Genomic DNA, 57,671 nt, shown 5'->3' with positions numbered 1-57,671 from the left:
ATATGATATGTCGCATTTTGTTATCTTATCATAAAGTACTCTTACAGCTTGATCACCTAAGTGCTGCAAAACAAATTTTAAATAAATGTCAGGAGTATAATAAACTTGTTACTATAAAGAATGATAAGCTGGTTAATGATATACACATCACAGTGGCAAAGGCTGAGCTATTGACGATTAGTGAAAATTTTAATGAAAGTACCAAGCAAGAGGTTGTCAGACTTAAAAAACTTGCTTATTCACAATGTCTAAAAATAGGTAATGAAAGCAGATTGAAGAAGGTAACCACAATCTGTACACTTGAGTCCCTGGCCGGTTCCCTCGCACGCTTTAAAAAAGTAGATGAAGCCAGAAAGTATATCGCTATCACAGATCAGTTTCTTGCTTCATTTCCGGACGATAGATTTATCATCCAGAATTTAATAAATAAAGGAATCGTTGAAAAAGAATCCGGGAATTATCCTGCAGCTATTAGTTATTTTTCAAGGGCTATTATGGACTCCCAAAAAGATCATAACCGATATGAGCAGTATGAGGTGTATGCCATGATGGCTGAATCATATGAAGGATTGAAAGATTATGAACAATCTACTTATTTTTCAAAAAAGTATAAACGGATCATAGATAGCGTTGATCTGGTAAAGAAAAAATCAGGGGATGTAAATTTTATTAATAAAATAAATGGTAAGGTTTCTGACAATGTAGAAGAGGTGTCATCAAAACCAACAAATATTGCTATTGGTGCAGGTGTTATTCTCTTAGCAGCTCTTTTTGGTTTCCTTTATTATAAAAAGAAACAAGGAAATAAAGAGGATAATTCTATTCAGAATAAAATACCAGATGAAGTGCCGGCAGATATCATTAACCTCGAAAAAGCTGAAACGGAAACTGTAAAGGATAACATTTCAAATGCAAAATCAGAAAATACAAAAGAACTGATACTTTTAGCTAAAGAAGATATCAATGCATTTTACATAGAGTTCCAGAAAATATATCCTAATTTTTATCCTACCCTGAAAAGTAAATACCCTGATCTGAATATTTCGGATATCAACTTCTGTACGCTTCTGAAGATGAATTTTGGAATTAAGGAAATATCTCAATATGCCAATTCTACAATCAGAGCAGCTGAAGCGAGAAGATACAGGATCAATAAAAAGATGGAGCTGAAAAATCAAAATGAGCTATATATGGTACTATCATCTATTAATTAAAGGAACAGGTCGTTGTATCAAAATCCGAAGCCACAGGTGACTTCGGATGAAAACAATCTGAATTGTTTATAGTGAAAACGACTATTTAAACGATAAGGAGAGCTTTATCATATAGATGGCTGGCTTCACGTGCTTTTCATTGTTTTGTCTGGGGGACGTTTATTAATTTTCGGACATTACTTTTCCTGCAGTTTTGTTGTAAACTGTTAAATAATGTTGAACGATTAAAAAAATAAATGAAAAGCAGCTAATCTTTAAAATAAAGCCTGCGAAAGAAGCCAGAGGAGCAGCCTGATAAGAATGAAGGACATTTGGCTTATTTATACTTAATGAAAGTAGCCTGTATCTTTTTTACTTTCATGTTAGTGGTTACCGACCCACCGGTATAAGTATTGTTTTTACTTCCTTTCTTCATGTTTCCAAAATCGCTTTTCGAACTTCCCGTAACCTCTTCTGTAAGCTTCATAATAACACCGTCTGCACCTCGTGACTTGCCTAATTCAATCGCTTTTTGCTGCATAGCATCCATGGAACTGAAACCTTGATTGATTTCTGTTGTCCCCATTGTTTCATGCTCTCTTTTTACATCAGCAGCATCAAAATAAACATCTACGTTTTGTGTGGCAGCATATGTTTTCCCAAAATAGGAAGGTGCACATGATGTTGCCAGTGAAAGGGCTAAAACTCCAACGGATTGGATTAATAATGATTTTCTCATTTTTTTGATTTATAAATTGATTGTTTGTGTATATATTGGTTTATTGTCTGTAATCCTATTCCGGGCCTTCTTCTTTTTTATTGGTAATTACTTTACCCAGCATTTGATTCATAAAAGATTCGCGGTAAGTCTGCCCGATTGGTATCTGGTTTTTAGTAAATTCGAGTTGGACTAAATTTCCATGGATCATCATAATAAAAGGGACTGCAATAATGAATGATTTATGTATTCTGAGAAAATGATCACCTGGTAATTTATTTTCAAGTCCACCGATATTTAATAATGCCAGGATTTCTTCTCCATCTCTGGTATGAAAGCATACATATTTTCCTTTTCCTTCTATGTATACAATATCCTGGGTTTTAATTTTTATTAGTTTTCCTTTATATTCTGTCTTAACCATGATAAAATCGTCTTCTGCATCTTTTGTAGATAAAGAAATGATTTCCTGCGCCCGTTGTACTGCCTGTAAAAACCGTGGAAAGAAAATTGGTTTTAGCAGATAATCTACAACATTATGGTCGAATCCGTCTAAAGCATACTCTCTGAAAGCGGTAGTGAGGATGACTTTATACCTGTCATTTAGTAATGGTAGAAATTCAACTCCTGACATACCCGGCATCTGAATATCTAGAAAAATGAGATCCACTTCCGTAGTATTCAAAATTTGTAAAGCTTCTGCCGGATTCATAGCAGAACCTACAAGTTTCAGAAATGGTGTTTGCTCAATATGCAATGCAAGTAATTCTATTGCGTGCGCTTCATCATCTACGACAATACAGTTAATCATAATTTAAAGATTAATGGTTATTTCATTTAAATAATAGTTTTCATCTTCCTTAACAACAAAGGAATGCTTATCACCGTACATGAGTTGTAAACGTTGCTTCACATTGCTTAATCCTATTCCTTTTGAGGGTTCTTTGGGGCCTTTCTTTTTTTTATTGCTGACAAGGAAATAGATCTTATTTTTTGTGGCTTCCAGCTCAATGGTTACCTGGTTTTTTTCATCATTCAATTCCCCATGCTTAAAAGCGTTTTCCACCAAAGTAACCAATGCCAGAGTCGGGACATAAGATATGTAAGCTTCATCGGTTTCAATATGTTGATGATACTTTACTTTTAGCATATGATTGAACCGGATCTGATTCATTTCTATTACTTTTTTCATATGATCAATTTCCAATGCAAGAGGCACTGTTCCAAGTTCATCCCAATCATCCAGAGCATAGCTCATAATCTCTGAAAGAAGATGTACCGCATGGGCTGCCTCCGGGCTTGTTTTAAGGGTTTTTGTATAAATAAAACTTAGCGAATTGAAAATAAAATGAGGATTGATCTGATATTTTATGGCAGCAAGTTCGGCTTTTAATTTTTCCTTCTCCAGCTCTTCTTTACGCTTACGCATTTCATTGGAAGTTATTATCGTGGCAAAAAAGACGGCTATCAAAATGATAACAAGATCAAGTAATGCAGCAGTGAGAAAGAATACGTTGGGTGAAACGTAACTTGGATCTGTGGGTTTAGGGTTTTGAATCTGGAAATTCCATATGTATTCATAAATGGTCAGTATGGTAAAGAAAAGAAGCCCTTGTAAAATTGCTTTCTTCCAGTTTCTGGTTTTTATTAGAGGGATCAGTAACTGATAAATAAGAATATAGTATACAATGGTTCCCTTTACAACAGTATGAATAAAATTAATATAAAGCTGACTTCCTGTTCCGAATTGTTTCAGGGTGGTCTCCAATCCCTGTAGTCGGATCAGAAATAGAAATGCCGCCACACTCCACGTCGTATAGATCATTAGAATGATCATTATCTGCTTCCATTGTTTTTTGGCGAACGTTATCATGAATATACTTTATTTTGAGCTTTTTATAATTAGATTTTAATTAAATAGGGAAATAAGAAATATAAGTTTCCGTATTCTCTATGAAATTACAATAATTTTATTTTGACAGTGCAATATTAACTCATATACTCTTTAGCATAAAACATTATCCATCAACAATTGTATTCCCGGCATCAACAATTTGATTCGGGTTATTTTATAATCAGCAGGTATGAAAATAAAAAAGCAGAGATCAATTCTCTGCTTTTTCTTTTTGTAAAGTGTGGTTCATGGTAAGAATAATACCCAGAAGGATTATTGCAATAATTAGATACCGCCAGGAAAGATCTTTCTGTAAACTAACAGTTCCGCTTACGGAGATAATGAAACTTGTAACCGAAGTAATAATATACACCAGTCCTCCCATCAGTCCACCGGCAGTCCCTGCATTCTTACGGAAATAAAGCATACTTGTTGTGAAGAATGAAGTAAATAGAATCCCCGAACAGATATGAATAAAAAATGCAAAAGGGATCATGATATATAAACTTTCAGAAAAATAACTTATAATAATGAGTCCCGTAATGAGAGTTAATTGTAATATGATAGGTTGCAGTATTCTTGCTTTAAAGCCTAATGATACTCTTTTTTTACCGATAAACCCACCGATCATCCAGGAGAACCCAAGGATTAGTGTACAGTATCCGATAACAACAGGGGTAAAATGGAAAGTATTTTCGATAATAAAGGGACCCGTGATATTGAATAGCATAACAATCGAGTAGCTTAATCCTAAAATAATAATGCCCAGCATAAAAATACGGTTCCGGAGCATCATTTTATACAAGCTGATGTTTTCAGAAAAATTGAGTTTCTTTTTTTGTGGAAGACTTTCTCCACTAAAAAACCATTCAAATAGCAGTATGGCTCCGGCATAAAAAGCCAGAAAGTAAAAATTAGCATGCCAGTTGAATAATTTTTCCAGATATCCACCAAGAAAAGGAGCGAGAATCGGACCTAAGGACCAAACAATTGTAAAATAACTGAGATAATGTTTTACTTTTTCCGCATCATAAATATCAACAAAAATAGCCCGTGTAGCGACCACCAGCACTGATACGGCTATCCCTTGAAGGATACGGAGAAGGCAAATCAGTAAAATACTATTGGTCATGGTGATTAGAATACTTGTAATTACCAATAAAAACAATGCGATTAACTTGGGGCGATACCGGCCGATGCTATCCAAAATTCCTCCCACGAATAATTGGGAAATTCCGTAGCTCAGCAAATAGGAGGTAAGGGTAATTTGTATATCTTTTTCAGAAACATGCATTCCTTTAGCCATTGAGGGGAAGGAGGGCAGATATATATCTGTAACAAACCCCGATAATGGAATGGATATAAAAGCCATAATGGTGATCAATCTGATCCTTTGTTCAGATGCTTCTCTCAACATAATTCATCTCTTTTTTAATGATACAAAAATAAGCCGGGAATTTTTGATATCAATTTTAAAAGACAAAGAAAAAATTACAAAATTCAAAGAATTAAATCGCGTGCTTGAATTTGAGCGGCGAGGTATTTGAATATTTTTTGAAGAAATTATTAAAATGAGAGGGTTGATCGAATCCCAAAGTGTAACCGATTTCCGCAATATCCCAGTTGGTGTATTTTAAAAGGTTTTTAGATTCCTCAAACATCCTTTCCTTAATAATATGTGTGGTAGTAAGCTGGGTTACGGACTTTACAGAAGAATTCAAATGATTGACGTGTACATTAAGGCGTTCGGCAAAATCTGATGCGGTTTTCAGGGCAAGCGGATAGGCAGGAGAATCTAAAGGGAACTGTTTGTTGAGCAATTCGTCAAAAAGACGGTACAGGCGTACATTTGCCGGAAGTTCATCAGGATCAACGTCTTCTACGCGGTTTTCAAGGGCAAGATGAAGGACAGATGCCAGATGACTTTTAATGCTTCCGCAGCGAAACGGATAATTTGAATTATTGAGTTTGTACATTTGTTCAAAATACACCGTTGTCAACTGAGTCTGTTCTTCTGTCAAAAATACAATAGGCATGCTCCATTCCTTAAATAATGATGTTTTCTTAAATAGCTTGAATTCCGAACTTCCGTTAAAGAATTCCTGATTGAAAAGGCAGAAGTAGCCTTCCTGCAGATCCCCATCGCATTCCCATGAATAAGGAATATTTGGAGAGGGAAAAAACAAAGCAGGACGGTCTACATACAATTCCTGTTGTCCATATTTAAAAGTTCCTTTACCGATGATGAAGCTTATTTTGTAATAATCACGACGATTGTACGGGCTTTTGAAGCTGCAATATCTTCGCATAGAGATATTAAAGTGTGATTTCCCCAATTCAAAATCGTGAGAATCAAACATTTTTAATTGGTTTTCTCTGATATTTCTGTAATAGTCTTCAATGGTTTCCAGCCGATCGCTCATAACTTTAAAATTATAAAAATCAAAGATACGAAAACCTAACGACAGATATTGCAAGCAATGTGTATTGTGTAAAATTAGAAAGGAGGTTGAAGAAAATGCCGTCAGACTATTCTAAAATTTCCAGCAAATCTGCTTTACTGAAGCCTTGTAATTTTGATTCTTCTGTTTTTATCAGTCCTTGAGCCAGTTTACTTTTCTTTTTCTGCAGGTTCAGTATTTTTTCTTCAATCGTATGGGTGCAAACCATACGGACGGCTACTACATGTTTTGTTTGCCCTATTCTGTAACTCCTGTCAATGGCCTGGTTTTCGGCAGCCGGATTCCACCATGGGTCTACCAGATATACATAATCAGCTTCTGTAAGGTTGAGTCCTACACCACCAGCTTTTAAGCTGATGAGGAATACCCTCACATTGTCATCGGTCTGAAATCTATGAACTTTTGTACCTCTGTCCCTGGTCTGTCCTGTAAGATACTCGAAGGGAATATCTTTATTTTCAAGTTCTTTTTTGATGAGGTCCAGCATTCCTACAAATTGTGAAAATACAAGGATTTTGTGTTCTTTTGATTTATTTTCAATCTGTTCCGTTAATAATTGGATCTTTACAGCGTGATCGCCTGAGTAGCCTTCTTTAAGTAATACAGGAGAATTGCATATCTGACGGAGTTTAGTAAGACCTGTCAAAACATGCATGCTGTTTTTTAGTGTTTCATCATCTGTGGAAGCGGATATGAAATCGCGTAATTCACGCTCATAAAGGTCATAGATTTTACGTTGCTCTGCATCCATTTCACAGTAGATTACCATTTCTGTTTTTTCGGGAAGCTCTTTGGCAACCTGCTTTTTTGTTCTTCTTAAAATAAAAGGATTTATTTTTTGTTGAAGTTCAATAGTACGTTTGTTGTATTCAAACTTATCGATGGGAATGGCATACGTATCTTTAAAATATTGTTTGCTCCCCAATAATCCGGGTGAGGCGAATGAAAGCTGGCCATACAGATCAAAGGTGTTGTTCTCAACAGGCGTTCCTGTAATAACAATTCTGTTTCTGGCTTGTAAGAGACGTGCAGCTTTATATTTTTCTGAATTGGGGTTTTTAATTGTTTGTGATTCATCAAGGAAAATATAATCAAAATGAAATGTTTTAAGAAAACGGATGTCCGAAAGGAGCATTCCATAACTTGTCAATATGATATCATAATCCTGAAAAAGGTTTGTTGATTTTTCCCTGTCCGGACCATAATGCATCAATACCCTAAGAGAAGGAGCAAATTTTTCAATCTCTTCCTGCCAGTTGAACAACAGGGAAGTAGGAACGATGATCAGGTGGGTTCCGGAATGATATTTCTCTTTTCGATATAGAATAAATGCGAGGATCTGTATAGTTTTTCCTAATCCCATATCATCGGCAAGACAGCCGCCGAAATTATAATGGTCGAGTAACCCCAGCCAATTGAGGCCTTCTTTCTGATAATCTCGTAGGGTAGTTCTCAATCCTGCAGGAACGGGAATTTCAGGTGCTTTTTTCAGCACAGAGAATTGCTTGGAGTAAGAATGAATTTCAGTCTGTACCTCTTTTGATAAAACCTCTTTTTCAAACCAATCCGAAACCTCCGAAAAGCTAACTTTTGGAATTTTAAGCAACTCTCCGTCAATATCACCAATCTGAAAATACCTGTCGATCTTCTTTATCCATTCATCAGGTAAAATTCCCTGGGTGCCATCATCCAGTTGTATAAACTTTGTTTTATTACGAAGGGCCCGGTGTACCTGTTTCAAAGAAGCTTCTTTACCTCCGAAACGAACACTTAGTTTAGCATTGAACCAGTCGATACCACTTGTCACCTGGATGTTGATTTTCGCAGAGTGAGGGTTCAGTTTGTTATTTTTGAGTTCATTAAATCCAAGGATGGTTATCCCTTCATTTCTCCATGCTTCAAAAGTTCTTAAAAACCAATCGGCATCCAGAAATTTATCTTTGTACAAGTAGAAATATTCATGTCCCTCCAGTTGGTCCTGTAAATCCTCATGCTGTATCATGACAATGGATGTAAGTGCTGTTTCAGCTTCGTAATTGCGTTCAATTTTAAACAGATTTCCATTCTGATCCGTATCATATAATTGCTTCCGGGAGTATACTGCCACCTCTACGGATCCGTATTTCATTACGGGTGTGATGGAGATATAGTTGCCTTCCTGGTGAAGATAAATGATCTTTTCCATTTGGAAATCCTTTTCCTGAAGCTGTACCGGACTGGCAGTACGAATGTAGCTGTAATTGATTTGGACATGAGTCTCTAATGGAGATAAAACAGTATGTAAAAAGTGTTCATACTTTGATGCATGAATCAGCAGAATCTCATTATTGGACTTAAAAAATCTGATCACCCTAAGAAGATCAGGATTGTCAATGAGATTCAATGTATTCTGATGATAGATGAAACAATCATGGCGGATTATTACATTTTTGAAAGAAAGAGAAATATCATTAAATAGTAATTCTCCCGTAATCTCATAAAAAGGCTCTTTTTTAAACACTGTAAGCAGAATTTCGGCTTTCAGCAGATTGAGCTTTACGGGAATCAGGGATTTAGAAGAAATGGCTTCTGAAATAGTATGATCGTGGTAATAAGTATCAAGTCCCTGTGGATTCCGGATAATTAACTTCAGGGCTTCCATTTCCGTTGCGTCCGCTTCTTCATTAAATTTATTCTGAAAAGAAGCGATTGCCGTATAGAATTTGATCTCAGCAGGTTGATCCGCTTTCCAGACGAGTTGCATAGGATGAATAGGGGTCAACGGGTTTTTGATCTTACCGCTTTGGGTAGTATCAGCTTCCATTAATGAAAAATTGAGATGATTATAATACCGGTGCTTGCCAATAACCAATATTCTTTTTCTCTCAGTTTCTTGTATAGCAAGTTCCTTTAAAACCGATTGCCTCGTAGGAAGCAGATTTTGTTTAAAGCCTGGTTCATCTATCTGGAGAAGTTCCTTTATCCTGGATTGAATGTTGAGTTTTCCGTTCTGTAATTCCAACTGGAAATAAGTGTCAAGGTCAGGTTCATTTTCCAACCCGAAACTTTTAGCATGTGAAACCAATGTCCTTTGTCTTAGATTGGCATCGTAGAATATTCTGTAATTTTTCTGTTCAAGAATACAATAAATAATCTCTGCCTGATGCTCACAAAGTTTTTCTCCGTATTGATCACAAGAGCATGCCGTTACAATTGAAGAACCTACCTGGCTTACGGAAATATTTGGAAATCCTATTGTCGAAACAGATTTCGTAAAAACCCCCGAATTAATCTCCAGGGCAACAGGTTCAATATCATGGAAGTTTTTTTCTTCCATAAATTTTGCCGTTGAAGTATGCTTTAAAAGTTCATAAACTGAAAGCGTGCTGATATGGGTATTCCGTAATATATATTCTTTTGGCAGTTCCATGGTTGGGACAGGCAGATAATTTATAAAAAACGAAGGTACATAAAAACAGATAAAAAGAATTGTGTACTCTTATTATAAAATTGAAATTCCGCTTCTTTTCCTATTGAAAAATGCTTTGCAATTTTTATACAGTATTAATGATGCAAGGTCCTTGAATTTTTTATGTGATAAACCTTAATTTAAAAAGGATATTGGAAAAAATTTAGCTTTAAATTAAAAATTTCACCCGCCTTCTAAAATTTGAATTTATATTGGGTATTATAAAGGATTATTTTTTTTCAAATTTTTGTAAACTTTTTTCATCACAGTTAGGCTGGAATCACCATAAAACCTATATTTGCACCCTAAATTTTAAAATAAATGAAAGAACTAATTGAAAAAATCAACGCGGAATTTGAAGCATTCGCAACTGAAGCAAACCAACAAGCTGAAAAAGGAAACAAAGCAGCTGGAACAAGAGCTCGTAAATCAGCTTTAGAACTTAGCAAATTGTTCAAAGATTTCAGAAAAGTTTCTGTTGAGGAATCAAAAAAATAAATTTCCTAAAAGCCAGCTTTTTAAGCTGGCTTTTTTTGTGCCGGGATTTTTCTATGGATGCTTTCAGATATTCAATCTCTTTGTTTTAGCGAATTTTGAAAATATAAGCTAAATAACACTAAATTTTACCAAGGTATTGTCTTATTTCCCTTTGTGGGTATATTTGTGTAGTTAGTTGTTTTACATTAATCACCCATCATATGAAGCATTCTTATTTATATTTGATTCTTTTTTTTGGTCTTTTTTCCGCGCAAAAAGTAAAAGTCATAGATTCAGAAAACGGGAAAGCCATATTTCATGCGAGGATTGTTCTTAATAATCAGGTTGTTTACACCAATGAAGACGGCTATGCTCCACTTGGGCAGAACGCAGGAAACTTTGAAGTATCAGCTTTCGGATATCAGAAAAGAAAAGTAACCGGTTTTAATTCTTTTATCAAATTGAAACCTTCATTCAAAAATATTGAAGAGGTAAAAATGGTAAGTATAGATATAAAAAAACTTTTTAATGATATAAGAAAGAATTATGAAAAAAGATATTATAATGAGCCTTCCTTGTATAATGTGGTATTCAAAGAAAAAAGATCAGATAATGATGAACTTTGCTTTTTAGTTATTACGGAAGCTAAATTATGGAGCAAAAGTAACCATTACAATTATAATGACGGAATTCGTAAAAATTATGACAAGATTCTCCAGATGCAACTGAATAATGTTAAATACCTGAAAAATTTAAAGTCAGACAGTATTTTTTCGCCGGGGAGTAATGAATTTTCTCATGAGTATATGGGAAATTACTTTCTTAGCTTCGAACTGAACCGTACACTTAATCATATTAATAGTATTAACTCAAAATATTCAGGGAAAATAATCTCTGAAGAAGGGGATGAGCAGCTGATGACTTTTAAGGTTAAATCCGGTACGGGTATTGAGCTCATAGGAGAGCTTAAGTATAACAAGACTGATAAAGTGATTACTTATTTTGAAGTCAATTATCTGCAGACAAATTATCCGCCAATCAGAAGAAAAATGGCAGGAGGAATAGAGTATGATTACCAATTAGGGGATGCTTCACTTACTTTTGATTTTTATAAAAGAGACGGAATGTATCTGCCCGCCTTGGTAAGACTTAAAGGTGAAAAATACTCTGCTTTTTACCAGGGAAAGAAGCATGAAAGAAAATTCAGCAGAGAAATTATTTACAATACTTTTGAAAAGTCAAATAAGGAGGGACTTTCGTACAGAGTAGACTTCAGTAAAAACATCTGGGAAAATGTTCCGGTAAAAGAGGAGAAAGAAGATGCTATCATACTTTCTGCTGAGGAGCAGGCTTTTATTAATGAAAAGTAACAAATTTTGAAAAAAATTTAAACTGTTGTTTTAAGCTGTTTTTTTAATTGTTATCCATTTAATTTCTTAATTATTTTCCTATAAAGGCTTTTCTTCCTTTATTTAGTTCTCCTTTTCTTTTCAATTTTCGCTGAAATCTATATCTTTATTCCAATCAATAATGCTATGAAGATAAATACGTTTTTTGCAATGCCGGCAGTTGTTCTGGCAACGCAGTTTTCTTGGGCACAGGCTCCCGCAAAATCTCAGGAAAAGCTTAATCCTATTGTGGAAAGTTTTGTGAATGAAGCCAATAATAATTCTCAACTCGAAAATATGGCCTATGAGCTGCTTGATGGTATCGGACCCCGTTTGGTAGGAACTCCGGAAATGCTTGCCGCCAATGAATGGACAGCTAAAACACTTCGCTCATGGGGAGTAGATGCAAACCTTCAGCAATTTGGAACCTGGAAAGGGTGGCAGAGAGGAATTACCCATGTAGATATGGTATATCCCCGTGTGAAATCATTATCTGCCACACAACTTGCATGGAGCCCTGCAACTAAGAAGGCAATTGAAGCTGAGGTTATAGTACTTCCAAAGGTATCTTCCAAGGCCGAATTTGATCAGTGGTTGCCTTCTGTAAAAGGTAAAATGGTATTGATTGCGCAGTATCAGAAAATCGGACGTTCTGATGATCAGATCAAAGAATTCGCTACTCCGGAATTATATGAAAAGCTAAAGGCGGAAAAAGAACAAGCTTCCAAAGATTTCCGTGATTATGTAAAGAATATAGGATATGACAATAATACACTTCCGGAAGCTCTGGAAAAAGCGGGAGCAGCAGGGATTGCCATTTCCAACTGGACAGGAATTATGGGAGCAAACAGAATATTCGGAGCGAAAACATCTAAAATTCCCATGATTGATATTGATGTGGAAGATTATGGTATGTTGTACAGAATGGCAGAAAAGGGGGCTAAACCCAAAATAAAGCTTGAGGCCCAGTCAAAAATACTTCCTGAAGCTAAAAGCTTCAACACGATAGGAATGATCAAAGGAAAGGAAAAACCCAATGAATATGTTATTCTTTCTGCACACCTGGATTCATGGGACGGAGCGCAGGGTGCTACGGATAATGGAACCGGCACACTTACCATGCTTGAGACCATTAGGATTCTTAAAAAATACTACCCTAATAATAAAAGGACGATTGTAATCGGACTTTGGGGAAGCGAGGAGCAGGGATTGAACGGATCGAGAGGATTTGTTGCTGATAATCCGGAAATTATGAAAGGAACTCAGGCTGTTTTCAACCAGGATAATGGAACTGGCCGAGTAGTAAATATCGGAGGACAGGGATTTCTGAAATCATATGATTATATCGGGAAATGGCTGAATGCAGTTCCTAAAAATGTACGTGATAATATTAAAACCGATTTTCCGGGAATGCCGGGAGGAGGTGGATCTGATCATGCATCGTTTGTGGCAGCGGGTGTACCGGGATTCTCATTAAGTTCATTGAACTGGGGATATTTTGGATATACCTGGCATACAACGAAAGATACATATGATAAGATCGTTTTTGATGAACTTAAAAATAATGTGATTTTAACAGCTACCTTAGCTTATATGGCATCTGAAGATCCTGAGTTTACCAGCAGAGAGAGAAGGGTAATGCCGCAAGATGAAAAAGGGGAGGTTGTAAAATGGCCTGAAGCAAAGCAGCCGAGAAGAGATTCAAAGGATTATAAATAAACAATAAATGAAACCGCCACAACACTGGGGCGGTTTTTTATTTAAAAAAAGCTTTTACAATAAAAGGTTCTGATCACCCTGATATTTCAGGAGATCCCTGATTTCCGGAATTTTGCTTTCTTTTACAATATAGGTCTTACAGATCGTGTTGTTCATATGCATGCTGAAATTCACCCGCGTTCCGGTTCGCCTTCCCATGGCAATTGTTCTGGTCGTGTGTTCGGAGAAGACAGGGGAAAAGTTAGCAAGGCATAAAAGATTTCTTTGGAATGATTTTAAAAATCCGGGATAGTTTCCGTAATCATCCAGGACTTTAATTTTAAATATTTTCTTGCCTAAAGTTGTTCCCCAAGACCATTCCGTTATGGTTCCTGCAATGATAACACAGGGTATGGAAAGCAGAATGCTGATAACAATTACTTTATGAAGGAGAAAGTAGAAAATTAAACCAAAAGGAAGCATATCTATCCACTTGGCAAAAAGTCTTTCGGTCTCGTTTCCTTTATAACCTGGATTATAAGGTAAATGATACTCGTATGCATGATAAATTCTTTGGCCGGACTCGTCAAAATAACGAGTCGGCCGGTGAATGACTTTTCTTTCTTTAATTTCCGAGATTTTCAAATTAAATTCTTTATAAGATCATGCTCAGCTGAATTCTCTTTCTTACCTCGTCTACTTCTGTTACTTTTACCTGAACATGCTGATGCAGCTTCACTACCTCATTCACATCTGAAACAAAACCGTCCTTGAGCTGAGAAATATGGACTAATCCACTTTCCTTAATCCCCAGGTCAACAAAACATCCAAAGGCTGTAATATTATTAACGATTCCAGGAAGGATCATTCCTATTTTCAGGTCTTTTACACTTTTCACATTGGGGTCAAATTCAAAAATTTTGGCTGCCTTTCTGGGATCCAATCCCGGTTTTTCAAGCTCTTTTAAAATGTCCCGGATCCCAAAGATACCAATTTCTTCGCTAATATATTTTTCCGGCTGGATTAATGCAATTTTCTCTTTGTTAGCTATAAGTTCATTCAGCTTTATTCCCAGGTCTTTGGCCATTTTTTCAACGATACCGTATGCTTCCGGATGCACCGCTGAATTATCCAATGCATTTTTTCCGTTGCTTATTCTTATAAATGCCGCTGCCTGCTGAAAAGCTTTTTCTCCTAATCTGGGTACTTTTTTCAATTGTTTCCTGTCTTCAAAAGCTCCGTTTTCCGCGCGGTAATTGACAATATTTTCTGCCATTTTCTCACCAATTCCGGAAACATAGCTTAAAAGTGATTTGCTGGCTGTGTTCAGATTGATCCCTACGGAGTTTACACATTTCATAACCGTAGAATCCAGTTCGTTTTTCAATTGAGTCTGGTCTACATCATGCTGATATTGTCCAACACCAATGGACTTAGCATCAATTTTAACGAGTTCAGCTAATGGGTCTGCAAGCCTTCTGCCAATGGAAACAGCACCACGTACTGTCACATCATAGCTGGGGAACTCTTCTCTGGCAATCTTACTTGCAGAATAAACAGATGCTCCGGCTTCTGAAACAACAAAAACCTGCAACGGTTTGTCAAATGCAATTTTTTTAATAAAGAACTCTGTTTCACGGCTTGCTGTTCCGTTTCCTATTGAAATAGCTTCAATATTATAGGCGTTAACCATCGAGCGTATCTTTTTCATTGCCATTCCCGATTCATTCTGAGGTGCATGCGGATAAATGGTTTCGTTGTGCAGAAGGTCTCCTTTTTCATCAAGGCATACCACTTTACACCCGCTTTTGTATCCAGGGTCTATTGCTAATATTCTTTTTTCTCCTAAAGGAGGAGTTAATAATAGCTGGGTTAAATTTTCAGAAAAAATCTCGATCGCTTTTTTATCTGCCTTTTCTTTTGCTTCCTGTAGTGTTTCATTGGAAATGGCGGGTTCCAGTAACCTTTTATAGCTGTCTTTTATCGCCAGAGCAATTTGTTCACTACTTTCATTTTTAGATTTAATGATGGCATTTTCAATAAAATCGATTGCCTCTTCTTTATCAATTCCTATATTTACTTTTACAAAACCTTCAGATTCTGCTCGTAGCATAGCCAAAAGTCGATGGGAGGGTGTTCTGCCAAGGCTTTCTTCCCATTCAAAATACTGAGAAAATTTTTGTGCACCTTCCTCTTCTTTTTTGGCTTTAACAACTTTAGAAGATATAACTGCTTTGCGTTGAAATAAACGACGGAGATTTTTGCGGACATACATATTTTCATTGATCCATTCAGCCATGATATCCCGTGCTCCCTGCAAAGCTTCCTCCTGAGAAGAAACTAAATCGTTCATATGCCGGGAAACTACAGAATCCAGATCATGGGATTTCTGGCTCATAATGATTTTAGCCAGAGGTTCAAGTCCCTTTTCCTTCGCAGCATCGGCTTTCGTTTTTTTCCGTTTTTTATATGGAAGATAAAGATCTTCAAGTTCCTGTATGTCGAAACTATCCTGGATTCTTTGCTGAAGTTCAGACGTTAAAGAGTTTTGCTCCTCGATGGATTTGAGGATCGATTCCTTTCTTTTAATGATTTCGTCAAACTGCTTGCTGAGTTTTGAAATTTGTTCAATCTGCAATTCATCCAGATTTCCGGTCGTATCTTTTCGATATCGTGAGATGAAAGGAATGGTACAGTCTTCTGACAATAATTGTAAGGTATTCGTAATGCTTTTTTCAGGTATATTAAGCGTTTGTTGTATATAGCTGGTTGTATTCATTCTAAATTTTAGACTGCTAAAATAGGCAATTTATATGGTGAGTGAAATATCTTACACCTTACATATTTGTATGGTTTTAGGACTTTATGATGGATATCTGAAAATAAAAACTTAATTTCTTGATGTATGATAAGAGAATAAGTAATAAGGTTTTTCTACTTTTGAATTTCAGAATTAAGGAATCGATCCTGATCAGTTCAAAAACTTTTTAAAAAAATAAAATATGAAAAAAATTAGTGTTATCGCGTTAGTAGGAGTAGGATTGCTTATGGCATCATGTACTAAAGAGAAATCAGCGGAGGCTTCGGCTGCTGGCCAGGAACAGGCTGTTGCTGAGAGCAAAGGAGAAGTGCTTGCCGTAGATACAGTAGCTTCTGTGGTTAACTGGAAAGCTTACCATAAAGGAGGTTTTGCTCCACGTTGGGGAACTCTTAATGTAAAGTCAGGTGACCTTAGTGTTGAAGGAAATCAGGTTTCTGCAGGAAATTTTGTTATTGACATGACTTCTATTAAAGTGGATCCTGCTTCAGTAACTGAAAAGGACAAGAAGCCGGAAGATCTGGTAACGCATTTAAAAACTCCTGACTTCTTTAATGTAGAGAAGAATCCGGTTTCAGATTTTAAAATTACCAGTGTAACGGACCTTAAAGAAGCTCCTAAAGATGCTGTGGCAGGTGCAAATAAAACAATAAGCGGTAATCTTACGCTATTGGGAAAAACAATGAATGTAACTTTCCCAGCGAAAGTAGAAGCAACAGCTAATTCCGCTTCTATAGATGCTAAATTTACTGTAAACAGAGCTGATTGGGGAATTAAATTCGGAACTTCCGAAGCAGACCCTGCTGAATGGATGATTAGTAAAGACATTGAGATCGGCGTTAATGTGAAAGCAAAAAAATAATTTGTTAGATATACTAAATAGGGAGCTGCTATTAAGCAGCTCTTTTTTTATGTTTAACTTTTTTTAGTAATTGATAACACGGGCTCGGCATCATTTTTTCTTCTTCTTAATTAATAACACCAAAAATTTTAATATTATGTCGAAAAAAATTGCAATTCTGGCAACCCATGGTTTTGAAGAAAGTGAGTTACAATCACCAAAAGAATTTTTGGAACAACAAGGTTGGACTGCGCATATTGTAAGCCCCGATTCCGGAACCATAAAAGCATGGGCCGAAAAAGACTGGGGTAAAGAATACACTGTGGACAAAAATCTTAATGAAGCAAATGCTTCTGATTATGATGCACTGGTATTACCTGGAGGGGTGATCAACCCCGATCAGTTAAGAACAAATGACAAAGCACTCCATTTTGTACAAGATTTTTTTCAGCAGAAAAAACCTGTTGCGGCGATTTGCCATGGTCCACAAATCCTGATCAACGCAAAAGTTGTAGACGGAAAAAATATGACCTCTGTGAATTCGATAAGCGAAGATCTAAAAAATGCAGGAGCTTTGTGGGAAGATAAAGAAGTTGTAGTGGATAATGGTCTTGTTACAAGCAGAACACCGAAAGATTTGCCAGCATTTAATGCTAAGATGGTTGAGGAAATAAGAGAAGGAAAGCACGGTTAATTTATAATTTCTGATCAAATATAAGATGAGGCATAGTGGTTAAATTTTAATTACTATGCCTTATTTTTTACAAGGGTCGTACATTTGCAGGATATGATGTATTATTTATTGGCTATTAATATCGTGTGCTTTTTTATATTCGGAATCGATAAACGAAAGGCTAAAATGCATCAAAGAAGGATTTCTGAAAACACACTTTTGGCATTGGCCCTGTTTGGCGGCAGTGTAGGAGGAATATTCGGAATTTTTATCTTTAGACATAAAATTTCGAAAAAATCTTTTTTATTAAGATTTTGTGCGGTTCTTGTTATTCAGATGGTATTGGTTTATTTTTTTAGAAAATACAGATGAAGGTATGATGTAATTAACGCCTAACAGCTGGATGGTCAGGTATATGTGTACTTTGGAATAAGGAGCCAGGGAGCCCATTGCCATGTGATTTATTTTAACTTTCTCATTATGAATTTGTTAAATAATGTATAATCATACTGATTAATTAATTAAAAAACACTATTTTTGCACCCGTAAAAATCATTCATGCAAAACATTAGAAATATTGCGATTATCGCACACGTTGACCACGGGAAGACGACTTTGGTTGACAAGATTATTCATGCTACAAACATTTTCAGAGAAAATCAGGAAAGTGGAGAATTAATAATGGATAATAACGATCTTGAAAGAGAAAGAGGGATTACCATTTTATCTAAAAATATTTCTGTTACTTATAAAGACGTTAAAATTAACGTAATCGATACTCCTGGTCACGCCGATTTTGGTGGTGAAGTAGAGAGAGTTCTTAAAATGGCAGATGGTGTAATTTTGTTAGTTGATGCTTTCGAAGGGCCTATGCCACAAACAAGATTCGTATTGCAAAAAGCATTGGAATTAGGGTTAAGACCATTAGTAGTTATCAATAAAGTAGACAAACCAAACTGTCGTCCGGATGAAGTACATGATCAGGTATTTGATTTATTCTTCAACCTGGAAGCTACTGAAGAGCAATTGGATTTCCCAACCTTCTATGGATCTTCAAAACAAGGTTGGTTCAATACTTCACTAGAGCAAACGGAGGATATTTTTCCATTATTAGATGGTATCTTACAATATGTTCCTGCTCCAAAAGTATCTGAAGGTAATCTTCAAATGCAAATTACTTCTCTTGACTATTCTTCTTTCCTAGGAAGAATTGCGATCGGAAAAGTAACAAGAGGTGAGATTAAAGAATCTCAGTGGATTGGTCTTGCTCAGGCTGATGGTAAAATTGTAAAAGGAAAAGTAAAAGAATTATACGTTTTTGAAGGTTTAGGAAAGAAAAAAGTAACTGAAGTACAAGCTGGAGATATCTGTGCTGTAGTAGGTTTCGACTCTTTCCAGATTGGTGATTCTTTTGTGGATATGGAAAATCCTGAACCATTACCAAGAACTGCAATTGATGAGCCTACGTTGAACATGACGTTCTCTATTAACAATTCACCTTTCTTCGGAAAAGACGGTAAATATGTTACTTCAAATCACCTGAAAGAAAGATTAACGAAAGAATTGGAGAAAAACTTAGCATTAAGAGTTCAACAGACTGATGATGCCAATACATTCCTTGTTTTCGGTAGAGGTATTCTTCACTTATCAGTTTTGATCGAAACAATGAGAAGAGAAGGTTATGAAATGACAATCGGTCAGCCACAAGTTATCTTAAGAGAAATTGATGGTGAAAAATGTGAGCCTTATGAATCATTGGTTGTTGATGTTCCTGAAGAGTATGCTTCAAGAGTTATCGATTTGGCAACTCAAAGAAAAGGGGATCTTCACATTATGGAAACTAAAGGAGAAATGCAACATATGGAATTTGAGATTCCTTCAAGAGGTTTGATCGGATTGCGTTCTCAAATGTTAACTGCTACAGCTGGTGAAGCTATTATGGCACACCGTTTTACAGAATATAAGCCATTTAAAGGTGCTATTCCTGGAAGAAACAATGGTGTATTGATCAGCAAAACTCAAGGTCCGGCTACTGAATATTCTATTGCTAAACTTCAGGATAGAGGTAAGTTCTTTGTTGATCCGGGTGAGGAAATCTATGCAGGTATGATCATTGGTGAACAAAACAAACCAGGAGATTTAGTTGTAAACATCGTAGAAGCAAAACAGTTGAATAACATGAGAGCTTCTGGAAAAGATAAAGATACTGGTGTTGCTCCGAAAATCTTATTCTCATTAGAAGAATGTATGGAATATATCCAGGGTGATGAAGCAATCGAGGTAACTCCAAACTTCATCAGAATGAGAAAGAAAGTACTTTCTGAAGAAGAAAGAAAAAGACTGGAAAGATCTGCGAAAGCATAATGAAATTCAATATAAGTGAAAGCCTCGATTTTCGAGGCTTTTTTTATATATAAAAGTTGAATTAATTCAATTTATTATAATATTTTTAAAAAACTAAAAAAATAATTTAATGTAGTTTTGCACCCTATGAAAGTTAGTAATTTAAAATTGATCATATTGCTGGGGGTACTGGCATCTTGTGGAAGTTCCCGTACCGTTCAGAATAATACGGTAAAACCAACAAGAAATCCAAATACAGCAAATCCCGTTAAAAATATTTCAAAGCCTCCTGTGGCTAATACTAAACCAGTTCCTGTACCACCAGCCGATGAGGTTTTTAAAGTTAATCTTCCGGCTATTAACAGGGAATTCCGGGGTGCATGGATTGCCAGTGTTGCGAATATCAACTGGCCTTCAAGAAACGATTTATCTATTGATCAGCAAAAGGCCGAAGCCATCAGTATGCTGGATATGCTGAAAGATAACAACTTTAATGCTGTAATATTTCAGGTACGTCCCTCTGCGGATGCATTATACACCAGTTCTATTGAACCTTGGTCTTATTTTCTGACAGGAGAGACCGGGAGATCCCCTTATCCCAATTATGATCCGCTACAGTTCTGGATTGAAGAGTCCCACAAAAGAGGTCTGGAGCTTCATGTCTGGCTTAATCCTTACCGTGCACATCATACAAACGGAGGAGCTGTGAACAGCCTTTCTATGGCCAATAAGCTTTCTGACATTGTGGTAAGACTAAAAAACGGGATGTATTGGTTTGATCCTGCGAATCCTAAAACACAGGGACATGTTTCTAATGTGGTAAAGGATATCGTGCAGAGATATGATATAGATGCGGTGCATTTTGATGATTATTTTTATCCTTATGCAACTTATAATAAGGGCGGTGATTTCCCTGATAACGCTACTTGGAATGCATATGTAAGCAGTGGAGGAACTTTATCCCGGGCAGATTGGAGAAGAGATAATGTCAATAAATTTGTTGAAAGGATTTACAAAGAAGTTCATGCAGAAAAAAATTATGTAAAATTCGGGATCAGCCCGTTCGGAATCTGGAAACCGGGTTATCCTGCAGGAATTACAGGATCTTCTCAATATGACGAATTGTATGCTGATGCTAAATTATGGTTAAATAAAGGATGGGTAGACTATTTTTCTCCCCAACTGTACTGGCCTATTGATTCTAAAGGGCAGGGTTTTGAAGCTTTGCTGAATTGGTGGGAATCTGAAAATACAATGAAACGCCACCTATGGCCGGGATTAAATACAGTGGAAATCAGGACTTCTGATCGTCCTTCCGAGATTAAAAACCAAATAGAACTTTCCAGACAGATTCTGAAAGGTGATGCCGGTGAAATCCATTGGAGCATTGCAGGGCTTACGAGAAATCCTTCGATGTTAAGCACCCTGAGAAACGGGCCCTATAAAGAAAAAGCTTTGGTGCCAAAAAGTCCATGGATTAAAGCTGCTCCTATCTCAACCCCAACATTGTTTGTGGCCGATAACGGAAGTTTTGCTCAGGCAAGCTGGAGTAATAAAAATCTGAAAGATGTATTTCAGTGGGCATTATTTAAGCAATATAATGGCGTTTGGGAAATTGAAATTCTGACTTTAGACACACTTTCAAAAGATATTCCTAAATATAAGGATGGAAAAACTTTAAATGCAATTGCCATTAAAGCAATTGACCGGCTGGGAAATGAAAGTGATTACATGGCAAAAAAAATAAAATAATAAAAGGCTTCCAAAACTATAAAGCAAAGAATAAATGATATGTTATTGGTGCCGATACAATAAAAGCAGCTCTTGTAGAGCTGCTTTTATTTTAGAATAACTATAAATTATTAGCTTAAAATATTGTTTGCTAGTATTTTATGTTGTGATTTTAGTGTTTTTTTAAAAGAATAAGAACTTTATCGGAACCATTTTTGCAGGATTATATTCATAATCACTAAAAATAAAATATTATGAATACGAACAGACTTTCACCTGCGGTGGAAAAAGCCTTGAGCGATCAGATGAATAAAGAAATTCATGCAGCACACACTTTTCTTTCTTATGGAATATGGGCTGATGACAAAGGATACCAGGGTATTGCTAACTTTCTATACAGGCATGCGCAGGAAGAGAGAAACCATTCTATCAAATTTATGGAATATGTACTAAACAGAGGCGGAAAACCTAAAGTTGATGCCATTCCTGCGCCTCCAAGTGATCCTGAATCTCTGACTGCTTGCTTTGACGGCATTTTTAATCACGAGGTAGACAATACCACATCGATATATAAAATTGTTGATCTTGCCCTTCAGGAAAAGGATTGGGCAACTTGGAATTTTATGCAATGGTTCGTTCAGGAACAGATTGAAGAGGAAACTTTAGCTCAGAACCTGATCGATAAATTAAAAATTGCTGGTGGAGATCGTGCAACGGACGAATCTCTGTTTACATTAGATAAGACATTAGAAAAAACACCTGATGATGCTCCCTTAGCTCAGAACGCTACAGGTGCAAATCCTTAAGGTGAAAATAAAATGGAAAAAAAATCTGCCGGATTCCCGGCAGATTTTTTTATTATGAAACTCGTGTTAAAATCACTATCTTTGCAGACCTTTAAAAATAAAATAGTTTCATTATGAAATGTGGAATCGTAGGATTGCCGAACGTTGGTAAATCAACTCTGTTTAACTGTTTGAGCAATGCAAAAGCTCAATCTGCCAATTATCCTTTCTGTACTATCGAACCTAACCTGGGTACGGTATCAGTACCGGATCAAAGATTATTCGAGTTGGAAAAATTAGTAAATCCTGAAAGAGTTTTACCGGCTGTTGTGGAGATTGTAGATATTGCAGGTTTAGTAAAAGGAGCCAGCAAAGGAGAAGGTTTAGGAAACCAGTTTCTTGCAAATATCCGCGAATGTGAAGCAATTATCCATGTTTTAAGATGTTTTGATAATGGAAACATCATTCACGTAGAAGGTTCCGTAGACCCTTTGAGAGATAAAGAAATTATTGATATTGAACTTCAGCTGAAAGACCTTGAAACAGTAGGAAAAGCAGTTGATAAAGCTAAGAAATTTATCAAATCAGGAAAAAAAGAAGACATTCTTAATTATGAAACGCTGCAAAGCCTTCAGAAGTTTCTTGAAGATGGAAGAAATGCAAGAGAGTTTCCTGTAAATGATCTTACAAAACCAATTATTGACGATATTCAGCTATTAACAAAAAAACCTGTACTTTACGTTTGTAATGTAGATGAGAATTCTATTAAGAATGGAAACGAATGGGTGTCCAAAATTGATGAAATGGCTCAAAAAGAAGGATCTGAAATTGTGGTTTTGGCTGCTCAGATTGAAGCTGATATCAATGAGCTTGAAACTTTCGAAGAAAGAGAAATTTTCCTTGAAGAGCTGGGATTAGAAGAACCCGGAGTTAACAGATTAATCAGAAAAGCATATGATCTTCTCAAGCTTCAGACGTATTTTACTGCGGGTGTAAAAGAAGTAAGAGCATGGACTATCGGACAGGGATGGACTGCTCCTCAGGCAGCCGGAGTTATCCATACTGATTTTGAAAAAGGATTTATCCGTGCAGAAGTAATCAAATATAACGACTACGTACAATATGGTTCGGAATCAAAAGTAAAAGAGGCTGGAAAACTATCTGTGGAAGGAAAAGAATATATTGTTCAGGATGGTGATATTATGCACTTCAGATTCAATGTATAAAGTATAAAAGAAATATTAAAGTTATAGTAATTAAAAAACGCTTCCATTAATTTGGGAGCGTTTTTTTTTAACAAAAATGTGCATCCGTTAATAACGACATTCCTTTTGTGCGCAGCTTGGCGAAATGGTTGTACAACCGTTAGGATAATCCGGAAGCGGAGGGTCGCAGGGATAAGTAGGACATGCGATAGGCTGTTTACAGTCAAGCATTCCTCCGACGATTGTTTTTAATTCTTTTTTTGTCAGTTTTTTTGCTTTCATAAAGTCTTGGTTTTTCATATGTATTGATTGGTAATTGTTTAATAAATCAGGGTAAGAAATGATCATCCCTAAAGTGCCTGTACATTTAAAAATGCATTTTTACAGTAACTAAAGTGTTTATTAATAGTTGATCCGTTAAAATAGTATAAAACCATTCTTATGCAGAATGGTCTTATAAGAAAAGTTTTGCGGTTGGGATTATGGAAGTTCCGGACGGCACTCAGGCTCTGCACATCCCAGTGAAAAGATCCTGCAACCGTTGGTTTTCGGATCACGGCATTGCATCAGGCCTCCTGTAATTGTTCTTAGCTTTTTTTTATTTAATCTTATTCCGCTTTGTAAATTTTGTTTTTTCATGATGATCGTGTTAATGATTTAGTAATAAATATGCTTCTAATCTATTTCCTTTTATTGAATCTGAAAACATCAATTTTCAGCCTTATTGAATTAGTACAAAAAACCACTCTTTGGAAGAGTGGCTTCGTAAAAAATATCAATTTAAGGAATGTATCTGCATTGAAATTCTGCACACTGACGCCCGTAAGCGATGCATTGATTGGTATCCGGATCCACACACATTTGTAGTCCACCGGTAATTGTTCTTAACTCTTTTTTGTTTAATTTTTTTCCTTTTTGGAGATTCAGATTTTTCATATTATGATTTTAATAAATTAGTTTAAACTAAGTTATGAAAAATATTTATTGTATGTCACTATATTATGAAAAATATTTACATTAACAATAAATGATTGGAATTCAATATTTGTGTAACTTTATATATTTGAATTTTACAAATACTCAATTATGGAAAAAATAGGGCATGCTTCTCTGGAAGATTTTTATAGGGAAATGACTGCAAAGCTGGGGAAGGATATTGAAAGTATTTTTCCAAAGGGTTTGCATAAAGATATTGGTCATTTTAATGTATTTGATATTGCTCAGACCATTGAAAAGGTAAAGACAACTTCTGAAATGCCATATAACAGAAGAAAATATTATAAGATAAGCCTGATCCGGGGACGGAATAGAGCAGAATATGCAGATAAGGTTATTCCCATAAAAGAGAATGCGCTATTATTTGCAACGCCTAAGGTTCCTTATCACTGGGTTCCTGAAGATCCTAATCAATCGGGTAGCTTCTGTGTATTCACTGAAGATTTCTTTATTAAGGATAAATCTCATAATACGCTTGAAGACTTGCCTATATTTCAACCGGGAGCATTCCCCGTATTTGAAATTGATGCAGCGTTAGCAGATGAAATTGAGGTACTTTTCAGGAAAATAAAAACTGAAATTGAGTCTGATTATATTTTTAAATATGACCTGATCCGCAATTATGTACTCGAATTGATCCATTACGGACAAAAGTTACAGCCGGCTACAAAATTGTCGACCTCCAATGATGCTTCTTTACGAGTTGTTTCTTTATTTATAGAGCTATTGGAACGACAGTTTCCCATTGAATCCTACGATCAGAGAATCCAGCTTAAAACAGCAAAAGATTACGCAGACCGCCTGTCTGTGCATGTTAATTATTTAAACAAAAAACTTAAAGAAAATACAGGAAAGACTACGACGGAATTTATAGCTGACAGGCTTATCCAGGAGGCTAAAATACTATTGAAGCAAACCACCTGGAATGTTTCTGAAATATCGTATGCGTTGGGTTTTGAGGAAATTGCTCATTTTTCAAATTTCTTTAAGAGAAAAACTTCATACAATCCATTACAGTTTCGTTCCTGATTTGAATTTTGCAAATTTCAGATTGATTGAAGCAAACATCTGTGTCTCCAAATACCAGAACTTTGTCCCATTAAAAACAACGAAAAAATGAATTCAAAAACAAAAATTGCCTTAATAACCGGTGGAAGCCGTGGAATAGGAAAAAATTCAGCCTTGAGAATAGCTGAAAAAGGTCTCGATGTTATCATTACTTATAAAAGCAGTAAAGAAGAAGCTGATGCTGTAGTCAATGAGATCAAGGCATTGGGTAGAAATGCTGCTGCTTTCCAATTGGATACACGAGATGTGAAAAGTTTTGATGCCTTTATAAAAAATGTAACAGATCATCTACAGGAGCACACCGCAAGTCCGAACATTGATTATTTAATTAATAATGCCGGAACTGCTTTATATTCTCCGATTACTGAAACTACAGAAGAGCAACTGGATGATATTATAGATATCCATTTCAAAGGAGTATTTTTCCTTAGTCAGAAGTTCTTGCCTTTTATGAATGATGGAGGTGGAATTATCAATATTTCATCCGGTTTGGCAAGAGTAGCGCTTCCGGGATCGTCAGTATACGGATCTATGAAAGCAGGGGTTGAAATGCTTACAAAATATATGGCGAAAGAATTAGGTGCGAGAAAGATTAAAGCTAATGTCGTGGCGCCCGGAGCTATAGAAACCGATTTTGGAGGTGGAAGAACACGTGATAATAAAGAGGTTAATGCTTTGGTTTCAAACATCACAGCTTTAGGAAGGGCTGGACTTCCGGAAGATGTAGGTGGAGTAGTCGCTTTTTTGTGTACGGAAGATGCAGGATGGATCAGCGGTCAGAGAATCGAAGTGTCGGGAGGAATGGCGTTGTAAGATAATATCAAGGATATAATAATGAATAAAAGCAGTAGGAATCTACTGCTTTTTGCTATCTTTAATGTAGAATAATAATTGTCTGATGAACGATCTTACCGGTTATGATTAAAGAATTTTTAAGCCAGTTTCCTTACATTTTACCTGCGATTGAAATACTCTATCTTGCAGGGATCTTTTTTCTTGCGGTGAGAATTATCATGGATACCAGAAACACCAGCAAAACGTTGGCTTATCTGCTACTGATCGTCTTTTTACCCATAATAGGGATCGTGATTTACTTTGTTTTTGGTGTTAATTACAGGAAGAATAAGTTCTATACATTCAAGATTGAAAGAAACGAGGAAATCTATAACAGGATTAAAAAATATATCAAAGAAACGCATTATGAAACTCTTGGTATCAGAAAAAAAGAGCTGGAGGATTTTATAACGACCGTTAATTTTCTTTATCATGGCGGACACTCACCCCTGACCCGTAAAAACAAGGTAGAAGTATTGATTAACGGAGAGGAGAAATTTCAAAAAGTTTTTGAGGTTCTTGAAAATGCGCAACACCATATTCATCTTGAATATTATATTTACGAAAATGATGATATAGGTAATAGACTTGCGGATTTACTGGTGAGAAAATCTAGGGAAGGTGTTATTATCCGTTTTCTTTATGACGATATGGGAAGTGGTAAAATCGGAAAGAAACTGCTTGCAAGATTAAGAGAAGCCGGAGTAGAAGTTTCTCCTGTCAACAAAATTACTTTCAGGGTTCTCGCCAACAGGGTCAACTACAGAGATCACAGAAAAATTATTATTGTTGACGGAACAAAAGTTTTTACAGGTGGAATCAATGTTTCTGATAAATATATCAATCCTAACCCTACACAATATTGGCGCGATATGTATTCCTGAGCAATTGGATATTTGCAACCGAAAAAATTCCTCCTTTGTCTGAAGACTATTTCAATTATAAGGATGATGAAGAAGGAAGCACAATTATTCAGGTAGCCGCCAGTGGACCGGATACCAAGCCTTCCATCATGCTGAGTACAGCTTCTGCTATTCTTTCGGCCAAAGAAAAAGTATATATTGTTACCCCTTATTTTATTCCCGTAGAAACAGTTCTCAATGCCATCAAACAAACTGCTATTGCCGGACTTGACGTACGGCTTATGGTTCCTGAGTCCGGAGATTCTGTTGTGGTAAATGCAGCTGCTTATTCCTATTATGAGGAATTACTGGAAAGTAATGTGAGAATCTTTTTTTATAAAAAAGGGTTTATACATGCTAAAACGATGATCATAGATGATCTTTTTTCATCAGTAGGTACTGCAAATATGGATGTGAGGAGTCAGGAGCTGAATTTTGAGGTGAATACTCTTGTATTTGATAAGGAAATAAACCGGGAGATTGAGCAGGTATTTCTTCATGATATGAATGATTGCTCTGAAATTCATCTTAATGAATGGAGAAAAAGACCTAAGCTAAAGATTTTCTTTGAACATTTAGCCCGCTTGCTTTCTCCACTCATCTGACCAGGTACCTTTACCTATGTGCTATATTTTAGATAGATTTTCAATTGCCCTTTCTAACGTTTCCTCTTTTTTTGCAAAGCATAACCTGATCACGTTTTCGTTCATCTTGTTTTTGTAGAAAGAAGAGAAGGGAACACTGGCTACTTTATGGGTCACTGTCAATTCGCTGGCAAAGTCAAAATCATTTTTATCCGATATCTTATCATACTTTAAAGCCTGAAAATATGTTCCTTCACAATCAAGTAATTCGAATGAAGTAGTCGAAAGCCCTTGCCGTAGAAAATCCCTTTTTTTCTGGAAAAATTCATTCAGGTGGTTGTAATGTTCATCATCTTTCATATATTCGGCTAGCGCCAGCTGAATGGGTGTGTTCACGCTAAACACATTGAACTGATGAACTTTTCTGAATTCGTCGGTCAGGATTTTTGGAGCTGCACAATAGCCCACTTTCCAGCCTGTAACATGAAAAAGCTTTCCAAATGAAGCTATCAGAAGGCTTCTTTCCCTTAGTTCTGGATATTTGCAGATACTTAAATGCTGTTTTCCGTCGAAAACAATATTTTCATATACTTCATCACTTAAAATGAGAATCGGTGTATCTTTTACGATATGAATAAGCTCCTGAATATCGCTTTCCTTTAAGATCCTTCCCGAAGGATTATTAGGATTATTAAGAATGATCATTTTGGTTTTTTCATTAACCATTCCTTTTACAGCATTCCAATCGATCACATAATCCGGGGCCTTCATTTCAAAACGCCGGATAACTCCTCCAAAAAGTTCTACGGTCGGCTCATAACAATCATAAGCCGGTTCAAAAATAATCACTTCATCGTCTCTCTTGATGAACGTGGCTATGGCTGTAAAAATAGCCTGTGTTCCCCCTGCCGTTACTGTAATTTCTGAGTCGGGATGATAAATGGCCTGATGGCTGTTTTCAATTTTCCTGGCAATTTCTTCCTTTAATCCAATCATCCCTCCCATGGGAGCATATTGATTAAACCCTTTTTTAATGAAATTATCCACGTAATTCAGTAATTCTGGATCCGGCATAAAATCCGGAAATCCCTGAGATAAATTGATGGCTTGATTTTCATTTGCCAATTGAGTCATCTGACTGAAAATAGTAGTTCCAACATTGGAAAGCTTGGAAAGAGGAAGCTGTATCATTGACTGTATTTTATATACTTCGAATTTAATTTATTTTTTCCAATACAGAAGTATGGATATAAGAAAAGGTTACCCAATTCGATAACCCTGATGTTTATTATTTGTGATTTTATTTTTTTGAGTATATATAAAAGATTATTTTATCCATTCAAATATTTTGATTACTTGATTACTATTTTCAAAGCCATCTACAGGGAAATAGGTAAGGGTATCTTTTTTTAAAATCTGGCTCATTATTCCGGCGATGTTTTTTTTATGATCAGACATGATTTTTATATTATTTTTCTCCAATATTCTTACGATAAATTCCGAGCAATAATAGGCTTTGTTGTTTTCCTCAAACTTAAAATCAAAATTGATATTTTCTTTTTCAGATTCGCGAAGGGTCTGTTTAATATGCTTAAAACTTGCGGTATCAATATTTTTAAGTTTCCAGATAGACAAATAATTCAGGTCTTCAGGACTGATGAATTCGTCTATACTATCAATATAAAGATTGTTATTGTTTTTATTTTTGTCCACATACACATGATAAATGGTTAGGATATTATTGTTGACAAAACCAATTCCCAAATGAGAAGCATATTTATTATTGATATTAAAGTCTTTTGCGACATTTCCCAGTTTTCCTGTTGTACCTCTTTGTATTAAATAAATGGCCTCACTATTCAGTTCAATATTTTTAATTTTATATTTTAAAGAAGGGTCTTTATGAAAAGAGAAAACTGCTATTATGAGCGCAAGGCCCATAACAGCAATTAAGAAATTTATTTTTTGATAAGGAAATGCAATTCTCATAGTTTACTTAGCTCCTAGTATAGCTCCTGTTATAATACCACCAACCACACCTATTCCTGCTCCTACAAGTGCTCCAACAGGACCTGCTACTGCAAATCCAATGATACCACCGCCTACCATACCGATCATACCGCCTGTAATCCATAACGGTTGTTTACCGGTTGGAATTCCTGTAATCAGGTAATTTCCTTGTTCAGCATTGTATTTGTAGTCATTGATATTCTTAATCATTGATTTTTCATTAGCCGGAAGATTGTTATATGCTGCATTCGCCTCTAAATGAATGATTGAACCGTTATTAATTGTTATCGCTAATGATTTTGCAGCACTTGAAATATTTAATTGTTGAACAGCCTGTGCAAAAGGTACCTGCATTAAACTTACTGTTTTGTTAATAATATTATTAACCTGATCAAGTGGTAATCTTTCATCCGTTGCAATTTGAGCTTTTTCGTAAAATGTATTCAGATCCTGCTGATTTAAAACATAGCCCGGATTTTGAGCAAACTTACTTCGGATAAATTCGAATCCTGCATTTACAGCCTGAGGATCTGTAAAATAAGTACCATTGGTAAAGCTTAGAGCTGTTTTAGGTAATGATTGGGTTGATTGGTAGTTTTCATTTTGCAGGTTTGTGTTGTCTTCGCCACAAGAATTAAACATACATTGTGTAGTTGCCAGTCCGGCAAGGACCAGAAGCGTTTTTGTTTTCATAGGTTAAAGTTTTTGTTTTTTTGGTAGACTAAAAGTATCATGATAGTAAACATCCCGATACTGTGAATTTGTAAGTGTTGGTGTTTTTTTAATAAGTGTTGTTAATCGGAGGTTAACTGTAACCAACATGAAAATGAATAAAGAGCTGTTCGGATATGAACAGCTCTTTTTAAAAACTTTGGATTTTATTTTGAAATAATCAATTTTTGAGAATTTATTTTATTGGCTGATTTAATTTCAACAATATAATTCCCCTGAATAAGATGCTCAGTATTTAGTTTTATATTCTGGCGGCCGCTTTCAAGGTTTTCTGATTTTTCCAGCACTGTTTTTCCCGATGTATCAAGAACTCTTATGGAAACAGGTCCTCTTGAGGATAGATTTGTTTGAATATCCACATAGTTTTTAGCGGGGTTAGGAACCAGTCTGTACTCATTATCCATCGCTGTTAACTCTGCCTTGCCAATAGCTTTGATATCAATCTGAGGTGCTGTATTGCCAATATTAGCCTCTCTGGAAGGGACTGTTGATTTGGAATAACAGAAAGTGAAGCATCTTGTACATACCAGTAGTTTTCCTTGCTTTTCAGTAACACATATCGTATATGTACCAGGAGTGGCATAAGTATGGGTTAAAGTGGAAAAAACATAAGGAGATGTTGTTCCGTCACCCCAGTTTACAGTGTAGCTACTGCCCGGATTATTGGGTGTTGAAACAAGAATTGGATTGGTAAGAGTTAAATTCACAGTTCCTGTGTTATTACCTTGTGTACTGAATGATGTTTCAAGTTTAAAGTCTGCTGTACATCCGTCACATGATTTGATGCAAATATTGTCGAAGTATACTCTCTCGCTTGGGCTTGAAGTAATGTCTGGCGATATCATTACTGCTGTTGAATTGTTCAATACATTATTGAAGTCAGTCCATGTACCTCCCGGCATGCTCCATGTACCTTCTGAATTACTTGGAAAAGCTGAGCTCGTAGCTAAAGCTAATGGAGCACGTACCCGGACCCATCCGCTATTAGGGGTTACTGTAGCATTGGCAACAAACGTAATCGCCTGATTTCCTGAAAGAATGTAAATAGTAGGATGGAGTGGGGCATTAAAACCTCCGTCTTTTTCAAGATAAAAATCGAAATACAGACATTGTCCCAGGAATCTTTGGCCTATGTTTTTATAGTCAACAGGATTGATGAACCAGGACCCACCGGAAAGATCATCTAGTATAAGATATTGTGAACCGTCTAATGTATTGGGGCTGCCAAGGTTGTAATTGACAGCGTTGTTTACAGGATCCAGCTGCCAGTTTCCTAAAGGATTACTGGTACCGTTAAAATCAGAACAAGGAGCTTGTGCATTCATCAGAAGGCATCCAAGGAACAAATAAATCGTTAAAAAATATATTCTTATCATAATGTGCTACTGGTTTTATCAATCAAAAACCAGAAAAAACTTTAGTTATTAGTAATTTGTTTATGAACTTGTTATAAATGTATTACGATATCTGATGCCAGGGTATTGTGATTTAATAAGTGTTCCTGCTTCACTAATAAGTGTTATGTAATTTCTCTTAATTGTGATTTAGCGTCTGGATTCAAACGATATTTTACATACATATAAAATATCCCTCCATCCAAAATATTATGTTGGATGGAGGGATTTTGCTTTTTGAAAAATCGGATTAGGATTTATTCCAATTGTTCAATTTTATTTAAGAAATCATTTTTCTTACGGACGGAAACATCCAGAACAGAGTTGTCAGTCATAATCACCTGTCCTCCTTTTCCTTTGATGTATTCTTTTAAGTGGCTCAGATTGATGAGGTGTTTATGATGAATTCTGAAAAAATTATAATCGGAAAGAAAATCTTCAAATTCATGCAGTGTTTTCGATACAATAACCTTTGTTTTATCACTCATATAAAATGTAGTGTAGCTGGAATCCGCTTCGCAACGAACAATATCTGCGATATTTGTAAGCTTGAATCCCTGCATAGTAGGTAGGCTTATTTTATTCTGGTGAACAGCCGGTGTAGAAGTTCTGTTCTTTTTGTTGATTTCCAGAGCTTTATTTACAGCGATAATAAAATCCATCTTTTTGATAGGTTTCAGAAGGTAATCCGTTGCTCCATTTTTTATGGCCTGGATCGCAAAATGTTCAAAGGCGGTAATAAATATGATCTGCGAGCTGATCTCCTTGAATTTTGAAAGCAAATCGAATGCGGTACCGTCTTTTAGCTGGATATCTAAAAATAAGATATCCGGAGCGTTTTTCAGAAGATTAACATAGGCTTCTTCTACGCTTGAGGCCTGAAACGAAATCTGTATATCCGGAAACTCATTCTTCAGCAGGAGAGAAATATAATCTCTTCCGTCTTGTTCATCATCAATGATGCAGGCTTGTATTTTGGTTTTCATAGGGGGGCATATATAGTTTAATTTGTGTACCTTGTTTTCCGTCCTTTTCGGAGAGATTATTCAGCTCCAACGTTATATCAGTCTCAAAAAGCTGCCTGAATGTTTCAATCCTTTTTTGAGATAATTTCACTCCGAAAGAATTGGCTTTTGCAGATTCCGGTCTTTTTTCCATTCCCACGCCATTATCCTCAATAGTAATACAAAGAAGTGAATCGGTATAATCAAATGTAATCCTGATATTTCCTTTTCGATCCTTTAAACCGGAAACACCATGTTTTATGGCATTTTCTACAAACGGCTGTATCAGTAATGATGGGATCATCCAGTTTTCATCTGTATTTTTTGAACGTGTTATGGTGTAGTCGAACTGATCCTTTAAACGTAATTTTTCCATATTCAGATATAGAGAAAGGTATTCAATTTCCTCTTTGATCTGCATAAATGTCTTTTCAGAATAGTGTAACGTTTTTCGTATCATCTGAGCAAATATGTTTAAATAGTTTTCAGTTTCCGCATAATCTTTTTTGTAGAGCAAAAACTGAATAGAATTGAGACAGTTATAAATGAAATGTGGATTTATTTGTGCCTTGATGGCCTGTAACTCAAGTTCGGCAATCTTCTTTTCATAATAAAGCGTTTCGAGTTTTTTGTTTCTTTTTCTCTGAAAGTAAATAGTAACCACCACAAAAATAAGTGAGCATCCTATTATAATGATGAAGAATTTAAACCACCAGGTTTGCCAGAATTTGGGCTTAATTTCAAATGCTATTGACGAAAATGTATAGGATCGTTTTCCATTATAACCGAGCCCGAAAACTTTAAAAGTATATTTCCCCGGCGGAATTGAATTAAACATGATTTTAGATGAATTGCTTATTTGCCATTCGTCGGTCAGACCTTCGACTTTATACTTGAATTTGATCATACCCTGAGAGATATAATCCGGAAAGCTGAGGTCAAAAGTTATTGTGTTGTCAGGTGTTTGCCCTTTAATTTCCTGATTGAGATCAAATATCTCTTTATCCCCTACGGTTACAGAATTAATGACTACTTTTTTATTGATAAACTTCTGCTGGGTTAACAAGTTGTGAATAGGTAAGATACCCAGCCCTTTTGAAGTTCCGGCATAAATGGTGTCGTCTTTTATAACGCATCCGGCGACTACGTTAGAGGGAAGCCCATCGGTTTGTGTGAAATTATCGATGGCCAGTTTTTTCCCTTTTATTTCTATCCTGCTCAAACCGGAGTTGGTACTCGCCCAGAAAACGTTTTCATTTTCAACTTCGATTTTTTTTATCTGGTCTGTGGACAGACCATCTTTTTCAGTGATTCTTTTGAGGATCTTTTTGTTATTAAAAATCAGGACTCCATTGAGATTGGTTGAGCCTACATATACATCAGGCTTAAGTTTTTTGATATCTTTGAAGTAATATCCCTCAATAAATAGTTTTCTTTTATTTGTTTTTACATTCATTTTATACACATCCTTAAAACTTCCAACAAAGACACTATCTTTGTCGTAGCGTAGGGCTGTATAGGCTCTTTCATTAAACAGGTCAGATTTGGCCCCGGTAATGAAATTATAAAGTGTAAGACCCTGGGAAGTACAGAGGAGTATTGAACTGTCATTATAAGGGATTATATTTTTTAAGCTATAATCACCAATGGTTGTAATTTTTTTATTATCGGTATTGTATTGGTACGTTCTTAAACTAAGCCCCAGTATAACACTATTCCCTTTTGAAAACAGGGCCTTTGTTTCAATTTTCCTATTTTTTTCAAGGGATACATCAATGATGGTATTCGATTTTAAAATGCCGAATTTTGCCTCATTGTACCCCATGATAATGTTTTTACCACTTTTTCCGATAGCTGTAATGTAGGAAGAATTATTCTTTACAGGAAGATGGATATAATTGTTGAAAAACTTATCTGTAATAAAGTAAATACCATTGTTTCTGGTGGAAAACCAGATGTTTTTATCCTTGTCTACGAGGATATGATTCATGACAAAATCATTCATGATCTTCATGGGCCGGGATAGGTTCCCATCCTGTAAAGTATTTTTGTAATAAAGAACTCCTCCTTTATCTAAACATACCCACAATCTGTCGTTACGGTCAATAACAAGCTGATGGATCGGTTCTCCAACAGAAAACGACTGCGTTTTAATGAATTCAAATTTGTTTTTTCGTTTGAAGATATCAATAGTATTTCCACGGTAAGCAACTAAGAAGTCCCCCTTTCTGTAGATGGCACTTTTTGGTAATGAAATATTGCATAGTATTTTCTTTCTTGTGAGGATATCATATGCTATAACTTTTTGGGTATCATCTGTAAGGTAAAGCAGGTGGTTGGCCACATCCATACTGAATATATAAGGATTACGACCCACTAAGGGAAAACCTGCATGTAAGGAAAGAGGAATTGTTGTTACTTTTCCACGTCTGTATATATAGATATCTTTTGGATTGTTGGCTGTATATATACAAACTGAATCTCCACTGCTGTAAGTATGGGAAGTGTCACGGAATTTAAGTTTCCTAAGCTCTTTGTTATCATCCGGATTGATGATTTTGCCATTTTTCAGATAGGCAAAATCACTCAGGTAGGTTACGATGAAAATCTCACCATTAGATAGAGGGTTGCACCCAAGGATATCAATGTTTTTAAGCCCGCTTTTTTTATTGTATTGTTTAAATTCCTTACCATCAAACCTGAAAAGTCCATTATCGCTACCAATCCAGATAAGTCCTTTGTCATCCTGACTCATAGAATAGGTATAAGAGCTATTCAACCCGTCTTTCTCACTATAATTTACCAATCCCGGGATTTGAGAAAATGAAAGAAATGGAAAAAATAGTATTACTAAAAATAGAAGAAAATCACGTAGGTTTTTCACTTGATCTTGAATAATGATGTAAATATAAAATTTGCTTGATAATAATGCAAAACATATTACATAATATTGAAAAAAATGAATTAGAAAAATTCGGATAATTTTAAGCATTTTCGTACTTTTGTGTGTTTGCTGAAATAACTTATGTCACAAGAAATAAATCCAATCTATTCAGAAGATAATATCAGAACCCTCGATTGGCAGGAACATATTCGTTTGCGTCCCGGTATGTACATCGGAAAGCTTGGAGATGGTTCTTCCGCCGATGATGGTATTTACATTTTACTTAAAGAAATTCTGGACAACTCTATCGATGAGTTCAGGATGAAATCGGGTAAGAGAATTGAAATAAAAGTAGATGACGGAAAGGTAACGATTCGTGATTTTGGCCGGGGTATTCCACTTGGGAAAGTGGTGGATGCCGTTTCCAAAATGAATACCGGAGGTAAATACGACAGTAAGGCCTTTAAAAAGTCCGTAGGATTGAATGGTGTTGGTACAAAAGCGGTTAATGCGCTTTCTGATTATTTCAGAGTAAGATCTTTCCGCGACGGAAGAATGAAGGTTGCGGAATTTTCACGTGGAATCATTTCGGAAAACCATGAGGAAAAAGATACTTCGGACAGGAACGGTACTGAAATTTCGTTTATACCCGATGGAGAAATCTTTCTTCATTTCAAATACAGAAAAGAGTATATCGAAAGAATGCTCCGGAACTATGCATATCTGAATCCGGGACTGAAGATCATTTTTAACGGGGAAACCTATTATTCAGAAAATGGACTTAAAGATCTGCTAGAAGAAGAACTGGAAAGCGAAATTCTATATCCGATCGTACACCTGATGGATAATGATATTGAAGTAGCTATTACGCATTCGGATAAATCACAGACTGAAACCTATTTTTCTTTTGTGAACGGGCAGAATACAACGCAGGGAGGTACCCACCTTAATGCTTTCCGTGAAGCATATGTGAAAACAATCCGTGAGTTTTTCAACAAAAACTTTGATGCTTCGGATATCAGAAAATCAATCATTGCTGCCATTTCAATTAATGTAGAAGAACCTGTTTTTGAATCCCAGACCAAAACAAAATTAGGATCTAATGATATGGGCCCTAATGGTCCCACTGTAAGAACCTTTATCATTGATTTCTTAAAAAGCAAACTGGATAATTTCCTGCACAGAAACCCTGAGATTGCAGAAGCCATTCAACGGAAAATTTTAATTTCCGAAAGAGAGCGAAAGGAACTTTCGGGAATTCAGAAACTGGCAAGAGAGCGGGCGAAAAAAGTATCGCTTCATAATAAAAAACTGCGTGATTGCCGTCAACATTATAATGATCAGAAGGCAGAAAGAAAAGGGGATACACAGATCTTTATTACCGAGGGAGATTCCGCATCGGGATCCATCACGAAATCAAGAGACGTAGAAACGCAGGCTGTATTCTCACTGAAAGGGAAACCATTGAACTGCTACGGACTGACCAAGAAAGTAGTGTATGAAAATGAAGAATTCAATTTATTGCAGGCCGCTTTAAATATTGAGGAAAGTCTTGAAGATCTGCGATACAATCAGGTTATTATTGCAACTGATGCGGATGTCGATGGAATGCACATCCGTCTTTTAATGATTACATTCTTCCTGCAGTTTTTCCCGGACCTGATCAAGAACGGGCATCTTTATATCCTTCAGACACCTTTATTCAGGGTGAGAAATAAAAAAGAAACCCGGTATTGTTATACGGAAATGGAAAGGGTAAAGGCTTTGAATGAACTAGGAAAAAACCCTGAAATTACACGATTTAAAGGGCTTGGAGAGATTTCTCCCGATGAGTTTAAACATTTTATAGGTAAAGATATCCGCCTGGAGCCTGTAGTTGTTGGAAAAGATCAGACCATAGAACAGCTTTTAGAGTTTTATATGGGTAAAAATACACCGGACAGGCAGGTTTTCATTCTTGAAAATCTTGTTGTAGAAGACGGGGATATTGATAGCAGAGAACTAATAAGCGAAGTAGAAAGTTAAATAGATCCCTCCAAAAAACTTTTTTGTTATAATTAATCTTTAAAAAACTTAAATGGCATAACCTTTAAACTTAAACACAAATAACAATGAGATTAAGTAACCGTAATAAAGCACCGGGCTACAACTTTATTAATACCCTCTTAATAATGTTTTTAATAGCCGGAATTGTGTCCTTCTTTTTAGAAGAATATAAATTTAATATTTTAGGAACAGAAAGCTATCTGCTGATTATTGTACCGGTAATTATGTTATTAGCTTTCCATCTTACCGGAAGACAAATATTTGAGTATGATAGTGATGGAGAGGCTCTCAATTTCAAAAACAGGAACATCATTCCATTTTTAGATAAACCTTTAAGTGATGAATTTCCAAAATACAAATTAATAAAATACGAGATCGTCAATTTACTCTTTGTAAAAAGATTATATATTACAATTTCAAGTAAGAATAGTGGGTCAACCATGTTGAAATACGAAATTTCTTACCTGACGACAAAAGAAGTAAATGATTTGAAATTCTCTTTAAATAAAGTAGTAAAAGCGAATAACGAGAAAAACGTTAAAAACGAATAATGACAGAAGAAAATTCACATGAAGGCGAAAGCCTGAAGAAAGTTTCCGGACTTTATAAAGACTGGTTTCTGGACTATGCTTCTTACGTGATTTTAGATAGAGCGATTCCATCGGTCTACGATGGATTAAAACCCGTTCAGCGAAGAATTATGCATTCCATGCGTGAGCTGGAGGACGGGCGGTACAATAAGGTAGCGAACATTGTAGGAAATACAATGAAATATCACCCCCACGGGGACGCTTCTATTACTGATGCCATGGTACAGATCGGGCAGAAAGAGCTTCTGATTGACACTCAGGGAAACTGGGGGAATGTCTTTACCGGAGATTCGGCTGCAGCAGCAAGGTATATTGAAGCCAGATTAACCCCTTTTGCACTGGAGGTAGTTTTCAATCCTAAGACAACGGAGTGGGCAAAATCTTACGATGGACGAAATAACGAGCCTATAGATCTTCCCGTAAAGTTCCCTTTACTTTTAACGCAGGGAGTAGAAGGGATTGGTGTAGGATTATCCACGAAGATACTTCCTCACAACTTTAATGAACTGATCAATGCTTCAGTAGCTCACCTTAAAGGAAAAAAGTTTGAACTTTTCCCAGATTTCCTTACAGCAGGGTATCTGGACGTTTCTGAATACAACGACGGACAAAGAGGTGGTAAAGTACGTGCAAGAGCCAAAATTACACAGACCGATAAACATACTTTGGTTATCTCTGAACTTCCCTTTTCCAAAACAACCAGTGATCTGATAGATTCTATCCTAAAGGCTAATGAAAAAGGTAAGATCAAGATTAAAAAAATTGAAGACAATACGTCCGATACCGTAGAAATTCTGATCCATCTCCATAATGACGTATCACCGGATAAAACAATTGATGCGTTATATGCCTTCACAGATTGTCAGGTAACAATTTCTCCGAATGCGTGTGTAATTGTGGGGGATAAACCAATGTTCCTGAGTGTTTCTGAAATCCTGAGAATGAATACGGATCATACCGTTTCATTGCTGAAAAAAGAACTGGAGATTGAACTTCACGAACTTCAGGAAAGCTGGCATTTTTCTTCATTGGAAAGGATTTTCATCGAAAACAGAATCTATCACGATATTGAAGAAGTAAAGACATGGGAAGAGGTAATCAAAACTATTGATGCAGGATTAAAACCACATACCAAGCATCTTTTGAGAGCCGTAACTGAGGAAGATATTCTGAAGCTGACAGAGATCAGAATCAAGAGAATTTCCAGGTTCGACTTAGATAAATTTAAAGAAAATATTGCTGCTCTTGAAGGTAAGATAGAGCAGGTTAAACATAATCTTGCTAATCTTATCGCTTATGCTATCGAGTATTATTTAAATATTCAGAAGAAGTACGGTAAAGAAAAGCAGAGAAGAACCGAATTAAGAATTTTCGATACCATTGATGCTACAAAAGTAGCCGTGGCTAACGAAAAATTCTATGTAAACCGTGAAGAAGGATTTATAGGAACCTCATTGAGAAAAGATGAATACCTGTTCGATTGCTCCGATATCGATGATATTATAACTTTTAGAAAAGACGGAAGTATGAAGATCGTCAAAGTAGAGGCAAAAACCTTTATCGGAAAAGATCTCCTGCATGTGGCTGTCTGGAAGAAAAACGACAAGAGAACAGTGTATAATATGATCTACCGTGAAGGTAAAGAAGGTCCGTATTATATGAAACGTTTCTCCGTGACGGCGGTGACAAGAAATACAGATTATCCTCTGGCATCTGATAAAAAAGGCTCCGAAGTGCTTTATTTTTCCGCTAATCCGAATGGAGAAGCTGAAACGGTTACTGTTCTCTTGAAACCGAATCCAAGAATCAGAAAAAATAAGATGGATATCGATTTTTCTGAATTGGCAATTAAAGGCCGTGATTCCAAAGGAAACCTGGTGACTAAATACTCCGTGAAAAAAGTAGATCTTAAGGAAGAAGGTATTTCAACCCTGGCTCCAAGAAGAATCTGGTTTGATGATACGGTACGAAGATTAAATGCTGATGGCAGGGGTACTTTGTTAGGGAATTTTAAAGGAGATGATAAAATCCTGACGATTAATTCCAATGGAGAGGCAAAGCTGGTAAGTTTTGACCTTGGAAACCGTTTTGACGATGATTACCTGATCCTTGAAAAATGGCGGCCGCAGCAGCCTGTAACCTGTATTTATTATGACGGGGAAAAAGAGATGTATTTTATTAAAAGATTCCTTCTCGAAAATAATACCAATCCTCAGAATTTCATGCCTTCGGAGCATAGCAAATCCTTTATTGAGAATGTGATAGTAGCCAACGGATCTACTGCAGAAATCATTTTTTCAAAAGATAAAGGAAAAGAACGTGATCCCGAAACCATAAATATTGATGATTTTATTATGGTGAAAGGTATAAAAGCAATCGGAAATCAATTTACCAAATTCAAGGTAAAAGCGATAAATATTACGGTTCCGGAGATTGAAGAAGAGGAACCGGAAGTATATGAAGAGCCTGAACATACTGAAGGCACTGATGAAGACGGTGGGGTTATCGGTGACCTTTTTGAAGGAGATACTGATAGTGACGAAAATTAAATTTTAAATTAATCATGAATATCTTATTATTAGTTATTATAGCTACCAGTATTATCAGCTTTATTGCTTTTAATAATCATGGTATTTTCGAAAAGTATAAATTTAATGTAGGAGCTATTCAAAACAGGAAAGAGTACATCCGTCTCCTTTCTGCAGGTTTCCTTCATGCAGATTTAATGCATCTTCTGTTTAATATGATGACTCTTTATTTCTTTGGGCCTATCGTAATGGAAGGTTTTGGAAATCTGGGTTTCATAATTGTATACTTTGGTTCTATACTGCTCGGAAACATGTTTTCCCTCTTTATCTATCAGAAGCAGCCATGGTATTCTGCTATTGGAGCGAGTGGAGGGGTTTCAGGGATATTATTTGCCGGCATTGCACTTATTCCTGATCTTAAAATATATATATTCTTTATTCCTATCGGAATTCCGGGCTATATTTTCGGGCTTCTTTATTTCAGCTATTCCGTCTATATGATGCTTAATCCCAGACAACATGATAATATAGGTCATGCAGCGCATCTTGGCGGAGCCTTTTTCGGTTTGCTATATGCGGTGATCAATCAGCCTGAAAGAGCAATGGATAACGGTTTGTATATTGGAATTATGGCGATTCCGCTCCTGTACTTAAGCTATGAAATTTTTGTCAGGAAAAGAATAGGATAAAAAACCTATCTTTAAATAAAATATCAAAACCAATGAATACAATAGAGTTGAATCGTTTTATCGTCATACTTATCTATGGTTCATTGGTTTTGCTTTCTTTGTTAAAACTGGCCAATCCCCTTAAAGTTAATCGAAAAGCCAACCTATGGTTTGGTTTGTTTCTTTTTTTGTGGTCTACGTACTGGCTGGATGAAATTTGGTCACTGATCAAAGTTTCTCCGATAGAAATTCATTCCATTCTTTTTGTTCAGTTCGTTCAGTTTTTTACACCCATTATGTTTTATTTCAGTGTTTTATTTTTTACAAATCCTTCATTTAAGTTTAAGAGGTCGGACGTAAAATATGCTGTTTTACCTGTTATTTTTCTGATCAATTTGTTGTTACAACGTTACGGAAACTTTGAAAACCAATCTTTTTTTGAGTTTACATTTATAGGATTGATATTATTCCAGGCGGTATTTTATACAGGGCTTTCTTATTTTACCATACGGAAACATCAAAAGAGAATTCAGCAATTCTCTGCTAATACGGAAGGGATCAATCTTAATTGGCTGGAGTATATTATTCTCATTCTTTTGATTATCAATATCGTATATGTTATCTACAATCTTTTCTATGATTCTACATCATTAAATGCTTTCATCAATATAGCTTTTCTTTTAGTGGTTTATTTTGTAGCGTATTACTCGCTGAAGCAAAAAGAAATTTATCCTGTTGAGGAAAAACAACGGGATGAGCTCATATCCATTAATGATGAAGCAGAAAATGAAGAAATCAAACGAAAGCTCATTTCTGATGAAGAACTATCCCGGCTTAAAACAAAGCTCGAAAATGTAATGGAAAAAGAAAAGCTTTACCTGGATAGTGAGCTGAATTTAATTAAGCTTGCAGAACACTTGTCTGTTTCTACTCATCATTTATCGTATGTGATCAATAGCGGCTTTCAAAAAAACTTTTTTCAGTTCATTAATGAATATAGAATAGAGCATGCTAAAAAGTTGCTGAAAAATAATGACGCCAATAAGCTTTCCATTTTAGGGATTGCTTTCGAATCCGGATTTAATTCCAAGACCTCATTTAATACCACCTTCAAAAAATTCACTGATCAGACCCCTTCTGAGTTTAAAAAATAAGTTCAGGTTTATAAATTTTAACCTTTTTTACTTTTATTATATTGATTTTAAGTTGTTTATGATTTGTGCTTAAATGTGTTCAGTCATATAAGATGGAACAGAAAAGGATCTTCATAAAGATACATTTGTACCATAATTTTTATCATGGATACTAAAGAATCATTTGCTGTTGTAACGGGAGCAAGTCAGGGATTAGGCAAGGCGTTTGTCGAGAATCTGGCTAAAAAGAAGATCAATGTTATTCTTATCAGTCTGCCTGGTCAGAATGTGGCTTATTTAAGTGAAAAAATAGCAGAAACCTATGATGTAAAAACCCATTATTATGAAATTGATCTTTCAATAAATGAAAATGTAATGTACATAACAGAGAAGCTGAACAGGTCTTTTAATATTCATATTTTAATTAATAATGCCGGTCTGGGAGGAACCCGAAAATTTGTGGATGCTACGCCTGATTATATCAATACGATATTACAGGTCAATGTTATGGCTACTTCTTTAATGACCCATCAGCTGTTGCCTAATCTTTTGAAACAACCCAAAGCTTATATTTTAAATGTTTCCAGCATGGCTGCATTTTCACCGATTGGTTTTAAAACGGTTTATCCCGCCTCCAAAACATTTATCCATTCCTTTTCCAGGGGATTACATGAGGAACTAAAAGATACCAATGTTTTTGTGAGTGTTGTGAATCCGGGAGCAATGAAAACCAATAAAGATGTCTGCGAAAGAATTGAAAAACAGGGTTTTTTAGGAAAGCTGACTTTGCTTGATCCTAATAAGGTGGCTGCACGATGTGTCAACCAGCTATTCAAAAGAGATTCTGTCATCATGGTTAATCCTATAAGTTGGCTGGTAATGAAGATATTGCCCATCTGGATTAAATTACCTTTGATGACGAACGCAATAAAAAAAGAAATAGAAGCATGAAAAAAGTTTTTGTTACAGGTAGTACCGGGCTTTTAGGAACTCATGTTGTTAAAAAATTATTAAGAGATGGTTATTTTGTTATTGCTTTGGTGCGGCAGAAAAGTCGCTATTATGGTCAGGAAGATGAAAACCTCCGGTTAGTTGAGGGAAGTTTGTTTTCTGATGTTTCCTCGCATCTTAAACTGGTGGATTTCGTCATTCATATTGCTGCTGAAACTGGGCAGGATCTGCTTTCCTATGAGGAATACAGAAAAACAAATTATGATGCCGTGGTTCATTTGTTTTCACAGTCAGTTGAAGCCAGGGTTAAAAAGTTCTTATTTGTAAGTACTGCGAATACGATGGGATATGGGAATCTTGACGAATTAGGTCATGAAAGCTCTGGTCAAAAATATCCCTTCACAAAATCTTATTACGCTCAAAGTAAATCAGAAGCTGAGGGTTTTCTTTTCCGAAACAACAAAACCACTGAAGTTGTTATTCTAAATCCGACGTTTATGATCGGGCCTTATGACTGGAAGCCCAGCTCGGGGAAAATTATTTATTGGGTATGGAAGAAAAATCTGGTTTTTTACCCATCCGGAGGAAAGAATTTTGTTCATGTGGAAGACGTTGCCTCTGGAATCGTTAATGCCATCGAAAGGGGAAAAAATGGAGAGCGGTATCTTTTAGGGCATGAGAATTTAAAATATAAAGACTTCTTTAAAAAAGTAAATCTGATTACCCATCAAAACCCTTTATTGCTTCCACTTCCGGATTTCATTCTGATACTTTTGGGAATAACAGGGGATTTACTAAGATGGCTGAATGTAAAGACGAATCTAAGCTCACCCAACATGAAAGCTTTGAGAATAGATAATTATTATACCAACTGCAAGTCAATAAAACAATTAAACCTGGAATACCAGTCCGTAGATAAAGCAATTGCCGATGCGATAGATTTTTTTCAGAATAAAGAATATACTACTTTGAAAACTTCTCCAAAGCCTCTTTCAACGTTTCAACAAAATTAATATGCCTGGTTTTATTGCTTTCAAAAATAAAATCTTTCATACTTTTACTTTCATATTGACTAAAATCTCCTATAATGGCTAATCCCATTCTGTAATTGGAGAACTTCTGGAGAATATCGCCGGCAATTTTAGTCTTGAGGTCAAAGAATTCCGGGGTTATATTTTTCTCATAGATAATCACCTTATCAAACCCCTGATAGTAGGCGTTACCTAATAGATCGATACCGTCCTGAGCCGATTGTATAATCGCGTTATCGGAAATCACTTCCGCTACTTTGATACCATTGACCTGGTGAGTTTTAAATTCCCTGATTATTTAATTTTTGACGTAAAAATTTGCTTATTGATGTAAAGGAAAACAAGTATTATGCTAAATATTGTTTCGTTTAAAAAATATCAGTGACCAGGAAAGTGTCTGTCCTTATTCGTATTTTCAGGGTTGATTAAAGATTTATTGCAATAAGTTGCTGCTTCAAACTCCTGTATATTAATAGACAGAATAGGTATATCCGGAAACATCAGATTCAGCCGTTCTATTATTTGTCTGGATAAGCTGGCCTTTTGTTCTATTGTTCTTCCTGCCATAATATTTCCGAAAATATGGATAAAGCTTTCCTTTCCATCATCCATCTTATAATATTTAAAAGGCTTTAATCTCACTTTGATATCTCCTTTTGCAAAAAGTCCGGAGTTTTCTGCAGTCTCGTAAACTGCATTCATTATTTCACCGGGAGATTTCTGATCTAAAATATTTTCTGAGCAATCTATGATAAAATGTGGCATGGTTATTTGAAATTTGAGCTAAAGATACAGAACTTAAAACCGAAAATAACGGAATCCTATCTTTTTCCCGTTATAAACCTGTCATTTCCAGACAAATCTTTTACAAGATGAGCCTCCGAAAAGAAAGAATAAAGCTCCAGGGTTTCTGCCCCTAATTTTTGATTAATTTCTAAAAATAACAATCCGTTTCCGTTCAGGTTCTTTTTCGAGTCTTCAGCGATTTTCCTGTAGAAGATCAAAGCATCAGAAGTAGGAGAGAAGAGTGCCATTTGTGGTTCAAATCCTTTCACAGAGTATTCAATTTCAACTTCTTCTTCAATCCCGATGTAAGGAGGATTGGAAATAATGACATCATAATTTTCAGTAAGCTTAAAATTCAGATAGTCACCATACATAAAACGAGCATCCAGCCCATGAAAAACAGCATTTCTTCTTGCTGTTTCTAAAGCTGCTTCTGAAAAGTCTATAGATGAAACATCGGCATCCGGAAAATGTTTTTTAAGAACCAAAGGAATAACTCCGCTTCCTGTACCAATATCAAGAATCTTAAGATCTTTCTGTTCAGAAAACGAACTTTGGATTGTATCAATGGCTATCTCAAGCAGTTCTTCTGTTTCGGGGCGTGGTATTAAAACATTTTCGTTCACAAAAAATGTCATCCCGTAAAATTCCGTTTCACCTAGGATATGTTGGTAAGGTTTACCGGTTTTTAGCTCTGCGGTTATTTTCTGAAGCTCCTTTTCATCATCAGATAGCAACTCCTGATGAGAAAACCGTCTTTGCTGGAATTGATCCAATCCGATTAATTTTTCAACAAAAACAGAAAACAGGAAAGCACTTTCAGATGCTGTATACAGATCACTCAGCTCTTTTTTGAAATGGATTTTAAATTCTGAAATTGTCATTTATCTTGTAAAAACCAATTTGGTATCTGTAGATTTTTCTTCGTCGATCATATAACCTTCATAATTAAAGGCTTTAATATCGTCCAGCGTTTGGGCATTGGTTTCAGCACAGAATCTTACAACAAGACCTCTGGCGTGTTTGGTATACACAACAATCGTTTTTAATTTTCCGTCCTTTAATTCATAAAAATCGAAATCAATTACTTTATGGTTAAGTTTTTTCCGGTCAATTACTTTTCCATATTCATTACTTGCCAGTTGAAGCAGAATCTCATTTTTCTTCATTTCTGAGTTCAGCTGATCTGTAATTTTCTCTCTCCAGAACTCATATAGATTTTTGTATTGATCAAATTCAAAATGACGGCCCATTTCAAGTCGGTACAACATAACTTTATCAGAAGGTTTTAACAAGCCATAAAGACCTGAAAGCATTCTGTAATTTTTCTGCAGATAATCCACGGCACTTTTATCCAGGGTTTTGGCATCAAGCCCTCTGTATACTTCTCCGGTGAACGCAAACATAGCCGGTGCAGATTCTTTAGGCTTTGGATTTGCTTTCCAGTTTTGATTTCTTTCCCAGTTTTCATCTGCCAGCTTAGGAGAGATCTCCATGAGTTCGGAAAGATACTTAGGTGATTTATGTTTTAAAAATGATTGTATAAATTCTGCCTCTTCAATGAATTTCGGGGTAGTGGATCTCAACAGGTCAGTTGAATTTTCTACGTTCATTAATTTAGCCGGTGATGTAATGATTTTCATAAAATAATATAATAAGAACCTCAGTGAGAGGTATATAATAAACAATATATATTTAATGTTGGATAATAATCGTTATTGGGGAAATCCGGAAATATATCCCATTTTTAGTTTCTTCCTAACCTCTAACCTCTAATTTCTAACTTCTATTTAGAAAACTTATATAATCCCTTTTCCCTGTCTGATTACTTCAGGTTCTCCGGAAGTAAGATCTACAATAGTGGAAGCTACATTGTCTCCGTATCCTGAATCTATAACAATATCCACCAGATGATCATATTTTTCAGCGATGAGTTCCGGATCGGTAGAGTATTCGATCACTTCATCTTCATCCCTGATAGAGGTAGAAGCAATCGGATGTCCCAATTTTTCAACAATCAGCTGAGGAATGGAGTGGTCTGGAACACGGATACCGATTGTTTTATGTCCTTTATAAGCCAGAGGAACACTTTTGTTGGCATCCAGAATAAATGTAAAAGGTCCGGGAAGGTGGCTTTTTAAAAATCGAAATACGGAAGTATCAATGGGTCTTGTAAAATCCGAAAGGTGACTGAGGTCGTTACAAATAATTGAAAATTGGGCTTTTTCCAGCTTCATTTTTTTGATCTGAGCCAGTTTTTCCATGGCTTTGATGTCAAAAATATTACAACCCAATGCATAAATAGTATCAGAAGGATAAATAATTAATCCACCATTATTCAAGGTTTTAACCACCTCATTAATAAGATTTTCCTGAGGATTGTCAGGGTAAATTTTTAATATTTTTGCCATAAAACAAAGATACAAATAAATGTATAGTTTTTATAAAACTCCTTTATTTAAAAGAAAAATTAGGAATTTTAAAAAAAAGTCGTACATTTGCAATCCAATATCGCGGGATGGAGCAGTAGGTAGCTCGTCGGGCTCATAACCCGAAGGTCATCGGTTCGAGTCCGGTTCCCGCTACTAAGCAAGTGTTTTCGGTAAACACTCTAAAAATACACCGCGGGATGGAGCAGTAGGTAGCTCGTCGGGCTCATAACCCGAAGGTCATCGGTTCGAGTCCGGTTCCCGCTACTAAGCAAGTGCTTTCGGTAAGCACTCTAAAAATACACCGCGGGATGGAGCAGTAGGTAGCTCGTCGGGCTCATAACCCGAAGGTCATCGGTTCGAGTCCGGTTCCCGCTACTAAGCAAGTGTTTTCGGTAAACACTCTAAAAATATACCGCGGGATGGAGCAGTAGGTAGCTCGTCGGGCTCATAACCCGAAGGTCATCGGTTCGAGTCCGGTTCCCGCTACTAAAGCAAAAGAGAATCACAAAGTGATTCTCTTTTTTTATGTTAAAAAATCCCGCATAAAGCGGGATTATATTATTGTGCTAGTTCAGCATAAGGTTTTAATTTAAGATCATCTGCCATTGTCTGACCCAGAAATTCTTTCTTTTGATTTCCTTTCATTCTGTTGGAGGCATCACCACCATTAAAATAAGCGTCATTTAATTTTGTAGTGATTTCACTAGGATTAAAATCAATTTTAGTATCACCTTCCACTCCAAGATACCCATTCTTTTTTGTGAGGTAAGTAATATAGTTTTTATAGTTGATAAGCGTATTTCTCAGGTATTGGGTGTGGTATTCCATGCACTTTTTAGCTTTCTTTGAAGAATTATTTAAAATGCAGTTGTTCATATTTCCTCTGTATAAGTACCATTCAGATTCTAAAATACCATATTCTTTTCCCAGTGCCGCTTTTCCGTTGGTAAGAATATTATTGTCTCCTTCTTTGGTAGCGATCGCTTGTAAATGCCCGATAACCGCAGGAACTGTATTTTCAATTTTAGTTTTTGCTTCCTTTAAAGCGCTGAAATCTGCAGCAGGCGAACCTTTCTTTTGAGCATTAGTAATGTTAAAAATAAGTAGTAATAGTACAATCAGTAAATTATATCTTTTCATGAGAAATTTTTAAAGCACTAAAATAAATATATTTTCCCAGTTTAAACATATTCATTTTAATTTTATTTAATAAAAATTAACAAGTTTTAAGAATTTATATTGTAATTAAAGAATTTTCTATTGATAATTCAGTGGAATTTGATTACTACTTATAAATTTAACATATTTTAATAAAAAATATTGTATTGAATATCAATTAGTTAGGCGCTTATTCTATTTATCACTAAAAAATAGTTGTTTGGATGTAATTTATTTCTACATTTGTATAACTAATTAAATAGTGATATAGAATTTAGCGACGATATATCATTCAAGATAAATGAACAGGATATGATAATTCAGACTTTAACAAAAGCAGAAGAACAGGTAATGCAGTATTTATGGAAAATTGAAAAAGGATTCCTCAAGGATATTCTTGATTTGTTTCCTGAACCCAAACCTCACACAAATACTGTTTCAACTATTCTAAAAGTATTAAAGGATAAGGAATTTGTTGATTATAATGTTTATGGCAGACAGCATGAATATTTTGCACTGATCACAAAGGAACAGTATTCGGGAAAGACGATGAAAAGTCTTGTGAAAAATTATTTCAAAGGATCTTATAAAAGTGCAGTCTCTTTTTTGGTAGAAAAAAATGAAATGACGGTAGAAGATCTTGAAATGCTGCTCAACGAACTCAAAAAGAAAAACTGATATGGAAACTCTACTTCTATACTTTGGGAAAGTAATTGTATGTTCTGGTGTAACATTTTTGTATTATCAGTTGTCTTTAAAGGACAAGACATTTCATCATTATAACAGATTCTATCTGTTATCGGCTATATTACTTTCATTGTTATTACCTCTTATGAGGGTTGATGATTTTACTATAGAAGTGAATAATGAGGTGTATTTGTTGCTCAATAAATTACAGAATTTTAATTCACATAAAAACATAAGCAATGACCACATTTATTTTAGAATTATTTTTTCAGCTTTGGGACTGGTTTCTTTCTATTTTTTAGGAAGGCTTATCTATGGGATCATCAGGATCCAACAGCTTAAAAAGAAATTTCGAAAAGAGAGTTTTGATGGTATAAATTTTTACCATACAAACCTTACTGAAGCACCGTTTTCATACTTTAAAAATCTATTCTGGAAGAATTCAATACAGTTGAATTCTGATATTGGGAAACAGATCTTAAAGCATGAGATGGTACATATTGAACAGAAGCATTCCTTTGATAAAATTTTTATCGAAGTGATTACCTCAGTCTTCTGGTTCAATCCGTTCTTTTATATGATGAAAAAAGAACTCGGTCTTATCCATGAATACCTGGCTGATAAAAAAGCCGTCAAACAATCGGACACAAAAGCATTTGCGCAGATGCTTTTAGCAAGTCACTTTTCCGGAACACAGTTACCTGCAACCAGTCCGTTTTTAAGTTCAAATCTAAAAAAACGTCTAAAAATGTTACAAAAACCCAAAACCAAATTCGGGTATGCGCGAAGGATTTTTGCATTACCGGTTTTATTTACAGTAGCTTTTGCCTATATGGTAAATGCGAAGAATAAAGAAATCAAAGAAACCAACATAGCGATCCGGGAAGCAGTATCCAGAATGGAAGAACAGCCTGAAGCCAAAATTCAGAATGTAACTTCCATCACAAAAGACACCATTCCTGCCAAGATTGGTAAAATTGATGATTCACAACAAAAGCTGTTAAGAAAAAAAGAAACAGAGAAATTAAAAGATCTTGGAAAGAAAATTCAGGAAAAAAGTATGGCTCTGAAAAGCCTTAAGCCGGAAAGTAAAGAGTTTCAGAAGAATGTAGATGAGCTTAATGATCTGTCAGCTGAAATGGGAAAAATTACAAGTTCCGATGATTTCAGAATGGCTTATACCATTAATGGAAATGAAATTAAAAGAATTAATGACTTTTTCAAATCCGATGAATGGAAGAATAAAGTGAAAGAGCTCAAGAATATGAACGTTGAGATTCCTGAAATACCTGAAATTAATTTCGATTTCCAGGATATGCCAACGCCTCCGGTCCCTCCGACAGCTCCTCGAATGAAAGCATTAAAGTTCAGTGAAATTAAGGATATGAAATGGGATGCAGCAGAACTTGCCAAGGCTTCCGAGAATGCAAAAGGAGCTATGGAAACGGCTGCGAAACGAGCGAAACTCGATAGAAAGCGTGCCAGGCTTAACGAAAAAAGAGCTAAACTTGATGCAGAAAGAATGAAGCTGGATGCAGAAAGAAGAGCATTGGATGGCAACAATAGAAGAGTTTATGTGTATACATCCAGTTTTAGCGATTCGGATAATCCGGTGACAGTAAGGCTGAACTCTAATTTTAAAGATGTGAATACTTTTACAGTTCCAAGAGTAAACGGATCCGCTAATAATTACGGTAACATGAAATTATACATTAACGGAGTAGAGGTCACCAGAAAAGAATTTGATGCTATTAATCCAAAGGATATTAAAAGTATGAATGTGAATAAACGCACAAAAGACGGAGATCCTTCAGGAGAGATAAGAATTCAGACAAAATAATAAAGTTCCAATTGGCTTTGTCAATCCAGAATTGGCAAAGCTTTTTTATGTCTTATTAACCTATGAAAAATAATATTTTACTTTTTTTACTTTTGAGTATACTTACTCATGCTCAGGCAAACAGGTTTTATTATGATTATAAATATATCTCGGATTCCACCAACAGAGCGGATATAAAAAGTGATGTAATGCTCCTGGATATTGATAAAAATGGCTCAAAATATTATAGCCGTGAAAAATTTGTCTCCGACTCTACAACAAAAGCGTATATCGCAAAGCAAATGAAAGGCGGTTTTGGAGAAAGTATTAATATCAAAAAAAATATGAAACCGGGTGTGATCGCTACAAGTGTTACCAAAACATACCCCGATTATAAGGTTGTACTTTCAGAAAAAATAGGGAACACAATCTATAAAATAGCAGAAGATCAAAAACCTGAATGGAAGATTCTTTCTGAAAAACAAAAAATAGGAGAGTATAACACCCAAAAAGCAACAACAACCTATGGAGGCAGAGAATGGACTGCCTGGTTTAGTACCGATATCCCTTTTCAGGACGGACCTTATAAATTCTATGGATTGCCCGGTTTAATTGTGAAGCTTGAAGACAAAACAGGTTCGCATATAATGACTTTGATTGGAAATAAAAAGACAAACATAAGCCAGGACGAAGACATACAAATGCCGGGAGTAACTATGATCGGTTTAGGGGGCAAAGATATCGAAGTAACAAAAAAACAGTTTAAAAAAGCCTGGAAAGATTATCAGGCAGATCCCACAAAGGACATGAAGCAAACAATGAGCACACTTCCGGCCGGAGCTGTCGTAAGAATGAAAAATAAGGATGGGAAAGACATTGATATGAATGAAATGTACAGGAATATAGAGAAAAGGGCGAGAGAAGAAATGAAAAATAACAATAATAAAATAGAGCCTGATCTTTATAAATAAAATAAAAAATCCCGAAATGAATTCGGGATTTTTTATGCAATATGGTTAAGCTGTTAAGCCAATTTCTGAGAATCTGCAATAAACTGAGCTAATCCACTGTCTGTAAGCGGGTGCTTTAACAGGCTTAAGATCGGAGCCAGTGGCGAAGTGATCACGTCAGCACCGATTTTAGCACAATCGATAATGTGCATAGAATGACGGATAGATGCTGCTAAAATCTCAGTTTCGTACATATAGTTGTCAAAAATCAAACGAATCTCCTGGATAAGGTTAAGCCCGTCCGTAGAAATATCATCTAGTCTTCCCAGGAATGGAGAAACATAAGTTGCTCCTGCTTTTGCTGCTAAAAGAGCCTGTCCAGGAGAGAAAATCAATGTACAGTTCGTCTTGATTCCTTTGTCCGAAAAATATTTTAATGCTTTGATACCATCTTTAATCATCGGAATTTTTACCACAATGTTTGGATGGATTGCTGCCAATTCATCTCCTTCTTTGATCATTTCCTCATATGTTGTAGAAAGTACTTCTGCAGAAATATCACCATCTACAATTTCACAGATCGTTTTGTAGTGGTTCTTGATTGCTTCAGCTCCCTGGATACCTTCTTTAGCCATTAATGAAGGGTTAGTGGTTACACCATCTAAAATTCCAAGATCTTTAGCTTCCTTAATTTGCTCTAAATTAGCAGTGTCAATAAAAAATTTCATTTTGTTACATAGATTTATTCCTGCAAAGATAAGGAATACTTTGCGAGTGGAAAACTTAGTTGCTGTTTTGTTGGTTTGAGACTGGAAGGTAGATATTAGAGGTTAGAGGTTAGAGGTTAGAGGTTAGAGGTTAGAGGTTGGAAAACATAAGTGGTCTGTCGGATATCTATTGATTGTTTACTATTTTATCCTATTAAACTATTTTCTAAATTTGTGATATATGGAAAATAATCTGTTTACAGCACGGCTTGAAATTATAGGAATTAATCCTTTTGTTTTCATTCCTGAAGAAATATTAAAAACAATTTTTGAAGTTTCAGGAAGAGATAAGAGCCCTATTCCTGTGAAAGGAACAGTGAATGGTGTGGAATATAAGCAGAATTTAATGAAGTATCTCGGAGAATGGAGATTGTATATAAATCTTGTTATGTTAAAGAATTCTCCCAAAAGAATTGGTGAGATAATAGAAGTTTCAATAGAATATGATAGCTCGGACAGGAGTATTGTTATTCATCCTAAACTTGACCAGGCGATCAGGGAAGATTCCGTTACCCTGCGTAATTTTGAAAGTTTAATTCCTTCAAGAAAGCTGGAATTGGTCCGTTATATCAATAACCTTAAAACCGAGGCAAGCATTGACCGAAACATTGATAAAATTATAAGACATCTGAAAGGAGAAACCGATTTCTTCGGTAAAATGATCAAATAAAATACAGAAATAAAAAATCCGGAAAATTTTCCGGATTTTATTTTTTATGAATTTAAGGTTTTGCTAAGTTTTAAAGCATCCTGATTGGTAGGGTCATACTGTAACGACTTAGCTATATGTTCTTTTGCTTTATTACGGTCGCTCTGCTGTTCTGAAAAGGCCAGATAGAAATAAGCATACGCAAGGTTTTTCTTGTTTTGCTCTACTTCCTCAGGCTTTACAGTTGCTATATACTTTTCATAAGCAATTTTAGCATTGGCATCATCTTTAGCAGCCTGATATGCATAAGCCTGGCTGTAATATGCCGGAGCCCAATCGGGTAATAAAACAGATATCTTTTTCCAGGTTGCCACTGCATTGGTCCAATCTGAAGCATCCTGGTAAGCTGCAGCTAATTTAGCTAACGATTCTGTATCCTTTGGATTGGCTTCAATTTGTTTTTTAAGACCCTCAATACTGGAATCTCCAGCTTGAGTTGTTGCAGCTGTATTGGCTGTTGTTTTGGTGCTATCCACCTGTGCATTAACCAAACTCATTCCTCCTACAAATAATAAACCTAAAAATAGATTTTTGATATTAATTTTAACGATTTTCATAATCTTATATTTTATAATTCTACATTTTGAAATTCAATAATAATTCCATAAATGGCTAAATTTTAGAGGCTTTAAGTTTTTTTAGAAAATATTAACGGATACAGCTATTTTTTTTAGCTTAATTTTTGATTCGTTGTGGTTTCAGTTATCTTTGTACTTCAACTAGTTTTATAACCACAATAGTTTCATTGTATGAATATCATATTAGCTTCGACATCAACCATTTTCGGTGGCGAATACCTGGAATATTTAAGAGAAGAATTAATACAATTATATAAGGGTGTTGATGAAATCATCTTTGTTCCTTATGCAAGGCCTGGAGGGATATCCCATGACGATTATACGGCAAAAGCCCGTTCTTTTTTTGAAACAATAGGTATTAAAGTAAAAGGCCTGCATGAATTTGACGATAAAGCCGCTGCCTTACATAATGCGAAAGGATACTTTACAGGAGGTGGAAATACATTTTTATTGGTTAAAACTTTACATGAGGAAAATCTGATGTCGGTTTTAAAGAATAATATAGAACAAGGTAAGCCTTATTTAGGATGCAGCGCGGGAAGCAATATCGGCGGACAAAATATGAAAACAACTAATGATATGCCTATCGTTTATCCTCCAAGTTTTGATTGTATGGGCTTGGTCCCTTTTAATCTGAACCCTCACTATCTGGATCCAAATCCGGAATTAAAACATAACGGCGAAACCCGGGAAACCAGAATTCTTGAATTTCTAACCCAAAATGACTTAAAGGTAATCGGTTTGCGTGAAGGAAACTGGATCAGGAGAATTGATGGAAATATAACGGTTGAAGGAAGCGAACTGACAAGGATTTTTGAGAAGGGAAAGGCACCCTATGAAATTGAGGCAGGAAGCTCATTAATCTGATCCCACTATCTTTTTTTATATTTGAATAAAGAATGGACTATTCAGCAATGATATAGTCAACATTAGTTGCGAAATAATCAATCACCATAACAATGATGCAATGAAAAAAACACTTGGTGTTCTTATATTATCTACACAAATAGTTTTTGCTCAGGATATCGCTCAAAAATTAGACGATGCTACAAAGGATCTTATGAATTCTTCAGGAGGAATAGCATCCAGTTTATCGTTTTATGTAACCGATGAAAACGGGCGTTTGATTTACGATTATCAGGGAAATAAAGGACTTTCGACTGCTTCCACGCAGAAAATATTTACGGCTGGGGCAGCATTGGAAACATTAGGGAAAAATTATACTTTTAAAACAATAGCAGGTTATTCGGGTACGATTTCAAAAGATGTTCTTAACGGAAACCTGTTGATCAGTTCTAATGGTGATCCTACTCTGGGAAGCTGGAGATACGAAGCATACAAACCTGAAAATTTTAAGAAAAAGCTTATCGAAGCAATCAAAACGCAGGGAATTGCAAAGGTTAACGGAGACCTGGTGATCGATGATTCATATTTTGACCATCAGACGATTCCCGGGGGCTGGCCCTGGGATGATCTGGGGAATTATTACGGCGCCGGAGTTTGGGGGATCAACTGGAGAGAGAACCAGTTTGATATCAACATCAACGGCACTACTTTTAAAAGCTTTTCCTATCCGCTGGAAGGAGTTCAATGGTTAAATGACCTGAAAGCCGGTGGAAGTTCGGATCAGAGCCTTATTTTCACGGCACCACACTCGGATGTGGCATTGATTAACGGAACTTTACCTGCCGGTAAAACGGTTACTGTTTCAGGATCAACTCCAAATCCTCCTTTACAATTGGGAGTAGAAGTAAAACAGTGGCTTAAGGAAGCCGGAATTAGCTTTTCAGGGAAGGTTATTACGAATTCCCAACTCGAAATTGAGGGGAAACAGATATTTGAAGTTCCTAAGAAAAATATATTTCTTACGTATCAATCACCGACGTTAGATAAGATTATATACTGGTTTCTAAGAAAGAGTATTAATCTGTATGGAGAAACTCTTATTAAGACGCTGGGGAAAGAGAAAAAGGGAAATTCAAGCTTTAAAAGCGGAGTTGCCTATCTTAAAGAGTTCTGGAAATCCAATGGGATTAATCCGAATATGATCAATTTTGCAGACGGAAGCGGGCTTTCTCCTCAGAACTATGTATCGGCAAAAGCGGAGGTACAGGCTCTTTTGTATGCTAAAAAGCAACCATGGTTTGATGCCTATTATGACGGATTCCCAACGCAGGAAAACGGGATGAAAATGAAAAGCGGAACTATGAGGGATACAAAATCTTTTGCGGGATATCAAACGGCAAAGGATGGAAAAAAATATGTATTCTCCATTATCATCAATAATTATCAGGGAAGCGGAAATACGGAATTACAGAAAATTCTGAATATTTTAAAATAAAAAAGGTATGAAGAATCGTCCGTTTTTATCGAGAATCAATAACTGGTTTGTATTTACGTTACTTACCGTGATTGTTATTGCTTTGATTGTTTCATCTAATATTCTCATTAAAAATTTAAGGGAAAAAGAGGCTGAAAGAATTAAGGTTTTCGCTACTGCGATAAAGATTCTTCAGGACAATAAGCAGAAAAGTTCTGAGACCCAGGAGCTGTTGTTTGCGATATTAACGGAGAATGATCAGATTCCATCAATTTTGACGAATGAAAATAAAGAACCTTTTATATTTGAAGGGAGTTCAAGAAATATTGCCAAAGAAATTCTTGAAAATCCCGGAGAACTAAAAAAGCTAATCTCAAAAATGGAAAATAATTATGCTCCATTTGAGATTGAAGTGGCAAACGGTGATAAGCAGTTT

At 35.8% G+C, this 57,671-nt stretch carries 54 protein-coding genes and 4 tRNA genes (2 of these 58 cut by a window edge); 33 read left to right on the top strand and 25 right to left on the bottom strand.

Translation table 11 applies throughout. The features are described 5' to 3' along the window. Positions 1-1,214 carry the 3' portion of a tetratricopeptide repeat protein gene (locus tag AC0INN_RS08135; RefSeq protein ID WP_273648282.1) on the top strand. The gene continues 331 nt to the left of window position 1, outside the view, so 1,214 of the gene's 1,545 nt are visible here — the last part of the coding sequence; the start codon falls outside the window, past its left edge; its stop codon occupies positions 1,212-1,214. Between the two features lie 316 nt (positions 1,215-1,530). On the opposite strand, the gene AC0INN_RS08130 is transcribed toward AC0INN_RS08135, so the two are convergent. The 6 genes from AC0INN_RS08130 to AC0INN_RS08105 form a co-directional block, all read right to left on the bottom strand. After that, the gene (locus AC0INN_RS08130; RefSeq protein ID WP_273648281.1) at positions 1,531-1,932 is read right to left on the bottom strand and encodes a hypothetical protein; all 402 of its coding nucleotides are present in this window, start codon (positions 1,930-1,932) and stop codon (positions 1,531-1,533) included. A 55-nt stretch (positions 1,933-1,987) separates the two neighbouring features. Next, positions 1,988-2,722, bottom strand: a complete 735-nt coding sequence (locus AC0INN_RS08125) for a LytR/AlgR family response regulator transcription factor (RefSeq protein WP_273648280.1) — start codon at positions 2,720-2,722, stop codon at positions 1,988-1,990. A 3-nt stretch (positions 2,723-2,725) separates the two neighbouring features. Next, positions 2,726-3,784 (bottom strand): sensor histidine kinase, encoded by a 1,059-nt coding sequence (locus tag AC0INN_RS08120; RefSeq protein ID WP_306612636.1) that lies wholly within the window; start codon positions 3,782-3,784, stop codon positions 2,726-2,728. Between the two features lie 232 nt (positions 3,785-4,016). Next, positions 4,017-5,222, bottom strand: a complete 1,206-nt coding sequence (locus AC0INN_RS08115; RefSeq protein ID WP_306612633.1) for an MFS transporter — start codon at positions 5,220-5,222, stop codon at positions 4,017-4,019. Positions 5,223-5,313: 91 nt separating this feature from the next. Beyond that, positions 5,314-6,228 carry a helix-turn-helix domain-containing protein gene (locus tag AC0INN_RS08110; protein WP_172278741.1) on the bottom strand — a complete coding sequence of 305 codons (915 nt, stop codon included), beginning with the start codon at positions 6,226-6,228 and terminating at the stop codon, positions 5,314-5,316. Positions 6,229-6,334: 106 nt separating this feature from the next. Further along, positions 6,335-9,676: a DEAD/DEAH box helicase gene (locus AC0INN_RS08105; protein ID WP_273648277.1), complete on the bottom strand. Its 3,342-nt coding sequence runs from the start codon at positions 9,674-9,676 to the stop codon at positions 6,335-6,337. 360 nt (positions 9,677-10,036) lie between these two features. Between AC0INN_RS08105 and AC0INN_RS08100 the strand changes: the two genes are divergently transcribed. The 3 genes from AC0INN_RS08100 (at position 10,037) to AC0INN_RS08090 (ending at position 13,299) form a co-directional block, all read left to right on the top strand. Beyond that, positions 10,037-10,213: a histone H1 gene (locus AC0INN_RS08100; protein WP_089026768.1), complete on the top strand. Its 177-nt coding sequence runs from the start codon at positions 10,037-10,039 to the stop codon at positions 10,211-10,213. A gap of 200 nt (positions 10,214-10,413) precedes the next feature. Then, positions 10,414-11,562, top strand: coding sequence for a peptidase associated/transthyretin-like domain-containing protein (locus AC0INN_RS08095; RefSeq protein WP_273648276.1), 1,149 nt, complete (start codon positions 10,414-10,416; stop codon positions 11,560-11,562). A gap of 165 nt (positions 11,563-11,727) precedes the next feature. Next, positions 11,728-13,299: a M20/M25/M40 family metallo-hydrolase gene (locus AC0INN_RS08090; RefSeq protein ID WP_273648275.1), complete on the top strand. Its 1,572-nt coding sequence runs from the start codon at positions 11,728-11,730 to the stop codon at positions 13,297-13,299. 54 nt (positions 13,300-13,353) lie between these two features. On the opposite strand, the gene AC0INN_RS08085 is transcribed toward AC0INN_RS08090, so the two are convergent. Both AC0INN_RS08085 and AC0INN_RS08080 read right to left on the bottom strand, forming a co-directional pair. Continuing rightward, a complete protein-coding gene (locus AC0INN_RS08085; RefSeq protein ID WP_273648274.1) occupies positions 13,354-13,923 on the bottom strand; it encodes an RDD family protein in 570 nt (189 codons plus the stop codon). Positions 13,924-13,933: 10 nt separating this feature from the next. Further along, on the bottom strand, positions 13,934-16,057 hold the full coding sequence (locus AC0INN_RS08080) for a Tex family protein (protein ID WP_306612629.1): 2,124 nt from the start codon (positions 16,055-16,057) through the stop codon (positions 13,934-13,936). Between the two features lie 223 nt (positions 16,058-16,280). Here AC0INN_RS08080 and AC0INN_RS08075 point away from each other — a divergent pair, with 223 nt between their 5' ends. The 7 genes from AC0INN_RS08075 (at position 16,281) to ychF (ending at position 23,695) form a co-directional block, all read left to right on the top strand. After that, positions 16,281-16,958 (top strand): YceI family protein, encoded by a 678-nt coding sequence (locus AC0INN_RS08075; protein ID WP_273648272.1) that lies wholly within the window; start codon positions 16,281-16,283, stop codon positions 16,956-16,958. Positions 16,959-17,094: 136 nt separating this feature from the next. Continuing rightward, positions 17,095-17,631, top strand: coding sequence for a type 1 glutamine amidotransferase domain-containing protein (locus AC0INN_RS08070; RefSeq protein ID WP_172278727.1), 537 nt, complete (start codon positions 17,095-17,097; stop codon positions 17,629-17,631). Positions 17,632-17,724: 93 nt separating this feature from the next. Next, on the top strand, positions 17,725-17,982 hold the full coding sequence (locus tag AC0INN_RS08065) for a DUF1294 domain-containing protein (protein WP_373428008.1): 258 nt from the start codon (positions 17,725-17,727) through the stop codon (positions 17,980-17,982). A gap of 186 nt (positions 17,983-18,168) precedes the next feature. Next, positions 18,169-19,974, top strand: a complete 1,806-nt coding sequence (typA, locus tag AC0INN_RS08060; RefSeq protein WP_273648271.1) for a translational GTPase TypA — start codon at positions 18,169-18,171, stop codon at positions 19,972-19,974. 126 nt (positions 19,975-20,100) lie between these two features. Beyond that, positions 20,101-21,705 (top strand): glycoside hydrolase family 10-like protein, encoded by a 1,605-nt coding sequence (locus AC0INN_RS08055; RefSeq protein ID WP_273648270.1) that lies wholly within the window; start codon positions 20,101-20,103, stop codon positions 21,703-21,705. Positions 21,706-21,938: 233 nt separating this feature from the next. Beyond that, a complete protein-coding gene (locus AC0INN_RS08050) occupies positions 21,939-22,490 on the top strand; it encodes a ferritin (protein WP_172278720.1) in 552 nt (183 codons plus the stop codon). Between the two features lie 113 nt (positions 22,491-22,603). Continuing rightward, entirely contained in the window at positions 22,604-23,695 is a 1,092-nt protein-coding gene (ychF, locus tag AC0INN_RS08045; protein ID WP_273648269.1) for a redox-regulated ATPase YchF, read from the top strand. A gap of 87 nt (positions 23,696-23,782) precedes the next feature. Here the strand turns inward: ychF and AC0INN_RS08040 are convergent, their stop codons facing one another. From AC0INN_RS08040 to AC0INN_RS08030, 3 genes are all read right to left on the bottom strand, one after another. Further along, positions 23,783-23,956, bottom strand: coding sequence for a bacteriocin (locus tag AC0INN_RS08040; RefSeq protein ID WP_273648268.1), 174 nt, complete (start codon positions 23,954-23,956; stop codon positions 23,783-23,785). A 198-nt stretch (positions 23,957-24,154) separates the two neighbouring features. Further along, positions 24,155-24,313: a hypothetical protein gene (locus tag AC0INN_RS08035; protein ID WP_273648267.1), complete on the bottom strand. Its 159-nt coding sequence runs from the start codon at positions 24,311-24,313 to the stop codon at positions 24,155-24,157. A gap of 141 nt (positions 24,314-24,454) precedes the next feature. Next, complete coding sequence (locus tag AC0INN_RS08030) at positions 24,455-24,610, bottom strand: bacteriocin (protein WP_172278712.1); 156 nt, start codon at positions 24,608-24,610, stop codon at positions 24,455-24,457. A gap of 150 nt (positions 24,611-24,760) precedes the next feature. Here AC0INN_RS08030 and AC0INN_RS08025 point away from each other — a divergent pair, with 150 nt between their 5' ends. The 4 genes from AC0INN_RS08025 (at position 24,761) to AC0INN_RS08010 (ending at position 28,079) form a co-directional block, all read left to right on the top strand. Then, on the top strand, positions 24,761-25,699 hold the full coding sequence (locus AC0INN_RS08025) for a helix-turn-helix domain-containing protein (RefSeq protein ID WP_273648266.1): 939 nt from the start codon (positions 24,761-24,763) through the stop codon (positions 25,697-25,699). Positions 25,700-25,786: 87 nt separating this feature from the next. After that, complete coding sequence (locus AC0INN_RS08020; protein WP_172278707.1) at positions 25,787-26,551, top strand: SDR family NAD(P)-dependent oxidoreductase; 765 nt, start codon at positions 25,787-25,789, stop codon at positions 26,549-26,551. A gap of 104 nt (positions 26,552-26,655) precedes the next feature. Next, the gene (locus AC0INN_RS08015) at positions 26,656-27,456 is read left to right on the top strand and encodes a phospholipase D-like domain-containing protein (protein WP_306612624.1); all 801 of its coding nucleotides are present in this window, start codon (positions 26,656-26,658) and stop codon (positions 27,454-27,456) included. 35 nt (positions 27,457-27,491) lie between these two features. After that, positions 27,492-28,079 (top strand): phospholipase D-like domain-containing protein, encoded by a 588-nt coding sequence (locus AC0INN_RS08010; protein ID WP_306612622.1) that lies wholly within the window; start codon positions 27,492-27,494, stop codon positions 28,077-28,079. Positions 28,080-28,100: 21 nt separating this feature from the next. Here AC0INN_RS08010 and AC0INN_RS08005 read toward each other — a convergent pair whose 3' ends face one another. The 6 genes from AC0INN_RS08005 to AC0INN_RS07980 form a co-directional block, all read right to left on the bottom strand. Further along, on the bottom strand, positions 28,101-29,249 hold the full coding sequence (locus AC0INN_RS08005; RefSeq protein WP_273648264.1) for a methionine aminotransferase: 1,149 nt from the start codon (positions 29,247-29,249) through the stop codon (positions 28,101-28,103). Positions 29,250-29,384: 135 nt separating this feature from the next. Then, the gene (locus AC0INN_RS08000) at positions 29,385-30,047 is read right to left on the bottom strand and encodes a YiiX/YebB-like N1pC/P60 family cysteine hydrolase (RefSeq protein WP_273648263.1); all 663 of its coding nucleotides are present in this window, start codon (positions 30,045-30,047) and stop codon (positions 29,385-29,387) included. A gap of 3 nt (positions 30,048-30,050) precedes the next feature. Beyond that, positions 30,051-30,761 carry a hypothetical protein gene (locus AC0INN_RS07995; RefSeq protein WP_273648262.1) on the bottom strand — a complete coding sequence of 237 codons (711 nt, stop codon included), beginning with the start codon at positions 30,759-30,761 and terminating at the stop codon, positions 30,051-30,053. Positions 30,762-30,946: 185 nt separating this feature from the next. Continuing rightward, positions 30,947-32,176: a T9SS type A sorting domain-containing protein gene (locus tag AC0INN_RS07990; protein ID WP_306612618.1), complete on the bottom strand. Its 1,230-nt coding sequence runs from the start codon at positions 32,174-32,176 to the stop codon at positions 30,947-30,949. A 275-nt stretch (positions 32,177-32,451) separates the two neighbouring features. Then, positions 32,452-33,180, bottom strand: a complete 729-nt coding sequence (locus tag AC0INN_RS07985; protein ID WP_273648259.1) for a LytR/AlgR family response regulator transcription factor — start codon at positions 33,178-33,180, stop codon at positions 32,452-32,454. Beyond that, on the bottom strand, positions 33,149-36,004 hold the full coding sequence (locus AC0INN_RS07980; protein WP_306612615.1) for a sensor histidine kinase: 2,856 nt from the start codon (positions 36,002-36,004) through the stop codon (positions 33,149-33,151). The genes AC0INN_RS07985 and AC0INN_RS07980 overlap by 32 nt, the downstream gene beginning before the upstream one ends. A 219-nt stretch (positions 36,005-36,223) precedes the next feature. Here AC0INN_RS07980 and AC0INN_RS07975 point away from each other — a divergent pair, with 219 nt between their 5' ends. From AC0INN_RS07975 to AC0INN_RS07945, 7 genes are all read left to right on the top strand, one after another. Further along, entirely contained in the window at positions 36,224-38,107 is a 1,884-nt protein-coding gene (locus AC0INN_RS07975; RefSeq protein WP_172278691.1) for a DNA topoisomerase IV subunit B, read from the top strand. A gap of 86 nt (positions 38,108-38,193) precedes the next feature. Continuing rightward, entirely contained in the window at positions 38,194-38,679 is a 486-nt protein-coding gene (locus tag AC0INN_RS07970; RefSeq protein WP_273648257.1) for a hypothetical protein, read from the top strand. Further along, complete coding sequence (locus AC0INN_RS07965; protein WP_273648256.1) at positions 38,679-41,267, top strand: DNA gyrase/topoisomerase IV subunit A; 2,589 nt, start codon at positions 38,679-38,681, stop codon at positions 41,265-41,267. The genes AC0INN_RS07970 and AC0INN_RS07965 overlap by 1 nt, the downstream gene beginning before the upstream one ends. 14 nt (positions 41,268-41,281) lie before the next feature. Then, positions 41,282-41,935: a rhomboid family intramembrane serine protease gene (locus AC0INN_RS07960; protein WP_172278685.1), complete on the top strand. Its 654-nt coding sequence runs from the start codon at positions 41,282-41,284 to the stop codon at positions 41,933-41,935. 32 nt (positions 41,936-41,967) lie between these two features. Continuing rightward, a complete protein-coding gene (locus AC0INN_RS07955) occupies positions 41,968-43,068 on the top strand; it encodes a helix-turn-helix domain-containing protein (RefSeq protein WP_273648255.1) in 1,101 nt (366 codons plus the stop codon). 144 nt (positions 43,069-43,212) lie between these two features. Continuing rightward, positions 43,213-43,998 carry an SDR family NAD(P)-dependent oxidoreductase gene (locus tag AC0INN_RS07950; protein ID WP_273648254.1) on the top strand — a complete coding sequence of 262 codons (786 nt, stop codon included), beginning with the start codon at positions 43,213-43,215 and terminating at the stop codon, positions 43,996-43,998. Continuing rightward, a complete protein-coding gene (locus AC0INN_RS07945; RefSeq protein ID WP_273648253.1) occupies positions 43,995-45,011 on the top strand; it encodes an NAD-dependent epimerase/dehydratase family protein in 1,017 nt (338 codons plus the stop codon). Before AC0INN_RS07950 ends, AC0INN_RS07945 begins: the two co-directional genes overlap by 4 nt. On the opposite strand, the gene AC0INN_RS07940 is transcribed toward AC0INN_RS07945, so the two are convergent. From AC0INN_RS07940 to AC0INN_RS07920, 5 genes are all read right to left on the bottom strand, one after another. Then, positions 44,962-45,276 carry a DUF4180 domain-containing protein gene (locus AC0INN_RS07940; protein ID WP_306612612.1) on the bottom strand — a complete coding sequence of 105 codons (315 nt, stop codon included), beginning with the start codon at positions 45,274-45,276 and terminating at the stop codon, positions 44,962-44,964. The genes AC0INN_RS07945 and AC0INN_RS07940 overlap by 50 nt on opposite strands. Before the next feature lie 131 nt (positions 45,277-45,407). Beyond that, on the bottom strand, positions 45,408-45,794 hold the full coding sequence (locus AC0INN_RS07935) for a 5-carboxymethyl-2-hydroxymuconate Delta-isomerase (protein WP_273648252.1): 387 nt from the start codon (positions 45,792-45,794) through the stop codon (positions 45,408-45,410). Positions 45,795-45,850: 56 nt separating this feature from the next. Continuing rightward, positions 45,851-46,699, bottom strand: coding sequence for a peptide chain release factor N(5)-glutamine methyltransferase (gene prmC, locus AC0INN_RS07930; RefSeq protein ID WP_273648251.1), 849 nt, complete (start codon positions 46,697-46,699; stop codon positions 45,851-45,853). Continuing rightward, entirely contained in the window at positions 46,700-47,458 is a 759-nt protein-coding gene (gene yaaA / locus AC0INN_RS07925; RefSeq protein WP_273648250.1) for a peroxide stress protein YaaA, read from the bottom strand. Positions 47,459-47,614: 156 nt separating this feature from the next. Next, a complete protein-coding gene (locus AC0INN_RS07920; RefSeq protein WP_172278669.1) occupies positions 47,615-48,226 on the bottom strand; it encodes an L-threonylcarbamoyladenylate synthase in 612 nt (203 codons plus the stop codon). Positions 48,227-48,327: 101 nt separating this feature from the next. On the opposite strand from AC0INN_RS07920, the gene AC0INN_RS07915 reads away from it, so the two are divergent. The 4 genes from AC0INN_RS07915 (at position 48,328) to AC0INN_RS07900 (ending at position 48,733) form a co-directional block, all read left to right on the top strand. After that, a tRNA-Met gene (locus AC0INN_RS07915) sits at positions 48,328-48,400 on the top strand. 38 nt (positions 48,401-48,438) lie between these two features. Then, positions 48,439-48,511: transfer RNA gene (locus tag AC0INN_RS07910), tRNA-Met, on the top strand. Between the two features lie 38 nt (positions 48,512-48,549). Next, a tRNA-Met gene (locus AC0INN_RS07905) sits at positions 48,550-48,622 on the top strand. 38 nt (positions 48,623-48,660) lie between these two features. Beyond that, positions 48,661-48,733 (top strand) — tRNA-Met (locus tag AC0INN_RS07900). Positions 48,734-48,805: 72 nt separating this feature from the next. On the opposite strand, the gene AC0INN_RS07895 is transcribed toward AC0INN_RS07900, so the two are convergent. Beyond that, entirely contained in the window at positions 48,806-49,387 is a 582-nt protein-coding gene (locus tag AC0INN_RS07895) for a hypothetical protein (protein WP_172278667.1), read from the bottom strand. A gap of 330 nt (positions 49,388-49,717) precedes the next feature. Between AC0INN_RS07895 and AC0INN_RS07890 the strand changes: the two genes are divergently transcribed. The 3 genes from AC0INN_RS07890 to AC0INN_RS07880 all read left to right on the top strand — a co-directional run bounded on the left by AC0INN_RS07890 (position 49,718) and on the right by AC0INN_RS07880 (position 52,882). Further along, positions 49,718-50,083 carry a BlaI/MecI/CopY family transcriptional regulator gene (locus AC0INN_RS07890; protein WP_172278665.1) on the top strand — a complete coding sequence of 122 codons (366 nt, stop codon included), beginning with the start codon at positions 49,718-49,720 and terminating at the stop codon, positions 50,081-50,083. 1 nt (position 50,084) lies between these two features. Then, positions 50,085-51,932, top strand: a complete 1,848-nt coding sequence (locus tag AC0INN_RS07885) for a M56 family metallopeptidase (RefSeq protein WP_306612607.1) — start codon at positions 50,085-50,087, stop codon at positions 51,930-51,932. Between the two features lie 62 nt (positions 51,933-51,994). Continuing rightward, entirely contained in the window at positions 51,995-52,882 is an 888-nt protein-coding gene (locus AC0INN_RS07880) for a GLPGLI family protein (protein ID WP_306612605.1), read from the top strand. Between the two features lie 53 nt (positions 52,883-52,935). On the opposite strand, the gene fsa is transcribed toward AC0INN_RS07880, so the two are convergent. Further along, positions 52,936-53,589 (bottom strand): fructose-6-phosphate aldolase, encoded by a 654-nt coding sequence (gene fsa / locus AC0INN_RS07875; RefSeq protein WP_172278659.1) that lies wholly within the window; start codon positions 53,587-53,589, stop codon positions 52,936-52,938. Between the two features lie 220 nt (positions 53,590-53,809). On the opposite strand from fsa, the gene AC0INN_RS07870 reads away from it, so the two are divergent. Then, positions 53,810-54,298: a YdeI/OmpD-associated family protein gene (locus AC0INN_RS07870; RefSeq protein ID WP_306612603.1), complete on the top strand. Its 489-nt coding sequence runs from the start codon at positions 53,810-53,812 to the stop codon at positions 54,296-54,298. A 44-nt stretch (positions 54,299-54,342) separates the two neighbouring features. On the opposite strand, the gene AC0INN_RS07865 is transcribed toward AC0INN_RS07870, so the two are convergent. After that, positions 54,343-54,894 (bottom strand): tetratricopeptide repeat protein, encoded by a 552-nt coding sequence (locus AC0INN_RS07865; protein ID WP_306612601.1) that lies wholly within the window; start codon positions 54,892-54,894, stop codon positions 54,343-54,345. 192 nt (positions 54,895-55,086) lie between these two features. Between AC0INN_RS07865 and pepE the strand changes: the two genes are divergently transcribed. The 3 genes from pepE to AC0INN_RS07850 form a co-directional block, all read left to right on the top strand. Beyond that, on the top strand, positions 55,087-55,782 hold the full coding sequence (gene pepE, locus AC0INN_RS07860) for a dipeptidase PepE (RefSeq protein ID WP_306612599.1): 696 nt from the start codon (positions 55,087-55,089) through the stop codon (positions 55,780-55,782). 100 nt (positions 55,783-55,882) lie between these two features. Beyond that, on the top strand, positions 55,883-57,256 hold the full coding sequence (gene dacB, locus AC0INN_RS07855) for a D-alanyl-D-alanine carboxypeptidase/D-alanyl-D-alanine endopeptidase (RefSeq protein ID WP_306612597.1): 1,374 nt from the start codon (positions 55,883-55,885) through the stop codon (positions 57,254-57,256). A 7-nt stretch (positions 57,257-57,263) separates the two neighbouring features. After that, positions 57,264-57,671, top strand: partial view of a sensor histidine kinase gene (locus AC0INN_RS07850; protein ID WP_273648241.1) — the start only. Its footprint extends 762 nt past the window's final position; 408 of the gene's 1,170 nt are visible here — the first part of the coding sequence; the start codon lies at positions 57,264-57,266; its stop codon lies beyond the right edge, outside the window.

The organism is Chryseobacterium subflavum (assembly GCF_055762745.1).
This window is presented reverse-complemented; position numbering and strand designations above follow the sequence as displayed.

What these genes read in the sequence shown, in the direction of transcription:
- AC0INN_RS08130 (WP_273648281.1), bottom strand. Translation starts at nt 1,932, where the DNA reads ATGAGAAAATCATTATTAATCCAATCCGTTGGAGTTTTAGCCCTTTCA.
- AC0INN_RS08125 (WP_273648280.1), bottom strand. Translation starts at nt 2,722, where the DNA reads ATGATTAACTGTATTGTCGTAGATGATGAAGCGCACGCAATAGAATTA.
- AC0INN_RS08120 (WP_306612636.1), bottom strand. Translation starts at nt 3,784, where the DNA reads ATGATAACGTTCGCCAAAAAACAATGGAAGCAGATAATGATCATTCTA.
- AC0INN_RS08115 (WP_306612633.1), bottom strand. Translation starts at nt 5,222, where the DNA reads ATGTTGAGAGAAGCATCTGAACAAAGGATCAGATTGATCACCATTATG.
- AC0INN_RS08110 (WP_172278741.1), bottom strand. Translation starts at nt 6,228, where the DNA reads ATGAGCGATCGGCTGGAAACCATTGAAGACTATTACAGAAATATCAGA.
- AC0INN_RS08105 (WP_273648277.1), bottom strand. Translation starts at nt 9,676, where the DNA reads ATGGAACTGCCAAAAGAATATATATTACGGAATACCCATATCAGCACG.
- AC0INN_RS08100 (WP_089026768.1), top strand. Translation starts at nt 10,037, where the DNA reads ATGAAAGAACTAATTGAAAAAATCAACGCGGAATTTGAAGCATTCGCA.
- AC0INN_RS08095 (WP_273648276.1), top strand. Translation starts at nt 10,414, where the DNA reads ATGAAGCATTCTTATTTATATTTGATTCTTTTTTTTGGTCTTTTTTCC.
- AC0INN_RS08090 (WP_273648275.1), top strand. Translation starts at nt 11,728, where the DNA reads ATGAAGATAAATACGTTTTTTGCAATGCCGGCAGTTGTTCTGGCAACG.
- AC0INN_RS08080 (WP_306612629.1), bottom strand. Translation starts at nt 16,057, where the DNA reads ATGAATACAACCAGCTATATACAACAAACGCTTAATATACCTGAAAAA.
- AC0INN_RS08075 (WP_273648272.1), top strand. Translation starts at nt 16,281, where the DNA reads ATGAAAAAAATTAGTGTTATCGCGTTAGTAGGAGTAGGATTGCTTATG.
- AC0INN_RS08070 (WP_172278727.1), top strand. Translation starts at nt 17,095, where the DNA reads ATGTCGAAAAAAATTGCAATTCTGGCAACCCATGGTTTTGAAGAAAGT.
- AC0INN_RS08065 (WP_373428008.1), top strand. Translation starts at nt 17,725, where the DNA reads ATGATGTATTATTTATTGGCTATTAATATCGTGTGCTTTTTTATATTC.
- typA (WP_273648271.1), top strand. Translation starts at nt 18,169, where the DNA reads ATGCAAAACATTAGAAATATTGCGATTATCGCACACGTTGACCACGGG.
- AC0INN_RS08055 (WP_273648270.1), top strand. Translation starts at nt 20,101, where the DNA reads ATGAAAGTTAGTAATTTAAAATTGATCATATTGCTGGGGGTACTGGCA.
- AC0INN_RS08050 (WP_172278720.1), top strand. Translation starts at nt 21,939, where the DNA reads ATGAATACGAACAGACTTTCACCTGCGGTGGAAAAAGCCTTGAGCGAT.
- ychF (WP_273648269.1), top strand. Translation starts at nt 22,604, where the DNA reads ATGAAATGTGGAATCGTAGGATTGCCGAACGTTGGTAAATCAACTCTG.
- AC0INN_RS08040 (WP_273648268.1), bottom strand. Translation starts at nt 23,956, where the DNA reads ATGAAAGCAAAAAAACTGACAAAAAAAGAATTAAAAACAATCGTCGGA.
- AC0INN_RS08035 (WP_273648267.1), bottom strand. Translation starts at nt 24,313, where the DNA reads ATGAAAAAACAAAATTTACAAAGCGGAATAAGATTAAATAAAAAAAAG.
- AC0INN_RS08030 (WP_172278712.1), bottom strand. Translation starts at nt 24,610, where the DNA reads ATGAAAAATCTGAATCTCCAAAAAGGAAAAAAATTAAACAAAAAAGAG.
- AC0INN_RS08025 (WP_273648266.1), top strand. Translation starts at nt 24,761, where the DNA reads ATGGAAAAAATAGGGCATGCTTCTCTGGAAGATTTTTATAGGGAAATG.
- AC0INN_RS08020 (WP_172278707.1), top strand. Translation starts at nt 25,787, where the DNA reads ATGAATTCAAAAACAAAAATTGCCTTAATAACCGGTGGAAGCCGTGGA.
- AC0INN_RS08015 (WP_306612624.1), top strand. Translation starts at nt 26,656, where the DNA reads ATGATTAAAGAATTTTTAAGCCAGTTTCCTTACATTTTACCTGCGATT.
- AC0INN_RS08005 (WP_273648264.1), bottom strand. Translation starts at nt 29,249, where the DNA reads ATGATACAGCTTCCTCTTTCCAAGCTTTCCAATGTTGGAACTACTATT.
- AC0INN_RS08000 (WP_273648263.1), bottom strand. Translation starts at nt 30,047, where the DNA reads ATGAGAATTGCATTTCCTTATCAAAAAATAAATTTCTTAATTGCTGTT.
- AC0INN_RS07995 (WP_273648262.1), bottom strand. Translation starts at nt 30,761, where the DNA reads ATGAAAACAAAAACGCTTCTGGTCCTTGCCGGACTGGCAACTACACAA.
- AC0INN_RS07990 (WP_306612618.1), bottom strand. Translation starts at nt 32,176, where the DNA reads ATGATAAGAATATATTTTTTAACGATTTATTTGTTCCTTGGATGCCTT.
- AC0INN_RS07985 (WP_273648259.1), bottom strand. Translation starts at nt 33,180, where the DNA reads ATGAAAACCAAAATACAAGCCTGCATCATTGATGATGAACAAGACGGA.
- AC0INN_RS07975 (WP_172278691.1), top strand. Translation starts at nt 36,224, where the DNA reads ATGTCACAAGAAATAAATCCAATCTATTCAGAAGATAATATCAGAACC.
- AC0INN_RS07970 (WP_273648257.1), top strand. Translation starts at nt 38,194, where the DNA reads ATGAGATTAAGTAACCGTAATAAAGCACCGGGCTACAACTTTATTAAT.
- AC0INN_RS07965 (WP_273648256.1), top strand. Translation starts at nt 38,679, where the DNA reads ATGACAGAAGAAAATTCACATGAAGGCGAAAGCCTGAAGAAAGTTTCC.
- AC0INN_RS07960 (WP_172278685.1), top strand. Translation starts at nt 41,282, where the DNA reads ATGAATATCTTATTATTAGTTATTATAGCTACCAGTATTATCAGCTTT.
- AC0INN_RS07955 (WP_273648255.1), top strand. Translation starts at nt 41,968, where the DNA reads ATGAATACAATAGAGTTGAATCGTTTTATCGTCATACTTATCTATGGT.
- AC0INN_RS07950 (WP_273648254.1), top strand. Translation starts at nt 43,213, where the DNA reads ATGGATACTAAAGAATCATTTGCTGTTGTAACGGGAGCAAGTCAGGGA.
- AC0INN_RS07945 (WP_273648253.1), top strand. Translation starts at nt 43,995, where the DNA reads ATGAAAAAAGTTTTTGTTACAGGTAGTACCGGGCTTTTAGGAACTCAT.
- AC0INN_RS07935 (WP_273648252.1), bottom strand. Translation starts at nt 45,794, where the DNA reads ATGCCACATTTTATCATAGATTGCTCAGAAAATATTTTAGATCAGAAA.
- prmC (WP_273648251.1), bottom strand. Translation starts at nt 46,699, where the DNA reads ATGACAATTTCAGAATTTAAAATCCATTTCAAAAAAGAGCTGAGTGAT.
- yaaA (WP_273648250.1), bottom strand. Translation starts at nt 47,458, where the DNA reads ATGAAAATCATTACATCACCGGCTAAATTAATGAACGTAGAAAATTCA.
- AC0INN_RS07920 (WP_172278669.1), bottom strand. Translation starts at nt 48,226, where the DNA reads ATGGCAAAAATATTAAAAATTTACCCTGACAATCCTCAGGAAAATCTT.
- AC0INN_RS07895 (WP_172278667.1), bottom strand. Translation starts at nt 49,387, where the DNA reads ATGAAAAGATATAATTTACTGATTGTACTATTACTACTTATTTTTAAC.
- AC0INN_RS07890 (WP_172278665.1), top strand. Translation starts at nt 49,718, where the DNA reads ATGATAATTCAGACTTTAACAAAAGCAGAAGAACAGGTAATGCAGTAT.
- AC0INN_RS07885 (WP_306612607.1), top strand. Translation starts at nt 50,085, where the DNA reads ATGGAAACTCTACTTCTATACTTTGGGAAAGTAATTGTATGTTCTGGT.
- AC0INN_RS07880 (WP_306612605.1), top strand. Translation starts at nt 51,995, where the DNA reads ATGAAAAATAATATTTTACTTTTTTTACTTTTGAGTATACTTACTCAT.
- fsa (WP_172278659.1), bottom strand. Translation starts at nt 53,589, where the DNA reads ATGAAATTTTTTATTGACACTGCTAATTTAGAGCAAATTAAGGAAGCT.
- AC0INN_RS07870 (WP_306612603.1), top strand. Translation starts at nt 53,810, where the DNA reads ATGGAAAATAATCTGTTTACAGCACGGCTTGAAATTATAGGAATTAAT.
- AC0INN_RS07865 (WP_306612601.1), bottom strand. Translation starts at nt 54,894, where the DNA reads ATGAAAATCGTTAAAATTAATATCAAAAATCTATTTTTAGGTTTATTA.
- pepE (WP_306612599.1), top strand. Translation starts at nt 55,087, where the DNA reads ATGAATATCATATTAGCTTCGACATCAACCATTTTCGGTGGCGAATAC.
- dacB (WP_306612597.1), top strand. Translation starts at nt 55,883, where the DNA reads ATGAAAAAAACACTTGGTGTTCTTATATTATCTACACAAATAGTTTTT.